General features: G+C 60.7%; 54 protein-coding genes (2 of these 54 cut by a window edge). All 54 read right to left on the minus strand.

Annotated elements, in window-relative coordinates; all coding sequences use genetic code 11:
* A protein-coding gene (locus tag AC1RDQ_RS24020; RefSeq protein ID WP_218497103.1) for a chemotaxis protein CheA crosses the window boundary here: on the minus strand, positions 1-143 show its start. 2122 nt of this gene lie to the left of the window's left edge; the window shows 143 of its 2265 coding nt (coding positions 1-143); its start codon is at positions 141-143; its stop codon lies off the left edge, out of view.
* A gap of 46 nt (positions 144-189) precedes the next feature.
* Positions 190-978, minus strand: coding sequence for a protein phosphatase CheZ (locus tag AC1RDQ_RS24025; RefSeq protein ID WP_008052267.1), 789 nt, complete (start codon positions 976-978; stop codon positions 190-192).
* A 21-nt stretch (positions 979-999) separates the two neighbouring features.
* Complete coding sequence (locus tag AC1RDQ_RS24030; RefSeq protein ID WP_003183998.1) at positions 1000-1371, minus strand: chemotaxis response regulator CheY; 372 nt, start codon at positions 1369-1371, stop codon at positions 1000-1002.
* A gap of 168 nt (positions 1372-1539) precedes the next feature.
* The gene (fliA, locus tag AC1RDQ_RS24035) at positions 1540-2280 is read right to left on the minus strand and encodes an RNA polymerase sigma factor FliA (protein WP_057715873.1); all 741 of its coding nucleotides are present in this window, start codon (positions 2278-2280) and stop codon (positions 1540-1542) included.
* A complete protein-coding gene (gene fleN / locus AC1RDQ_RS24040) occupies positions 2277-3107 on the minus strand; it encodes a flagellar synthesis regulator FleN (protein ID WP_008001746.1) in 831 nt (276 codons plus the stop codon). Before fleN ends, fliA begins: the two co-directional genes overlap by 4 nt.
* A gap of 116 nt (positions 3108-3223) precedes the next feature.
* The gene (gene flhF / locus AC1RDQ_RS24045) at positions 3224-4552 is read right to left on the minus strand and encodes a flagellar biosynthesis GTPase FlhF (protein ID WP_090453847.1); all 1329 of its coding nucleotides are present in this window, start codon (positions 4550-4552) and stop codon (positions 3224-3226) included.
* Between the two features lie 11 nt (positions 4553-4563).
* Complete coding sequence (gene flhA / locus AC1RDQ_RS24050) at positions 4564-6693, minus strand: flagellar biosynthesis protein FlhA (protein WP_057715875.1); 2130 nt, start codon at positions 6691-6693, stop codon at positions 4564-4566.
* A 229-nt stretch (positions 6694-6922) separates the two neighbouring features.
* Positions 6923-8062 (minus strand): flagellar biosynthesis protein FlhB, encoded by a 1140-nt coding sequence (gene flhB, locus AC1RDQ_RS24055; protein ID WP_057715876.1) that lies wholly within the window; start codon positions 8060-8062, stop codon positions 6923-6925.
* A 3-nt stretch (positions 8063-8065) separates the two neighbouring features.
* Positions 8066-8848, minus strand: a complete 783-nt coding sequence (gene fliR / locus AC1RDQ_RS24060) for a flagellar biosynthetic protein FliR (RefSeq protein WP_057715877.1) — start codon at positions 8846-8848, stop codon at positions 8066-8068.
* 3 nt (positions 8849-8851) lie between these two features.
* Positions 8852-9121, minus strand: a complete 270-nt coding sequence (fliQ, locus tag AC1RDQ_RS24065; protein ID WP_015096238.1) for a flagellar biosynthesis protein FliQ — start codon at positions 9119-9121, stop codon at positions 8852-8854.
* On the minus strand, positions 9118-9876 hold the full coding sequence (gene fliP / locus AC1RDQ_RS24070; protein WP_057715878.1) for a flagellar type III secretion system pore protein FliP: 759 nt from the start codon (positions 9874-9876) through the stop codon (positions 9118-9120). The genes fliQ and fliP overlap by 4 nt, the downstream gene beginning before the upstream one ends.
* Positions 9876-10289 (minus strand): flagellar biosynthetic protein FliO, encoded by a 414-nt coding sequence (fliO, locus tag AC1RDQ_RS24075; protein WP_102669727.1) that lies wholly within the window; start codon positions 10287-10289, stop codon positions 9876-9878. Before fliO ends, fliP begins: the two co-directional genes overlap by 1 nt.
* Positions 10290-10319: 30 nt before the next feature.
* Complete coding sequence (gene fliN, locus AC1RDQ_RS24080) at positions 10320-10766, minus strand: flagellar motor switch protein FliN (RefSeq protein ID WP_057398370.1); 447 nt, start codon at positions 10764-10766, stop codon at positions 10320-10322.
* Between the two features lie 65 nt (positions 10767-10831).
* Positions 10832-11800, minus strand: coding sequence for a flagellar motor switch protein FliM (gene fliM, locus AC1RDQ_RS24085; RefSeq protein WP_015096242.1), 969 nt, complete (start codon positions 11798-11800; stop codon positions 10832-10834).
* Positions 11801-11809: 9 nt separating this feature from the next.
* Positions 11810-12313 (minus strand): flagellar basal body-associated protein FliL, encoded by a 504-nt coding sequence (fliL, locus tag AC1RDQ_RS24090; protein WP_090453839.1) that lies wholly within the window; start codon positions 12311-12313, stop codon positions 11810-11812.
* Positions 12314-12546: 233 nt separating this feature from the next.
* Positions 12547-13899: a flagellar hook-length control protein FliK gene (locus tag AC1RDQ_RS24095; protein WP_492588316.1), complete on the minus strand. Its 1353-nt coding sequence runs from the start codon at positions 13897-13899 to the stop codon at positions 12547-12549.
* A 100-nt stretch (positions 13900-13999) separates the two neighbouring features.
* A complete protein-coding gene (locus AC1RDQ_RS24100; protein ID WP_492588318.1) occupies positions 14000-14350 on the minus strand; it encodes an Hpt domain-containing protein in 351 nt (116 codons plus the stop codon).
* Positions 14351-14380: 30 nt separating this feature from the next.
* Positions 14381-16087 carry an ATP-binding SpoIIE family protein phosphatase gene (locus tag AC1RDQ_RS24105; RefSeq protein ID WP_492588320.1) on the minus strand — a complete coding sequence of 569 codons (1707 nt, stop codon included), beginning with the start codon at positions 16085-16087 and terminating at the stop codon, positions 14381-14383.
* Between the two features lie 5 nt (positions 16088-16092).
* A complete protein-coding gene (locus tag AC1RDQ_RS24110; protein WP_057715884.1) occupies positions 16093-16392 on the minus strand; it encodes an STAS domain-containing protein in 300 nt (99 codons plus the stop codon).
* A gap of 157 nt (positions 16393-16549) precedes the next feature.
* Positions 16550-16999: a flagellar export protein FliJ gene (gene fliJ, locus AC1RDQ_RS24115; RefSeq protein WP_090453830.1), complete on the minus strand. Its 450-nt coding sequence runs from the start codon at positions 16997-16999 to the stop codon at positions 16550-16552.
* Between the two features lie 6 nt (positions 17000-17005).
* Complete coding sequence (gene fliI, locus AC1RDQ_RS24120; RefSeq protein ID WP_057715886.1) at positions 17006-18364, minus strand: flagellar protein export ATPase FliI; 1359 nt, start codon at positions 18362-18364, stop codon at positions 17006-17008.
* Positions 18354-19151 (minus strand): flagellar assembly protein FliH, encoded by a 798-nt coding sequence (fliH, locus tag AC1RDQ_RS24125; protein WP_492588321.1) that lies wholly within the window; start codon positions 19149-19151, stop codon positions 18354-18356. Before fliH ends, fliI begins: the two co-directional genes overlap by 11 nt.
* 4 nt (positions 19152-19155) lie before the next feature.
* Positions 19156-20175 (minus strand): flagellar motor switch protein FliG, encoded by a 1020-nt coding sequence (gene fliG, locus AC1RDQ_RS24130; RefSeq protein ID WP_007983391.1) that lies wholly within the window; start codon positions 20173-20175, stop codon positions 19156-19158.
* Entirely contained in the window at positions 20168-21955 is a 1788-nt protein-coding gene (gene fliF, locus AC1RDQ_RS24135) for a flagellar basal-body MS-ring/collar protein FliF (protein ID WP_057715888.1), read from the minus strand. Before fliF ends, fliG begins: the two co-directional genes overlap by 8 nt.
* Before the next feature lie 16 nt (positions 21956-21971).
* Complete coding sequence (gene fliE, locus AC1RDQ_RS24140) at positions 21972-22298, minus strand: flagellar hook-basal body complex protein FliE (protein ID WP_057715889.1); 327 nt, start codon at positions 22296-22298, stop codon at positions 21972-21974.
* A 234-nt stretch (positions 22299-22532) separates the two neighbouring features.
* A complete protein-coding gene (locus AC1RDQ_RS24145; RefSeq protein WP_429521408.1) occupies positions 22533-23918 on the minus strand; it encodes a sigma-54-dependent transcriptional regulator in 1386 nt (461 codons plus the stop codon).
* A 5-nt stretch (positions 23919-23923) separates the two neighbouring features.
* Positions 23924-25117 (minus strand): sensor histidine kinase, encoded by a 1194-nt coding sequence (locus AC1RDQ_RS24150; protein WP_218497249.1) that lies wholly within the window; start codon positions 25115-25117, stop codon positions 23924-23926.
* A 128-nt stretch (positions 25118-25245) separates the two neighbouring features.
* On the minus strand, positions 25246-26721 hold the full coding sequence (locus AC1RDQ_RS24155) for a sigma-54 dependent transcriptional regulator (protein WP_046037712.1): 1476 nt from the start codon (positions 26719-26721) through the stop codon (positions 25246-25248).
* A gap of 171 nt (positions 26722-26892) precedes the next feature.
* Positions 26893-27189 carry a flagellar protein FliT gene (gene fliT / locus AC1RDQ_RS24160; protein ID WP_056721566.1) on the minus strand — a complete coding sequence of 99 codons (297 nt, stop codon included), beginning with the start codon at positions 27187-27189 and terminating at the stop codon, positions 26893-26895.
* Between the two features lie 11 nt (positions 27190-27200).
* On the minus strand, positions 27201-27596 hold the full coding sequence (gene fliS, locus AC1RDQ_RS24165; protein ID WP_090453820.1) for a flagellar export chaperone FliS: 396 nt from the start codon (positions 27594-27596) through the stop codon (positions 27201-27203).
* Positions 27597-27725: 129 nt separating this feature from the next.
* The gene (fliD, locus tag AC1RDQ_RS24170; protein WP_429521409.1) at positions 27726-29162 is read right to left on the minus strand and encodes a flagellar filament capping protein FliD; all 1437 of its coding nucleotides are present in this window, start codon (positions 29160-29162) and stop codon (positions 27726-27728) included.
* Between the two features lie 83 nt (positions 29163-29245).
* Positions 29246-29599, minus strand: coding sequence for a flagellar protein FlaG (locus AC1RDQ_RS24175; protein ID WP_340315027.1), 354 nt, complete (start codon positions 29597-29599; stop codon positions 29246-29248).
* Between the two features lie 72 nt (positions 29600-29671).
* Entirely contained in the window at positions 29672-30523 is an 852-nt protein-coding gene (locus AC1RDQ_RS24180; RefSeq protein ID WP_057715895.1) for a flagellin domain-containing protein, read from the minus strand.
* Between the two features lie 241 nt (positions 30524-30764).
* Positions 30765-31031: a hypothetical protein gene (locus AC1RDQ_RS24185; RefSeq protein WP_492588322.1), complete on the minus strand. Its 267-nt coding sequence runs from the start codon at positions 31029-31031 to the stop codon at positions 30765-30767.
* Positions 31028-32320 carry a motility associated factor glycosyltransferase family protein gene (locus AC1RDQ_RS24190; protein WP_492588324.1) on the minus strand — a complete coding sequence of 431 codons (1293 nt, stop codon included), beginning with the start codon at positions 32318-32320 and terminating at the stop codon, positions 31028-31030. Before AC1RDQ_RS24190 ends, AC1RDQ_RS24185 begins: the two co-directional genes overlap by 4 nt.
* A gap of 90 nt (positions 32321-32410) precedes the next feature.
* Positions 32411-33337, minus strand: coding sequence for a ketoacyl-ACP synthase III (locus AC1RDQ_RS24195; protein WP_056721553.1), 927 nt, complete (start codon positions 33335-33337; stop codon positions 32411-32413).
* A gap of 226 nt (positions 33338-33563) precedes the next feature.
* Positions 33564-34616: a pseudaminic acid synthase gene (gene pseI / locus AC1RDQ_RS24200; RefSeq protein ID WP_057715898.1), complete on the minus strand. Its 1053-nt coding sequence runs from the start codon at positions 34614-34616 to the stop codon at positions 33564-33566.
* Entirely contained in the window at positions 34609-36114 is a 1506-nt protein-coding gene (gene pseG, locus AC1RDQ_RS24205; protein ID WP_492588326.1) for a UDP-2,4-diacetamido-2,4,6-trideoxy-beta-L-altropyranose hydrolase, read from the minus strand. Before pseG ends, pseI begins: the two co-directional genes overlap by 8 nt.
* Complete coding sequence (gene pseF / locus AC1RDQ_RS24210; protein ID WP_340315017.1) at positions 36111-36818, minus strand: pseudaminic acid cytidylyltransferase; 708 nt, start codon at positions 36816-36818, stop codon at positions 36111-36113. The genes pseG and pseF overlap by 4 nt, the downstream gene beginning before the upstream one ends.
* Positions 36815-37435: a pseudaminic acid biosynthesis-associated methylase gene (locus AC1RDQ_RS24215; RefSeq protein ID WP_057715900.1), complete on the minus strand. Its 621-nt coding sequence runs from the start codon at positions 37433-37435 to the stop codon at positions 36815-36817. The genes pseF and AC1RDQ_RS24215 overlap by 4 nt, the downstream gene beginning before the upstream one ends.
* Positions 37435-38625 carry a UDP-4-amino-4,6-dideoxy-N-acetyl-beta-L-altrosamine transaminase gene (gene pseC / locus AC1RDQ_RS24220; protein WP_492588328.1) on the minus strand — a complete coding sequence of 397 codons (1191 nt, stop codon included), beginning with the start codon at positions 38623-38625 and terminating at the stop codon, positions 37435-37437. The genes AC1RDQ_RS24215 and pseC overlap by 1 nt, the downstream gene beginning before the upstream one ends.
* Before the next feature lie 125 nt (positions 38626-38750).
* The gene (locus AC1RDQ_RS24225; RefSeq protein ID WP_492588329.1) at positions 38751-41675 is read right to left on the minus strand and encodes a TIGR00180 family glycosyltransferase; all 2925 of its coding nucleotides are present in this window, start codon (positions 41673-41675) and stop codon (positions 38751-38753) included.
* A gap of 52 nt (positions 41676-41727) precedes the next feature.
* The gene (locus tag AC1RDQ_RS24230; protein WP_090453807.1) at positions 41728-42456 is read right to left on the minus strand and encodes a cephalosporin hydroxylase family protein; all 729 of its coding nucleotides are present in this window, start codon (positions 42454-42456) and stop codon (positions 41728-41730) included.
* A 29-nt stretch (positions 42457-42485) separates the two neighbouring features.
* Positions 42486-43151 (minus strand): acetyltransferase, encoded by a 666-nt coding sequence (locus tag AC1RDQ_RS24235; protein ID WP_492588330.1) that lies wholly within the window; start codon positions 43149-43151, stop codon positions 42486-42488.
* Positions 43148-44269: a DegT/DnrJ/EryC1/StrS family aminotransferase gene (locus tag AC1RDQ_RS24240; RefSeq protein ID WP_057715905.1), complete on the minus strand. Its 1122-nt coding sequence runs from the start codon at positions 44267-44269 to the stop codon at positions 43148-43150. Before AC1RDQ_RS24240 ends, AC1RDQ_RS24235 begins: the two co-directional genes overlap by 4 nt.
* Positions 44266-45492, minus strand: coding sequence for a class I SAM-dependent methyltransferase (locus AC1RDQ_RS24245; RefSeq protein ID WP_090453801.1), 1227 nt, complete (start codon positions 45490-45492; stop codon positions 44266-44268). Before AC1RDQ_RS24245 ends, AC1RDQ_RS24240 begins: the two co-directional genes overlap by 4 nt.
* On the minus strand, positions 45489-46049 hold the full coding sequence (locus AC1RDQ_RS24250) for a dTDP-4-dehydrorhamnose 3,5-epimerase family protein (protein WP_492588332.1): 561 nt from the start codon (positions 46047-46049) through the stop codon (positions 45489-45491). Before AC1RDQ_RS24250 ends, AC1RDQ_RS24245 begins: the two co-directional genes overlap by 4 nt.
* Positions 46046-47128, minus strand: coding sequence for a CDP-glucose 4,6-dehydratase (rfbG, locus tag AC1RDQ_RS24255; protein ID WP_492588334.1), 1083 nt, complete (start codon positions 47126-47128; stop codon positions 46046-46048). The genes AC1RDQ_RS24250 and rfbG overlap by 4 nt, the downstream gene beginning before the upstream one ends.
* Complete coding sequence (gene rfbF, locus AC1RDQ_RS24260; protein ID WP_057715909.1) at positions 47110-47883, minus strand: glucose-1-phosphate cytidylyltransferase; 774 nt, start codon at positions 47881-47883, stop codon at positions 47110-47112. Before rfbF ends, rfbG begins: the two co-directional genes overlap by 19 nt.
* Positions 47884-48163: 280 nt before the next feature.
* Positions 48164-51757 (minus strand): glycosyltransferase, encoded by a 3594-nt coding sequence (locus AC1RDQ_RS24265; protein WP_489339997.1) that lies wholly within the window; start codon positions 51755-51757, stop codon positions 48164-48166.
* Positions 51758-51873: 116 nt separating this feature from the next.
* Complete coding sequence (locus AC1RDQ_RS24270; RefSeq protein WP_492588335.1) at positions 51874-53445, minus strand: flagellar hook-associated protein 3; 1572 nt, start codon at positions 53443-53445, stop codon at positions 51874-51876.
* A gap of 13 nt (positions 53446-53458) precedes the next feature.
* On the minus strand, positions 53459-55504 hold the full coding sequence (flgK, locus tag AC1RDQ_RS24275) for a flagellar hook-associated protein FlgK (RefSeq protein ID WP_492588337.1): 2046 nt from the start codon (positions 55502-55504) through the stop codon (positions 53459-53461).
* A gap of 23 nt (positions 55505-55527) precedes the next feature.
* Positions 55528-56814: a flagellar assembly peptidoglycan hydrolase FlgJ gene (gene flgJ, locus AC1RDQ_RS24280; RefSeq protein ID WP_492588339.1), complete on the minus strand. Its 1287-nt coding sequence runs from the start codon at positions 56812-56814 to the stop codon at positions 55528-55530.
* 11 nt (positions 56815-56825) lie between these two features.
* A protein-coding gene (locus AC1RDQ_RS24285) for a flagellar basal body P-ring protein FlgI (protein ID WP_057715914.1) crosses the window boundary here: on the minus strand, positions 56826-57671 show its 3' portion. Its footprint extends 243 nt past the window's final position; the window shows 846 of its 1089 coding nt (coding positions 244-1089); its start codon lies off the right edge, out of view — the gene reads right to left on this strand; it ends in the stop codon at positions 56826-56828.

Genomic DNA, 57671 nt, shown 5'->3' on the forward strand with positions numbered 1-57671 from the left:
AAACCGCGAAAAATTGCATTGAGCAAATCCGCATCATCCGGGCGGCTTTCCAGCTCGACCAGTTGCTCGGACAGTTGCTCTAGAATCTCGCCGGCCTCAACCAGGAAATCCTGAAGGATCTCTTCATCGGCGCCGAAGCTCATTAAGGGGGTGCTCCTAAAGGTCTAAAAACCTAAAATGCCTAAAATTCTAAAACCCTAGGCTGGATAGCAAATCGTCCACATCGTCCTGACCGGACACAACGTCTTCTCTTTTATCGGCATGAATCTGCGGACCTTCACCCTGAGAGAGATGTTTTTGTGGATCTTTTTCAGCAAGCATCGCTTCACGGTCATGTTCGATGCCCGCAAATCGGTCCACCTGACTGGCCATCAGCACGAGCTTGAGCAGGTTGCTTTCAACTTCGGTGACCAACTGGGTCACACGCTTGATCACCTGGCCTGTGAGGTCCTGGTAATCCTGGGCGAGCAGGATGTCGTTCAGGTTGCCCGACACCGCGCGATTGTCCGTGCCGCTGCGCGTCAGGAACCCGTCGACCCGCCGGGCCAGTTCACGAAACTCTTCGGCGCCGACTTCGCGACGCATGAAGCGCCCCCAGTCCGCGCTCAACACCTTGGCTTCATCGGCCAGGCCATTGACCAGCGGCGTGGCACTTTCCACCAGATCCATGGTGCGGTTGGCCGCAGCCTCGGTCAGCTTGACCACATACCCCAGGCGCTCGGTGGCGTCGGTGATCTGCGACACTTCTTCGGCCTGCGGCATGTGCGGGTCAATCTGGAAATTGACGATCGCGCTATGCAGTTCGCGGGTGAGCTTGCCTACTTCCTGATACAGGCCGCGGTCACGGGTCTGGTTGAGCTCATGGATCAATTGCACCGCGTCGCCGAACTTGCCTTTTTCAAGGCTCTCGACCAATTCGACGGCGTGTTTTTTCAGGGTCGATTCAAAATCGCCCAATGAAGTTTCGTTATTGCCCATAGCTCCCCCGTGGCGCACTCATCAACCGATGCGTTCGAAAATCTTCTCGATTTTTTCTTTCAACGCCTGGGCCGTGAAGGGCTTGACCACATAGCCGTTAACGCCGGCCTGGGCCGCTTCGATGATCTGCTCGCGCTTGGCTTCAGCGGTCACCATCAGCACCGGCAGGTGCTTGAGCTTTTCATCGGCACGCACGTGGCGCAGCAGATCGATACCGGTCATGCCAGGCATGTTCCAGTCCGTTACCAGAAAGTCGATGCTTCCGCTGTTGAGCACCGGGATGGCGGTAGTGCCATCGTCGGCCTCGACGGTGTTGGTGAACCCAAGGTCACGCAGCAGGTTCTTGATGATCCGCCGCATCGTTGAGAAGTCATCAACGATGAGGATTTTCATGTTCTTGTCCAATTCGACCTCCAAGCAGTCTTAAACGCGCCCAGCACCTGGACACGCCATTTCAATCAATCCGGCAAAGCACTCAATGACTGTCTGGAGCACAACAGATCGCGACCGGCGCAGTTCAACACCACACCAGCCTCGTTCGCAGTGTCCCCCACACTGCCTTCAGCGCGCTCGCCACTCCCCCAAACGCCCCCGCAAACGGGCCGCGCACTGGCTGTGTAACTGGCTGACCCGCGATTCGCTGACCCCCAGGACCTCACCGATTTCCTTGAGATTCAACTCTTCGTCGTAGTACAGCGCCAACACCAGTCGCTCACGCTCCGGCAAATTGGCAATCGCATCCGCCAGCGCAGCCTGGAAGCGTTCATCCTCCAGGTCGCGTGACGGCTCGACATGAGCACTCGCGCCATCCTCGTGCAGCCCTTCGTGTTCGCCGTCCTGCAACAGGTCGTCGAAACTGAACAGCCGGCTGCCCAGGGTGTCGTTCAAAATCCCGTAGTAATCGTCGAGACTCAATTGGAGTTCGGCCGCAACTTCGTGATCTTTAGCGTCACGGCCGGTTTTAGCTTCAATCGAGCGAATGGCATCGCTGACCATGCGCGTATTGCGGTGGACCGAACGTGGCGCCCAGTCCCCCTTGCGCACTTCATCGAGCATGGCGCCGCGGATTCGTATGCCCGCGTACGTCTCGAAACTGGCGCCTTTGCCGGCGTCATATTTGGTCGACACTTCAAGCAGGCCAATCATCCCGGCCTGGATCAGGTCTTCGACCTGGACACTGGCCGGTAAACGCGCCAGCAAGTGGTAGGCAATGCGTTTAACCAGCGGCGCGTAACGCTCGATCAGCTCGTACTGCGCATCACGTGCCGACTTCTTGTAGAGGTTGTAGCCGCTGGCTGTCATAGAACAGGTCCTGCTGTCTGCTGCACGAGGCGCTCGACGAAAAACTCCAGGTGCCCGCGCGGGTTGGCAGGCAGCGGCCAGGTATCAACCTTCTGCGCGATGGCCTTGAACGCCAGCGAGCACTTGGAACGAGGGAAGGCCTCGTAGACGGCGCGCTGCTTCTGCACGGCCTTGCGCACGCTTTCGTCGTAAGGCACCGCACCGACGTATTGCAGGGCGACGTCGAGGAAGCGATCCGTGACCTTGGTCAACTTGGCGAACAGGTTGCGTCCTTCCTGCGGGCTCTGGGCCATGTTGGCCAGGACGCGGAAGCGGTTCATGCCGTAGTCGCGATTGAGCAACTTGATCAAGGCGTAGGCATCGGTGATCGAGGTCGGCTCGTCGCACACCACCAGCAGCACTTCCTGCGCTGCGCGGACGAAACTGACTACCGAGTCACCAATGCCCGCAGCGGTGTCGATCACCAGTACGTCGAGGTTATCGCCGATATCACTGAAGGCCTGGATCAGGCCGGCGTGTTGCGCGGGGCTCAGATGCACCATGCTCTGAGTGCCGGATGCGGCCGGAACGATACGGATGCCGCCTGGTCCCTGCAGCAATACATCGCGCAGTTCGCAGCGGCCCTCGATCACGTCGGCCAGGGTACGTTTGGGTGTCAGGCCCAGCAGAACGTCGACGTTCGCCAGTCCCAGGTCGGCGTCCAACAGCATGACGCGCCGGCCAAGTTCGGCCAAAGCCAGGGACAAGTTCACTGACACATTAGTTTTCCCGACGCCACCTTTGCCGCCGGTCACCGCGATCACCTGTACGGGATGCATGCTGCCCATGTTATTTCTTTACCTTGTCTTGCATAGACGGAGGCCACATTACTGGCTGCGCGTTCACAAACGGAACAATGCATGGCAGACCATCGATGTAGGTACAAAAACTGTTCATTATTACCTCAGCCAACCTGCTTGGTCGGGCTGTGGTAGATGTCAGCGAACATGTCAGCCATGGCTTCTTCGCTGGGTTCTTCCTGCATTTGCACGCTCACGGCGCGGCTGACCAATTGATGACGGCGCGGCAGATGCAAATCATCCGGGATCCGCGGGCCATCGGTCAGGTAAGCCACCGGCAGTTCATGGCTGATGGCAAGGCTCAACACCTCACCCAGACTAGCCGTTTCATCCAGTTTAGTCAGAATGCAGCCGGAGAGCCCGCAGCGCTTGTAACTGTGATACGCGGCCGTTAGAACCTGTTTCTGGCTGGTGGTTGCCAGGACCAGATAATTTTTTGATTTGATGCCGCGACCGGCCAGGCTTTCGAGCTGCATGCGCAGCGCCGGATCGCTGGCCTGCAGGCCCGCGGTATCGATCAGCACCACGCGTTTGCGCAGCAACGGCTCCAGGGCCTGCACCAGGGACTGGCCGGGATCGACGTGGGTCACCGACACATTGAGAATGCGCCCCAGAGTCTTGAGCTGTTCCTGGGCGCCGATGCGGAAGCTGTCCATGCTCACCAACGCAATGTTCTGCGCGCCGTACTTGAGCACGTAACGGGCGGCCAGCTTGGCCAGGGTGGTGGTCTTGCCCATGCCGGCAGGGCCGACCATGGCGATCACTCCGCCCTCTTCCAGCGGCTCGACGTCCGGAGTAACGATCATGCGCGCCAGGTGCGCCAGCAACATGCGCCAGGCCTGACGAGGCTCTTCGATTTCGGTGATCATTGCCAGCAGGTCGCGCGACAGCGGGCCAGACAGGCCGATACGTTGCAGGCGACGCCAGAGGTTGGCCTGGTCCGGACGGCTGCCTTGCAGCTGATTCCAGGCCAGGGAGCCGAGTTGTACTTCCATGAGTTCGCGCAGGCTGTTGAGCTCGAAACGCATCGAGTCGAACGCGCGCGGGTCCACGCCACCGGACGCTGGCGCAGCGGCCGGCGCGGGACGACGGGGTTCGGCGTAGGTCGGCTCGATCAGCGGCTCGGCGGCAGTCAACGGCAATCCGGCGAACAGTTGGCGATTGGTTGCATTGTCGCTCTCGCCATCGCCACGCAGGCTCAATTCGGCCTGGGCGGTGACGATCCGCGACTGAGTCTTGCGCAATTCGTCTTCGAGTTCCATGTTCGGAACCCGCGGCGCCAGCGCCGACAACTTGTAATCCAGCGCAGCTGTCAGTTCGACCCCCCCGGCGATCCGGCGGTTGCCAATGATGGCGGCATCAGCGCCCAGCTCATCGCGAACCAGCTTCATGGCCTGACGCATATCGGCGGCGAAAAAACGCTTAACTTGCATAAACCACTACCTCAGCCGTTGGGCCCTACTGTCGCAACGATGGTCACTTGCTTGTTGTCAGGGATTTCCTGGTAAGCCAACACATGCAAACCCGGGACTGCGAGCCGGCCAAATCGCGAGAGCATCGCGCGAACCGGACCGGCCACCAGCAGAATCACCGGCTGACCTTGCATCTCCTGACGCTGCGCCGCGTCGATCAACGAACGTTGCAGCTTCTCAGCCATGCTTGGCTCCAGCAGAACGCCCTCTTCCGAGCCTTGTCCTGCCTTTTGCAGACTATTGAGCAATATCTGTTCCAACCTTGGCTCCAGCGTGATAACTGGCAGCTCCGACTCAGTACCTACAATGCTTTGGACGATTGCGCGGGATACGCCAACCCGCACGGCAGCCACCAGCGCGGCGGTATCTTGACTCTTGGCGGCATTGTTGGCGATCGCCTCGGCAATACTGCGGATATCGCGAACAGGCACTTGTTCGGCCAACAGCGCTTGCAGCACCTTGAGCAACTGCGACAGCGAAACCACACCCGGCACCAGCTCCTCGGCCAGTTTCGGCGAGCTTTTGGCCAGCAATTGCATGAGTTGCTGCACTTCTTCGTGACCGATCAGCTCACTGGAATGCTTGTAGAGTATCTGGTTCAAGTGAGTAGCCACTACTGTACTGGCATCGACCACCGTATAACCGAGGGATTGCGCCTGAGCGCGCTGGCTGATTTCGATCCAGACCGCCTCCAGGCCGAAAGCCGGATCTTTGGCGGTAATGCCGTTGAGCGTGCCGTAGACCTGCCCCGGGTTGATCGCCAGCTCGCGATCCGGGTAAATCTCCGCTTCGGCCAGGATCACTCCCATGAGGGTCAGGCGATAGGCACTCGGCGCCAGGTCGAGGTTGTCGCGGATATGCACCGTGGGCATCAGGAAGCCCAGATCCTGGGACAGCTTCTTGCGCACGCCCTTGATTCGCGCCAGCAACTGGCCGCCCTGGTTGCGGTCCACCAGCGGAATCAGGCGATAACCCACCTCCAGGCCGATCATGTCGATCGGCGTCACGTCATCCCAGCCAAGCTCCTTGGTTTCCTGGGCGCGGGCCGGCGACGGCAGCAACTCCTGCTGGCGCTTGACCTCTTGCAGGGCGTGAACCTTGGCCACGTTCTGCTTCTTCCAGAACAGGTAAGCGCCACCGGCCGCCAGGGCCGCCATGCTCAGGAACGAGAAGTGCGGCATGCCGGGCACCAGGCCCATGACCGCCATCAAACCGGCTGCCACCGCCAGCGCCTTGGGCGAGGCGAACATCTGGCGATTGATTTGCTTGCCCATGTCTTCCGAACCGGACGCACGGGTCACCATGATTGCCGCTGCTGTCGATAACAACAGTGATGGCAATTGCGCCACCAAACCGTCACCGATGGTCAGCAGCGCATACACCTTGCCGGCGTCGCCGAAGGTCATGCCGTGCTGGAAGATACCGACCGCCATGCCGCCGATCAGGTTGATGAACAGGATCAACAGGCCGGCGATGGCGTCACCGCGGACGAATTTGCTGGCACCGTCCATGGAACCGTAGAACTCGGCTTCCTGGGCCACTTCCGAACGACGGGCCTTGGCCTGGGCCTGATCGATCAGACCGGCGTTGAGGTCGGCGTCGATCGCCATTTGCTTGCCGGGCATCGCATCGAGGGTGAAACGCGCGCTCACCTCGGAAATCCGCCCCGCGCCCTTGGTCACCACGACGAAGTTGATGATCATCAAAATCGCGAAGACCACGATACCGACCACGTAGTTACCGCCGATCACCACCTCGCCGAAGGCCTGGATCACCTTGCCGGCCGCCGCATGACCGTCCTGGCCGTGGAGCATCACCACCCGCGTCGAAGCCACGTTCAACGCCAGGCGCAACAACGTCGCCACCAGCAGAATGGTCGGAAACACCGCGAAATCCAGCGGGCGCAGAGCATAGACGCACACCAGCAGCACGACGATGGACAGGGCAATGTTGAAGGTGAAGAACACGTCCAGCAGGAACGGCGGCACCGGCAACATCATCATCGCCAGCATGACCAGCAGCAACAGCGGCACGCCCAGATTGCCGCGACTCAAATCGGCAACGTTTGTGCGAGCAGTGTTGAATAACTGAGAGCGATCCACCGGTTTTCCCCGTTCCTTTAAAGCAAACTTTTGACGCCTGAAGCGAGCGCAGAGCGGCTACTGCAAGAAGCTTTCCAACTTTTGCAAAGGGAGAAATAGAGCGATTTTTCAGGAGGATATGAGTTGCCTGGACTGACGTCATCGCGGGCAAGCCACGCTCCCACAAGTTATCGCCAAACCTGTGGGAGCGGGCTTGCCCGCGAAGGGGCCATCAGCGACAGCGCGAAACTCAAGAGTCGCGGCGCAAATCCGGCGGAATCGGCAAATCATCCTTAAGCGGATCAGGCCGCTTGCCCTTGCCCGCCCGATACTGTCGAATCTGATAAACGTAAGCCAGCACCTGCGCGACCGCCAGGTAGAGACCGCCGGGAATCTCCTGCTCCAGTTCCGTGGAGTAGTAAATCGACCGCGCCAGTGCCGGAGACTCCAGCAACAGAATCTCGTTGGCCGCAGCGATCTCACGGATCTTCAGGGCCAGGAAGTCGCTACCCTTGGCCAGCAATACCGGCGCATTACCCTTTTCCGGGTCGTACTTGAGGGCCACGGCGTAGTGCGTCGGGTTGGTGATGACCACGTCGGCCTCGGGAATGGCGGCCATCATCCGCCGCTGGGACATCTCGCGCTGCAGCTGTCGAATTCGCTGCTTGACCTCCGGTCGCCCCTCTTGATCCTTGTGCTCGTCACGCACTTCCTGCTTGGTCATCAGCAGCTTCTTGTGGCTTTCCCAGAGCTGCACCGGCACATCCACCGCAGCGATGAGAATCAGCCCGCAGGCCATCCACAAGGTGCTCCAGCCCACGACTTGCAGACTGTGAATAATGGCCATATCCAAGGGCTCATGGGCGATGCGCAGCAGGTCGTCGATGTCCGACGACAGCACCGCCAGCGCCACGAACAGGATGATGATGAACTTGGCCAGAGCCTTGAGCAGTTCGACCAGCGACTTGGTCGAGAACATGCGCTTGAGGCCGGGACCGGGGTTCAAGCGGCTGAATTTGGGCGCCATGGAACTTGCCGCGAACAGCCAGCCACCCAGGGAAATCGGACCGATGATGGCAGCCAGCACCAACGTGATCATCACTGGCTGGATCGACCACAGGGCAATTTGCCCCGAGCGCATCAGGTAGGTGGCCATGGAGCGCTGATCCAGAATCACCTCCCGCGGCAGCGAGAAGTTGATGCGCATCAGCTCCATCATGTCCTGCGCCATGGCGCCGCCAAAAATCAGCAGCGCCGAGGCACCGACCAGCATGATCGCCAGGGTGTTGAGTTCCTTGGACCGCGCAACCTCACCCTTTTCACGGGAGTCCTGCTTGCGCTTCTCCGTGGGGTCTTCTGTTTTATCCTGACCGCTTTCGCTCTCGGCCATGACTCAGCTCGCCCGCGCCATTTCGCGTAACAACTGCAAGGCCTCGGAGGCCAGCGGTTGATACTGATTGAGAATGTCCGCCAGCCCGACCCAGACAATGAACAGCCCAAGCACCAGGATCAGCGGGAAGCCGACAGAGAAAATATTGAGTTGCGGCGCCGCCCGGGTCATGACGCCAAACGCGATGTTGACCACCAGCAACGCGGTGATCGCCGGCAGTACCAGCAACAGCGCCGCACCGAGCACCCAGCCGAGCTTGCCGGCCAGTTCCCAGTAGTGGTTGACCATCAGGCCGCCCCCCACCGGCAACGTGGTGAAACTCTCGGTAAGGATCTCGAACACCACCAGATGACCGTTCATGGACAGGAACAGCAGCGTCACCAGCATGGTGAAAAACTGCCCGATCACCGCCGTCGATACGCCGTTGGCCGGGTCGATCATGGAGGCGAAGCCCATCCCCATCTGGATGGCGACGATTTGCCCGGCCACCACAAAGGCCTGGAAGAACAGCTGCAAGGAAAAACCCATTACCGCACCGATGAGGATCTGCTCGGCGATCAGCAGCAACCCGCTAAGGTCCAGGGCATTGACCGGTGGCATCGGCGGCAGGCCCGGCGCGATGACCACGGTGATGGCCAACGCGAAATACAGGCGGATGCGCCGGGGCAGCAAGGTCGTGCCAAACACCGGCATGACCATCAGCAAGGCGCCGACGCGAAACAGCGGCAACATGAACGTCGCCACCCAGGTGCTGATCTGGGTATCGGTCAGTGCAAGCAGTGACATGGCTTAGCCGATGACCTGCGGAATACTGCCGTACAACTGCAGGATGTACTCCATGAAAGTCTGCACCAGCCATGGACCGCCAACGATCAGCGTCACCAGCATCACCAACAGGCGCGGCAAAAAGCTCAGGGTCTGTTCGTTGATCTGCGTGGCGGCCTGAAACATCGCCACCAACAGGCCCACCAGCAAACTCGGAATCACCAGCACGGCGACCATCATGGTGGTCAGCCACAGCGCTTCGCGAAAGATATCGACCGCAACTTCCGGGGTCATGGCGAGACACCGCCAAAGCTGCTGGCCAGCGTGCCGATGATCAGCGCCCAGCCATCCACCAGCACGAACAACATGATCTTGAACGGCAGGGAAATGATCAGCGGCGACAGCATCATCATACCCATGGCCATCAACACACTGGCCACGACCAGGTCGATGATCAGGAACGGAATGAAGATCATGAAGCCGATCTGGAATGCCGTTTTCAGCTCGGAGGTCACGAAGGCCGGCACCAGGATGGTCAATGGCGCCTGATCCGGCGTCGCGATGTCAGTGCGCTTGGACAGGCGCATGAACAGTTCCAGATCGCTGGTGCGGGTCTGGGCGAGCATGAAGTTCTTGATCGGCACCTGGGCCTTGGCGACCGCATCCTGGGCCGTCAGTTTTTCCGCCAGATACGGCTGCAAGGCGTCCTGGTTCACCCGGTCGAACACCGGCGCCATGATGAACAGGGTCAGGAACAGCGCCATGCCGGTGAGGATCTGGTTCGACGGTGTCTGCTGCAGGCCCAGGGCCTGGCGCAGGATCGAGAAGACAATGATGATCCGGGTGAAACTGGTCATCAGCATGACAAACGCCGGGATAAAACTCAGCGCGGTCATGATCAGCAGGATTTGCAGGCTGACCGAGTATTCCTGCGCACCCTGCGCATTGGTGCCCAGGGTGATGGCCGGGATCGACAACGGATCGGCGGCGAATGCCAGCGGCGCGGCCAGCATCAGGGTCAGCATCAAGGCGATGCGCAGCGCACCCATTACTTCTTATCCTTCTGATCTTTACCCAGCATCTCCAACAGGCGCTGGGCAAATTCCGGCGTCGGCTTCTCGGTACTCGGCACTTGCACCGGCTCCTTGAGCACATGCAATGCAGTGATGTTGCCGGGGCTCAGGCCCAACAGGATCTGCTCGTTGCCGACCTGCACCAGCATCAGGCGGTCGCGAGGCCCCAGCGCGCGGGAGCCGACAATCTCGATCACCTGCCCCTTGCCAGCCGGACCGGCCTGCTGGACCCGACGCAGCAACCAGGCGAGGAGGAAGATCAGCCCCAGCACCAGCAACAAGCCGAACACCAGCTGCGTCAGTTGCCCAGCCACACCGCTGCTCACTGCCGGCGCGGCAGCCGTGGTCGCCGTAGCGACAGGCTCAGCCGCCAGCACGCTGAACGGCATCGCCAATACAAACCCGAGAACCCTTTTCACTCAGCGCAGCTTCTTGATGCGTTCGCTCGGGCTGATCACGTCCGTCAGGCGGATGCCGAACTTCTCGTTGACCACCACCACTTCGCCGTGGGCGATGAGCGTGCCATTGACCAGCACGTCCAGCGGCTCGCCGGCCAGGCGATCAAGCTCGATCACCGAACCCTGGTTCAGTTGCAGCAAGTTGCGGATGTTGATGTCGGTGCTGCCCACTTCCATGGAAATCGACACCGGGATATCGAGGATCACGTCCAGGTTCGGGCCTTCGAGGCTCACCGGATCGTTGTTTTTCGGCACGCTGCCGAACTCTTCCATGGGCAGGCGGTTGGACGCGGAACTGCCGGAGTCGGCGGCCAGCAAGGCATCGATATCGGCCTGCCCGGCATCACCGGTTTCTTCCAGGGCTGCTGCCCACTCATCGGCCAGAGCCTGGTCGTCTTGCGTGTTCATTTGTCAGTGTCCTCGGCGAGCAAAAATTCAGAATTCGTTTAATCGCGAATGGGTACGAGCGCCGGTCAACGGCGCTCGATCGGCTCGATCACTTGCAACGCCAGGTTGCCCTTGTGCGAGCCCATCTTGACCTTGAAGGCCGGCACGCCGTTGGCGCGCATGATCATTTCTTCCGGCATGTCGACCGGGATCACATCCCCCGGCTGCATGTGCAGGATGTCGCGCAGGCGCAACTGACGACGAGCCACCGTCGCACCGATCGGCACGTCGACGTCCAGCACGTCCTGGCGCAGGGCGTTGACCCAGCGCTCGTCCTGATCGTCGAGATCCGACTGGAAGCCGGCGTCGAGCATTTCGCGCACTGGCTCGATCATCGAGTACGGCATGGTCACGTGCAGGTCGCCGCCACCGCCATCGAGTTCGATGTGGAAGGTCGACACCACAATGGCCTCACTCGGGCCGACGATGTTGGCCATGGCCGGGTTCACTTCCGAGTTGATGTACTCGAAGTTGACTTCCATGATCGCCTGCCAGGCTTCCTTCAAATCGACGAACGCCTGCTCCAGCACCATGCGTACCACACGCAGTTCGGTCGGCGTGAATTCACGCCCTTCGATCTTGGCGTGGCGACCGTCGCCGCCGAAGAAGTTGTCCACCAGCTTGAACACCAGTTTGGCGTCGAGGATGAACAGCGCGGTGCCGCGCAGGGGTTTGATCTTGACCAGGTTGAGACTGGTCGGCACGTACAGCGAGTGCACGTATTCGCCGAACTTCATCACCTGCACGCCGCCGACCGCCACGTCTGCCGAGCGACGCAGCATGTTGAACATGCTGATGCGTGTGTAGCGGGCGAAACGCTCGTTGATCATTTCCAGGGTCGGCATGCGTCCACGGACGATGCGATCCTGGCTGGTCAGGTCATAGCTTTTGACGCTGCCGGGTTCGGCAGCGTTCTCGGTCTGTACCAGACCATCGTCGACGCCATGCAACAGCGCGTCGATCTCATCCTGGGACAGCAGGTCCTGCACGGCCATGTCGTGTTCCTACTGCAGTACGAAATTAGTGAAAAGCAACTGTTCGATCACCACTTTACCGAGCTCTTTCTGCGCCACTTCCTGGACACTGGCGGTAGCTTTCTGCCGCAGCATTTCCTGGCCGACCGGCGAGGCGAGGGTCGCGAAGTCCTGCCCGGAGAACAGCATCACCAGGTTATTGCGGATCACCGGCATGTGGACCTTGAGCGCCTCCAGATCCGCCTGGTTGCGCGCGAGCATGGTGATGCTCACTTGCATGTAGCGCTGGCGACCGTTCTGATTGAAGTTGGCCACGAAAGCCGGCGCCATCGCCTCGAAAATCGCTGGCTGCTTGCCGACAGGAGCGGTTTGTTCCACTGCGGCGGCAGGCTTGCTCTGAGCGCTGTGCATGAAGTACCAGGTCGCCCCCACGGACACACCGATCGCCAGCAGCAGGGCCAGCACGATCACGATAATCAGCTTGAGTTTGCCTTTGGTTGCGGGGTCTTTTACTGCTGCGTCGCTCTTCGCCATGCCAATAATCCGTCACTATTCGGGTTTTCACAGTCGCACGGCAAGGCAAGAGCAAGTGTTATGCCAGAAGTATCGGGAAGAGCTGGGCGGACCGGCTTCGATCGGAAGATCACCACGAAGCCACTGTGGGAGCGAGCTTGCTCGCGATGGCATTTTAACAGTCAACATTTTCATCGACTGTTACACCGCTATCGCGAGCAAGCTCGCTCCCACAGGGTTAGGTGTTCGTTTGGTCAGGCGTAGTAATCGACCGCGCTGGAGCCGATCACGCTGGTGGTATTGACCGCCGCTTCAGCGACGCTTGGGGTGATGTCATCATCCATTGAATCGAGGCGACCGCCGCTGGCACTGGTCCGCCCGCTCTGACCTTGCCGGGCTTGTTCCTGCCCCTGCTGCGAACCACGGGACTGGTCCGAAACGTTGACATCGACCTGCCCCATGCCCTGCTGCGCGAACATGTCGCGCAAGCGATGGACCTGCCCATCCAGTGCCTCACGGACGCCCGGATGCGCACTCATGAACGTGACCTGGGTCTGTTGATCGGGAACCATGTTCACCCGAATGTCCAGACGCCCGAGCTCAGCGGGCTGCAACTGGATGTCCGCCGCCTTGAGATTGGCGCTGGACAGGTACATGACCCGGTTCACCACCTCTTCGGTCCACCCGCTCTGGTGCATGGCGATCGGCTGGTTCACCGGCAAGGCATTGGCTGTCTTCGGTGTGGCCGCCTGGGTCAGCGCTGCCAGACGGTTGGCGAAATCATCGACACGGGTGTCGCTGCTGGCGGACTTGAGATCCTTCAGGCCGTCATCGATCAAGCCGCTGAAAGCCTTGTCTTCACCCGGGCTGGTGTCGCTCTTGTCACCCTTAACATCCAACAGCGTCGCCATGCCGGCGGCAAAATTTTGCTCTGGCGTCAGCTCTGCGTCAGCCTGGGCTTGCGCCTGTGTCGGTGCAGTCTTGGGTTGTGCCTGGCTGGAAGCCGATACGTGACCGCCCCGCTCCATCGCCAGGCGCACCGCCGGCAATGCGTCGAGCGGATCGGTCGAGGGATCGAAATCGCCCTCGGCAGTGGCCAGCGCAGGAGCGAGTACAGCCGTAGCCGTTGCCGTAGCGGCAACCGGCGCATCAACGACAGGTTGCACGGTGTCGACCACGGCGGGGGCTACCGGTGCCGATACGATGGATTGCAATGTAGGATCAAGCGCCGGATCCAGCAGTGCGGCGTCAACGACCGGAGCCGGGTCGGCATCTGACGCATCATCGCCAGCGACCTTGTCGCCAGCCGGCACCGAACTCTTGGCAGGCAAGGATTTGCCGCCATCGGCAACCACCGGTTCCTCGGCGGCAGACTTGTCGTCACCAGCGTCTTTGGTTCCGGCAACATCGCTGGTTTTGTCGCGACCCGGCTTGAGCGACGCATCCGCCAACGCAGTGGGCTTGCTTTGCGCCTGATCGGCGTAGACATCAGCGAAGCTTGCGGCCTTGCCCCCGGGCTCAGAGGTCTGCGCCGGAGGATTGGCGGAGCCAGCTTGAGTCTTGGCCTGCCTGGAGGCCTGAAACAGAATATCGGGGGTAACGGGCATGAAACGGTCTCCGCTGCACGGGGCTCGTAAGTACAGTTGGATGAGTTGACTGCAAAGGTCGAGCCAGTTTCACTCGAAGAGGACCAAATGCAGCGTGTGCTCAGATTTTCGCCGGGCAACGCTGTCGTTCAGCTTCGTACAGAGGCCGGATATCGGCGAATTCGCGGTCGATTTCACCGACCAGTTCCTGAACGTCAGTGCATGACGAACTACTGGCCTGCTGCTCGAGTCGATGGCAGAGCTCGGTCAGCCTGACTGCGCCCATATTGCTGCTGCTACCTTTGAAGCTATGGGCGGTATCAACGAACAGCGCGACGCTGTCAGCTACTCTCAAAACTTTCAGGCGCTCTTCGGAGTCCGCCAGGAAGGTATCGATCAAAGTCGAAAACTCATCCTCCATGACTTCCCGCAACGCGCTCAGCACGTCCAGGTCCAGATGTATGTCGTCCACTTGCTCACTCCTTGATCAAGAATGCGCGGATTATGCCAGAGCCTCCCAGATAAACTCCACGCGTGCACTTCGACCATTGTCGGTCCAGCGGGCATTACGCCCCAACTGGCGGATCAGACTGACCCCACGCCCCGACAGGCGGACGTCTTCCAAAGGTCTTGCGATCACCCGTTCGACATCGAAACCCTTGCCGCTGTCTTCAATGTGAATGGTCAGGCAACCGCCATCGTCCGTTGGCGTCACCTGCAAATGCAACCGTACATAGCCATCCAGTAGCTCGTCCAGCCGGGTATTGCGCTCTTGATAATATCGCGCAAAACCCGAGGCATCGCGCTTGAGACTCGAATCCAGCCCCAGCACGCCATGCTCCAGCGCATTGGAGTAGAGCTCCGCCAGCACGCTGTAGAGCGCACCGCTCTGAGCCCGAAGACCATGGACCTCAAGCAACAACTGCAACAGATAGGGTAACGGATTGAAGCGCTTGAGCGTGGCGGCGCGAAATTCGAAACTTACCGACCAGTCCAGCGGGCAGGACTGGCCGCTGTCGGAGTAGACCAACGCCGGCGGCGTGATTTGCGTCGACTCCAGCAGGCTGACTTCGACCATGCTGACATCGTCACGCGCTTCACCGCCGAAATGACGCAGCGCCTGCTCGATCTCTTCGAACAGCGCATTCGGATGCCGATTGGCGGCAAACACCTGTTGCAATCGCTGCGCGCCAAACAGTTGATCATTGGCGTCGCAGGTATCGATCACCCCATCGGACAGCAGAAACACCCGATCCCCGAGAGCCATGGGATACACGTCGGTACGCTCATCGAAGGATTCCGGGCTCAGCACACCCAAAGGCAGGTTCCGCGCCGGCAGAGGCGTTCGCTCGCCACTGGCAACGCGATGCAGGTAACCGTCCGGCATGCCGCCATTCCAGACTTCCACCGAACGACGCTGAAAACTCAGGCACAGCAACGTGGCACAGCAGAACATGTCCACCGGCAGGATGCGCTTGAGCTTGGCATTCATCTCGCGCAGGATTTCCGCCAGGCCATAGCCCTTGGCGGTCATGCCGTAGAAGACCTCGGCCAAGGGCATCGCACCCACTGCCGCTGGCAAACCGTGGCCGGTGAAATCGCCCAGCAGCACGTGCATGTCTCCAGCCGGGGTGAACGCGGCCAGCAACAGGTCGCCGTTGAACAGCGCATAGGGCGATTGCAGATAACGGATATTCGGAGCGGCATTCAGGCAGCCGGAGTGCGCCACCTTGTCAAAAACGGCCTTGGCCACCCGTTGCTCGTTGAGCAGGTAGTCGTGGTGCCGGGCGATCTGGTCACGCTGTTGCAGCACGGTGTCCTGCAAGCGCCGCAAGCGATCCATCGCCTTGATCTTGGCAGCGAGAATCACCTGGTTGTAGGGCTTGGCCAGAAAGTCGTCACCGCCGACTTCCAGGCAACGGGCCAGGGCTTCGCTTTCGGACAACGACGTGAGGAAGATGATCGGCACCAGGGTTTCCCCGGCCAGAGCCTTGATCTGCCGGGCCGCCTCGAAGCCGTCCATCACCGGCATCAGCGCATCCATCAACACCAGGTGCGGTGATTGCTGGCGAAACACCTCGACCGCTTCGGCACCGTTGGCCGCCGTCAGCACTTCGTGCCCCTGGCGGCGCAGAATGCTCGACAACAGCAGGCGATCGGCGGCGCTATCCTCGGCAATCAGGATCGTCAGCGGCTCCAGTGGCTGCATGGCAATCAACTGATGTCGAACAGCTTGTCGAAGTTGGAGATGGCGAGGATCTTGCGCACGTCGGTACTGCTGTTGACGACGCGGACATCGGAGTCGTCGCCACCGGCGTGATCACGCAGCAAAAGCAGCATGCCCAGCGCCGAGCTGTCGAGGTAAGTGGCGTCTTTCAGGTCGACCACAACCGCCGATGGCTGTTTATCTTCGTAGGACTGACGAAACTCCTGATGCTTGGCGAAATCGAATCGTCCCTTGACCGATATCGTCAGTTTTTGCCCATCCGGAGAGAGTTCTGTAACGACTGACATTTCATGGCTTCCTTGTCATTGGTAAACCCGCTTGCACAAGGTTTAGCATTTGGTAGAGGTTGGAGCAAGGCGGTAGGTTGTGGTGACTGTCGGATCGTTATCGCTGTAAACCTGACATCCCTGTGCGCTCACAGGTTCATCGCGAGCGAGTTCGCTCCTACAGGTGATCCTGCCGTGGCAGGCGCTGGGACAATTCATCCAACAGTTTCTGTTCGCGCCGGTCTTCAAGCGCCCGCGCCTCATCGGCATAGCGCTGAACCAGCTTGCGCAAACCCTCGACCCGGGCAAACGCCTGCTGCCAGGTTTCCCGGGCCTTGTTCAGGTTGTTCTGATGCCAGGCCAGGCTTTGCCGCTGCTGGTCGATGGCCGTGCCCAGTTGCGCGAGAAAGCCCTGATAGCCCAGCAACCATTGGCCCGAGACGCCGCCGCTGCCGCGCACGATCCATTGTTCCTGATAGTCGAGACGGAAGGCTTCGAGGTCGGCGAGTTTGCTTTCGGCCAAACGCACTTGCCCCTGAAAGTGCCCCAGGCGCTGGACTGCGGTTTTCTCGGCCTTTTCGGCCATTTCCACCACGGGGGCCAGGCGCCCTGCCCGAGTCTGGGCCATGGCCGGTTAGCCGCCCGCCGCGGGCGCGAAGATCGACGCGAGGTAAGCTTCGCTTTCGCCCAGGCTGATGCTGTCGTTGAGCCCCTGGCGCAGGTATTTGACCAGCTGCGGCTGCAAGGAAATCGCCAGGTCGGTCTCGCGGTCGCCGCCAGCGACGTAGGCGCCGACGCTGATCAGGTCGCGACTCTGCTGATAGCGCGACCACAATTGCTTGAAATACTGCGCTCGCATCATGTGCTCCGGCGACACCACCGCCGGCATCACCCGGCTGATGGATGCCTCGATATCAATGGCCGGGTAATGCCCTTCCTCGGCCAGTCGCCGGGACAGCACGATGTGCCCGTCGAGCACGCCCCGCGCCGAGTCGGCAATCGGGTCCTGCTGGTCATCGCCTTCGGACAGCACGGTGTAGAACGCGGTGATCGAACCACCACCCTTCTCGGCATTACCGGCCCGCTCCACCAGTTTCGGCAGCTTGGCGAATACCGACGGCGGATAACCTTTGGTCGCCGGCGGCTCGCCGATGGCCAAGGCGATTTCCCGCTGGGCCTGGGCGAAACGGGTCAGCGAATCCATGAGCAACAGGACGTTCTTGCCCTTGTCGCGGAAATATTCGGCGATGCGCGTGCAGTACATGGCGGCGCGCAGTCGCATCAGCGGCGCATCGTCCGCCGGGGACGCCACCACTACCGAACGCTTGAGCCCTTCTTCACCGAGGATGTGCTCGATGAATTCTTTAACTTCACGCCCCCGCTCACCGATCAGCCCGACGACGATAATGTCGGCCTCGGTAAAGCGCGTCATCATCCCCAACAGCACGGATTTACCGACACCGGTACCGGCGAACAGGCCGAGCCGCTGGCCGCGGCCGACCGTCAGCATGCCATTGATGCAACGGATGCCCACGTCCAGCGGTTCGCTGATCGGTTCGCGCTTGAGCGGGTTGATGGTCGGGCCGTCCATTGGCACCCAGTCTTCGGCCTTCATCCCGCCCTTGCCGTCCAGCGCACGACCGGCGCCATCCAGCACCCGCCCGAGCATGCTCATGCCCATGGGCAGGCGACCGGTATCGGCCAAGGGCACCACTCGGGCACCGGGCGCGATGCCGGCGACACTGCCGACTGGCATCAGGAAGACTTTACTGCCGGAGAAGCCCATCACCTCGGCTTCGACCTGCATCGGGTGATAGCTGTCGTCGTTGATGACCATGCAGCGGCTGCCCATGGCGGCGCGCAGGCCTTCGGCTTCAAGGGTCAGGCCGACCATGCGTAGCAGGCGGCCTTCGAGGATCGGTGCGCCCTCCAGTCCCGTGGCCTCGGCATAGCTGCCCAGGCGCTTGGCGAAACTGGTGCGTTCAAGGCGCATCGGGAACATCCTGAGCCGGTGCGACCGCAGGCTTACTTTCGATCGGCAGTTCCAGGCTCAGGTCCGGCGCGGCCGGGTGCAAGGCCTGCTCGTGCAACTGATCGAACAGCTTGTCCATCACCCGCGCGACACGGGTTTCGACCGTGGCGTCGATGCGGCTGTGTTCTGTCTCGACCCGGCAACCGCCAGGCAACAGCGCTTCGTCCTCGACGATGCGCCAGGTTTCTTCATGACGTTCGCGCAGGGCTTTGACCTGTTTGAAGTCCTGCGGATTGATGTACAGCCGCACATTGCCCACGCCCAGCGGCAAGAGCTTGAGCGCCTCGCGCATGACGTGTTCGATCTGCGTCGAGTCGATGGCCAGCTCGCGCTGAATCACCTGTCTGGTGATGTGCTGCACGAGGTCGACCAGGGACTTTTCAATCTCGGTGTCCTGTTCGGCAATGGGCTCGAACAGGTGCGTCATCAGTTGCTCCAACGCCGCAATCTTGGCAGTCAGGGCCACCTCGGCTTCCTGACGGACCTTGAGCGTGGTGCTGTGGAAACCTTCCTTCTCACCCACCGCGAAGCCTTCGTTATAGGCTTCCTGGCGAATGCTTTCGAGCTCTTCGAGGGTCAGTGGCTGGACTTCCTCCAGCGGCACTTCCTCCATTTCCGGCGGTTCGGGTTCAGGCTCAGGTTCCGGCTCGGGCTCCGGCGGGTCGAAACTGGGCAGCGCCCAGGTATCGAAACCACTGACATCCCTGGCCCGGATCAGGTCAGTGGGTGCATCATCATTCTTGACCATGGTGTTAGATCATTTCCTCGCCGCCCTTGCCGCCGAGAACGATTTCCCCGGCTTCGGCCATACGGCGGGCGATGGTGAGGATTTCCTTCTGCGCGGTTTCCACGTCGCTGACGCGCACCGGGCCCTTGGCTTCCAGGTCGTCGCGCAACAGTTCGGCGGCACGCTTGGACATGTTCTTGAAGATCTTCTCCTTGACGCCTTCGTCCGACCCTTTGAGGGCCAGCACCAGCACATCGGAGGACACCTCGCGCAGCAGCGCCTGAATCCCGCGGTCGTCGACATCGGCCAGGTTGTTGAACACGAACATGAGGTCTTCGATCTGACCGGACAGGTCTTCGTCGACTTCGCGGATCGAGTCCATGAGCTGGCCTTCGATCGAGCTATCGAGGAAGTTCATGATGTCCGCCGCGCGTTTGATGCCACCCAGGGTGGTGCGCGAGGCATTCGAGTTGCCGGAGAACTGCTTCTCGAGAATCTGGTTGAGCTCTTTCAGGGCCGCTGGCTGTACGGTGTTCAGCGAAGAGACCCGCAGGATGATGTCGAGCCGCACCTTGTGGTCGAAGTTGCCGAGCACTTCACCGGCCTGGTCCGGATCGAGATACGCCACCACGATCGCCTGGATCTGCGGGTGTTCATAACGGATCACGTCGGCGACGGCGCGCGGCTCCATCCACTTCAGGCTGTCGAGGCCGCTGGTGTTGCCACCGAGCAGGATGCGGTCGATCAGGCCGTTGGCCTTGTCTTCGCCAAGAGCCTGGGTGAGCATCTTGCGCACATAGTCGTCGGAGCCGACGCCCAGGCTGGTCTGGTCGCCGACGATATCGACGAACTCGCTCATCACCTGTTCGACCTGCTCGCGGTGCACATTACCCATCTGGGCCATGGCCACACCCACGCGCTGAACCTCTTTGGGGCCCATGTGACGCAGCACCTGGGCAGCGTCGGTGGACCCCAGGGACAGCAACAGGATTGCGGCTTTGTCGACCTTGGACAGTTTGGCGGCAACGGCTCGGTTATCACTCATCTGCGTTAATCCACTCTTTCACGACCTGGGCCACACGACCCGGGTCTTCTGCCACCAGACTCTTGATTGCGTTCAACTGAGCGTCATAGCCTTCGCTCGGGCTCGGCAACAGGATGCTGGTCGGGCCACCGAGGCTGACACGGTCGTTGGCCAGTTCGCCATCCAGACCGCCCATGCCACCCAACTCGACGTCGCTGCCGATACCGGCCAACTGCTTGCCCTTGCCACCACCGGTAATATTGTTGAGCACCGGACGCAGCACACCGAATACCAGCACCAGAATGAACAGCACACCCAGCACTTGCTTGACGATGTCCCAGAACCACGGCTGGGAGTAGAACGGAATTTCGGCAATCGCTTCACCGCGCTCGGCGGAGAACGGCATGTTGATCACGCTGACGCTATCACCACGGCTGGCATCGAAGCCGACCGCGTCCTGAACCAGGCGAGTGAAGCGCGCCAATTCATCGGCGCTCCATGGCGCACGGGTGGTTTCGCCGCTGGCCGGATTGATCTTGACCTGATCATCGACCACCACCGACACCGACAGGCGATTCAACCGGCCCTGCTGCTGCTTGGTGTGGCTGATGGATCGGTCGAGTTCGAAGTTCTTGGTCGATTGTTGACGCTTGTCCGCCGGGTACGGAGCGAGCATCGGCTGACCGGTGGCCGGGTCCATGATTTGCTGGCCATTGGCATCAACCAGCGGTTGGCCCGGCTGCACCATGCCGGCTGCCCCCGGAGTGCCGCCGGTGGTTTGCGGCGCGGAGGCCGGCGCTGGAGGCTGGTTGCTCAAGGCACCCGGCACGCCTTGCGGGCCATTGCTGGCGGTACGTTGTTCGTTGACCGACTGCTCGCTGCGCAACGCCGGTTGATCCGGGTTGAATTGCTCGGAAGTCGATTCGACCGCACTGAAATCCACGTCGGCCGAGACTTCGGCCTTGTAACGGTCGTTGCCCAGCACCGGCTGCAGGATGTTGTGCACGCGCTGAGTGAGCATGCTTTCCATGCGACGGCTGTAGTCGAACTGCTTGCCAGCCATGGTCAGTTCGGAGTTTTCCGCCTGATCGGAGAGCAGGTTGCCCTTCTGGTCGACCACGGTGATCTGCGATTTGCTGAGTTCGGGAACGCTGGTCGCTACCAGATTGATGATGGCAACGACCTGGCCTGGCTCGAGGGAGCGACCGGAATAGAGTTCAACCAGAACAGAAGCGCTTGGCTTGCGTTCGTCGCGCACGAACACCGAACTTTTCGGGATCGCCAGGTGTACGCGGGCGCCCTTGACGTTGTTCAGGCTGGAAATGGTGCGGGCCAGTTCGCCTTCGAGGCCGCGACGGTAGCGGGTCGCTTCCATGAACTGGCTGGTGCCAAGCCCCTGCTCCTTGTCGAGGATTTCAAAACCGATGTTACCGTCGCTGGGAGTGACACCAGCGGCCGCGAGCTTGAGCCGCGCTCGGGACAGGTCATCGGCCTTGACCAGCAAGGCACCGGAATTGGGTTCGACGGTGTACGGGATATCGGCGGAGGCCAGTGTATCCATGACCTGCTTGGCGTCCATGCCGGCAAGGCTGCCGTACAGAGGCCGGTAGTCCGGTTGCTGGGACCACAACACCACGGCAAAACCAATCGCCACGCTCGCCGCCAGGCCGACCAACAGGCCCACCTGACGCAACATGGTCATCTCGGAGAGGTTTTCCAGGAAGGACAACCCGAACAGCGGCGGTTTGCCGTCTATTGGAGTGGCCTTGGCCGGAACGTTATCGGCGACTGCTTCTGCCATGACTCAATCTCGTCCTTTAAACCGGCATCTGCATGATGTCTTGGTAGGCCTGAACCAGTTTGTTGCGTACCTGGGTCAATGCCTGGAAGGACACGCTGGCTTTCTGCGATGAGATCATCACGTCTGTAAGATCGACGCCGCTTTTGCCGATTTCGAACGCACTGGCCAACTGCGTGGAAGCCTGTTGGGTGTCGTTCACTTTATTGACGGCCTGACCGAGCATGTCGGAAAAGCTGCTGCCCGACACTTCAGGAACGGCAGTCGATTTCGGCGCAGACATGGCATCCATTTGCATGGCGCGCATATCCAGCATCAACCGATTGAATTCAATACCTTGGCTCATGGTTTCTCTCTTTGACGACCCGCAATTTTTTGACACTCACTCGGCGGGTCATGAGGTGTTAGCAACAAGGGTGCCAGCTCCATGGCCTTGTTTCACAAAAGCCCTTCTCATCGCCGCTAGCCGCTGTAGGAGCGAGCTTGCTCGCGATGAACTAAAGAACGCCGCGTTTATCCTGACGCCCCGCATTATCGTTAACGACCATCGCGAGCAGAGCTCGCTCCTACAGGAACAGGATCAGGTGGCGAACAGATAGGCTTCCACATCCATACCGGCATCGCGCATTTGCGCCAGCTTGTAGCGCAGGGTCCGCGGGCTGATACCCAGGCGCTCGGCCGCCTCTTTGCGACGACCGCGCTCGGCGCGCAGGGTATCGATGATCATCTGGAATTCACGGCGACGCAGATCATCGCCCAGCGCCCCGGCCGACTCGGCCTCGACTTCCACTGGACGCACCGGCGCCTGCGCCAACGCAGGTAATGGAGCGCAAGCCACCGGCCCGGCCAGGCAGAAATCCTGCGGCTGGATCAAGCCACCCTGCTGCAGAATCAACGCTCGCTGAATCGCGTTGTCCAGCTCACGCACGTTACCCGGCCACGGATAAGCGATCAGACACGCCTGGGCCTCGGGGGACAATCTGGCCGGTGAATGCTTCATTTTATTGACGTGCCTGGCCAGCAGACGCTCGGCCAGCGGCAGGATGTCGGCGGTACGCTCGCGCAACGGACGCCAGGCCAGGGGAAACACCGACAGGCGATAGTAAAGATCTTCACGGAAGCGCCCCGCTGCCACTTCACCCGCCAGGTCGCGATTGGTGGTGGCAACCACGCGAATGTCCAGCGTGATCGGCTTGCGCGCCCCAACCCTTTCGACCTCACGTTCTTGCAGTACGCGCAGCAATTTGGCCTGGAGCCCCAGGGGCATTTCGGAAATTTCGTCGAGCAGAATGGTGCCGCCGTCGGCCTGCTCGAACTTGCCGGCTTGCGCGGCAATGGCACCGGTGAAGGAGCCCTTCTCGTGCCCGAACAAGGTCGCTTCGAGCATGTTGTCCGGGATCGCCGCACAGTTGATCGCAATGAATGGCTGATTGGCGCGATGAGAATGCTGATGGATGTAGCGCGCCAGCACTTCCTTGCCCGTGCCCGACTCACCCGAGATCAACACCGTGGAATCGCTGCGTGCGACCCGCGCTGCCAATTCGAGCAACTGCGCGCTCGCCGGCTCGAATGCTATCGGCCCTTCACCCTCAGCCAGGCCGAGGCTGCCCAGGGCATGACGCCCCACCAGATCGAGCAACGCCTTGGGCTCGAAAGGTTTGACCAGATAGTCCACCGCACCTTGGCGCATCGCATCGACCGCACGCTCGACCGCGCCGTGAGCCGTCATCAGCAACACCGGCAATTGCGGCTGCCGCGCTCGCAACAGGCCCAGCAACTGGTGGCCGTCCATACCCGGCATGTTGACGTCGCTGATCACCAGGCTGAAGGCCTCGCCGCCGACGGCAAGCAACGCCTCCTCTGCCGAACCCACCGCCTTGTAATCGTGCCCCGCGAGCAATAGCGTATCGGCCAGCGCCTCGCGCAACGCGCGGTCGTCCTCGACCAGCAGAACCTTGATACCCATCTGTGTCACTCCGCTCCTTGAGCGCTGCTGAACAACGGCAGGATAACTTGCGCGCAAGTGCCGCGACCGAGTCGCGAGCGCAACTGCAATTGTCCCTGATGAGCACGCGCCACTGCCTTGACCACGGTCAGGCCAAGACCTGTGCCAGTGGCCTTGGTGGTAAAAAAGGGTTCGCCCAATCGCGCCAGAACGGCGGCATCGATACCGGAGCCACTGTCGCTGACGCACAGGTGCAGGTAATTGCCGCGGGTATAGAGGTGAATCTTGAGGCGCAATGGACCGGCACTGGACTGGATGGCGTTCTCGATCAGATTGAGGATCGCACCGACCAGGGTGTCGCGATTGCACAGCAACTCCCCCGAATGACTGTCGCACTGCCAGCGGATCGGCAGATCCTGTACGTGGGTCAGCGCTGCCGCTTGCAACGATTGCATCAACTGAGCGGGCGTCACGCGATCGGTCAGCGGCAACTCGCCCCGGGCGAAAACCAGCATGTCGCGCACCTGGTGCTCCAGCTCGTGCAGGCGCTCCTTGAGGCGCCCGGCAAAGCGCTGCTGGGTAGCGACCGGCAGCTCTTGCTCGGTCAAATGACTGGCATACAGCAACGCGGCGGACAACGGCGTGCGTATCTGATGAGCCAACGAAGCGACCATGCGCCCCAACGACGACAGCCGCTCATGACGGGCCAGTTGATCCTGCAGGTGACGGGTTTCAGTCAGGTCGTTGAGCAACACCAACTGGCCAGGCTCGGCGTCCAGCGAGCGCGTGGCGATCGACAGGCGCCGACCATCCTTGAGGGAGACTTCATGACCATCGTCTTCGCGCGGCGCAAAACAGCGGGCAATGACGTGGCGCCACAATTCACCTTCTAGCGGCAACCCCAGCAACTCGCACGCCGCCGGATTGGCTTCGCGCACGATGCCCTGGGCGTCAATGACGATGACGCCGCCGGGTAAGAGATCAAGGAGGTTTTGCAGGCGGTTGGCCAGGCGTTCCTTTTCCGCCAGCTCCTGCATGCGCTGGGCACTGACCACTGCCAATTCACCCTTGAGCTCCGTTACCCGGGCTTCAAGCATGCTGTAGGAATCGGTCAACTGACTGGACATCTGGTTGAACAGCGCAAATGCCTGCTCAAGGCCAAGCCGGCTCGCCAGCTCTACGGACGACGGTTGCCCCGAAGCATCAAGGACAGGAGACATCTGGGCGGCTTGGGGCATCGTGCTCTCTCGCTTGGCTGACCGTCAGTGAAACGGAACGTTGCGAGGGACGTAGCAATACCCGTGCCTAAAAAAAACTTCTTATAAATGAACGAGTTGAAAAACAGGCGTCAATCATCCGCCTGCTCGTCTCCATCACGACGGCTCATGCCGTACTTGCGCATCTTTTCCACCAGCGTGGTGCGACGAATACGCAGGCGCTCGGCCGCGCGCGCCACAATGCCGTTGGCATCATCCAGCGCCTGCTGGATCAGCCCCTGCTCCAGACCACCGAGGTAGTCCTTCAGGTCCAGACCTTCCGGAGGCAACATGGCATTGGCGGTAAAGTCCTGGGTATGGCCGTTGATAGCCACGCGCTCTTCCAGATCGCTGCGCAGGCTGTCGACCATTTGCTCGTCTTCATCGTCGACGTAGCGGAATTTCTTCGGCAACTCGACCACGCCGATCACGCCGTATGGGTGCATGATCGCCATGCGCTCCACCAGGTTGGCCAATTCGCGGACGTTGCCCGGCCAGCCATGACGACACAGCGACATGATGGCCGCCGAGTTGAAACGGATCGAACCGCGCTTCTCGTGCTCCATGCGCGAGATCAGCTCGTTCATCAGCAGGGGAATGTCTTCGACGCGCTCACGCAGCGGCGCCATCTCGATCGGGAACACATTCAGGCGGTAGTACAAATCTTCGCGGAAGGTGCCGATCTCGATCATGCTTTCGAGATTCTTGTGGGTCGCCGCAATGATGCGCACGTCGACGCTCTGGGTCTTGTTGCTGCCCACGCGCTCGAAGGTGCGCTCCTGCAACACGCGCAGCAACTTGACCTGCATCGGCAGCGGCATGTCGCCGATTTCATCGAGGAACAGGGTGCCGCCGTTGGCCAGCTCGAATCGGCCGGCGCGGCTGGTGATCGCCCCGGTGAAGGCGCCCTTCTCATGGCCGAACAATTCGCTTTCCAGCAACTCGGCCGGAATCGCCCCGCAGTTGACCGGCACGAACGGCGCTTCGCGGCGCTTGGAATGGTAATGCAGGTTGCGCGCAACCACTTCCTTGCCGGTGCCGGACTCACCGAGGATCAGCACGCTGGCATCGGTGTCGGCGACCTGCTGCATCATCTGGCGGACGTGTTGAATCGCCCGGCTGGTGCCGACCAGACTGCGGAAAAGATTGGGTTCGCGATGACGTCCGCGCTCGCGGGCCTGGTCGTACATCTCGCGATAGACCTGAGCACGGTGCAGCGAATCGAGCAATTTGCTGTAGCTGGGCGGCATTTCGAGGGTCGAAAGCACTCGCCGACGCTGGTCTTCCGGCAAGTCAATGGAAGAATTATCGCCCATTAACAAAACCGGAAGGAACTCATCCCATGTCGAGAGTGTCTTAAGCAAGCCCAGAAGTGCACCAGGAGCATTGACCGTCCCGATGAGGACACAGATCACTTCACGACTTGACGACAAAGAGCCGACAGCCTGCTGCCAGTCATGGCTACCGCAGGGTAAATTTTCTTCGCCGAGAAAATTCAAAATCACCGCCAGGTCGCGGCGGCGGACGCTATCGTCATCAATCAGCAGAATTTTGGTTTCACGCCACATGCAATAGCAACTTCCCTAGTCAACTCAATGCCCAAAATGCTGGGGCAAGCTAAACGCTTGCAGGCCTTGTATGCCTGAAGACGACTGAAATCTGGAACCAGCCACTAGTTAAGTCAAAAATCCGTGCACAGTCAAATTTATGGCGCACTTGTTTGGATTAACCGGGTTTTATTATCCAAACAGATGGTAAACCTTTGCCGCGTTCCGCGCTTGCTGGATCTGAGACATTTCATCGACTATCGCCTGCCTTTCACCCATCGCGACCTCAAGCAGCTGCTTGTAGACATACAGCAGCTCCTCAAGATTGCTGCGCAAAACCTCTTCATCCAGCGAAGCCTCGCTCATGACATCTTCCATGCAGGAACGGCAATCCAGGTCCAATTGACCGATGGCCTCCCAGTCACGCTCGGCCAAAGCACCGACCAGCGCTTCACGAGTTTGCTCTATCCGCTGCAATACAAGACTCATGGCGATCTCCCTTAGAACTGCGGACCTGGCTCAGCAATGCCGTCCCAGCCTTCTTTCACCGTGCGCAACAAGCTCGCGACCTCATCGAGAATCTCCGGATCGCTGCTGATGTTCGCCTCGGCCAGGCGCTTCATCATGTAGAGGTAAAGGCTGTCGAGTTCACCCACGGCATCGGCGCAGTTTTCAAGATCCAGGCCTTCACGCAAACCACCGATGATGCCGATCGCCTTGCTGATCGACACACACTTGCCGGGAATGTCCTTGCGCTCCAGGGCGCCTTTGGCCTGGGCAATACGGTCCAGGCCACCCCCCATGAGCATCTGCACCAAACGATGCGGACTTGCTTCGGACGTCTGGGCGTGCGCACCCACTTTCTGATACTGCCGAAGGGCTAACATTGGATTCATGTTCTACCTCATTACCACAAAGACTCGTATGACCAGTGTATCGTCCGCGAGCCAGAGAACTTTAGATCAAAAGACAAAAACCCGGCACACGCGAAAATGCGTAGCCGGGTTTTTATCGTCAGTTCACGACTAGCTGTTGGACTTCTGGGCGTTCAAGGAAGTGAAGAACGAGGTGATGTTACTCGCCGTCGCTTTCATCTGCCCGACCAAAAGGTCCATTGCGTTGTACTTGGCGGTCAACGTCTTGGTCATGTTGGCGACACGCAAGTCCAGCGCAGTCTGCTGATTTGAAAGGTTCTTGCTCACGGTCTGCAGGCTGGTATTGCGCTGGTCAAGCAACCCGCCCGTCTGCACATAAGGCTTGATTACAGTGCCCATGCGCGCCAGCAGGCCGTTGGTAGCATTGCTACCGTTGAACAACTGCTGCACCTGGCCGCTCATGCCGTTGATGGCCATCGTCTTGTTGAACGCCGTTGTATCGAACGCCAGGTTGCCAGTTTTCTCATTCGTCAGCACGCCAATCTGCGACAGCACGGCCAATGGACCGCCCGCCCCGGGAGCGGTCAGCACGCTGCGAATATCGGAGATCAGTGTGCGCGACATCGAATCACCGGTAAACGCCGCCTGAACAGTCAGGTTGCCATCGGCATCCGCTGTCGCCTTGGACAGGGAGTTGATGGTGTTCATCAGGGTGTTGTAGGAATCAACGAACGACTGGATCGACGTCTGCAAACCGGTGGTGTTGTTCGCAACGGTGACGGTCGCCGCAGCCGGCGGCGTACCCGGGCTCACAGATGTCAGGTTCAGGGTCAGGCCACTGACCGCGCCGGTAACCGTATTGCTCTTGCTGGTCACTGCCAGTCCATCGATGGTCAGCGATGCATCCACCGCAACCCCGTTGACAGCTCCTGAACTGGAGGCCGAAGGGTTGGTGCCCATCGGTTGGGTGCCGTCGATTTCAAGGCCGGCGATACCGCTGACCGTCAGGTCGGAACCCGCGCCGGTCTTGGTGGAGCTGATCACCAGACGCGATGCACCCGTGCTGTCGGTCACGATGTTGGCAGAAATACCATTACTCGCCTGTGCAGAGTTGATGGCGTCCCGGGTGCTCTGCAAGGTCGCATTGGCTGGAATCGTGACATCGTAATCAGTGCCATTCTGACTGATTTTCAAAGTACCACTCGGAATGGCACTGGCGGCACCGCCGGCAAAAGAAGCACTGGCTACTTTCGAGCTGGTGGCCAGGTTATTCACAACAACGCTGTAAGTACCGGCAACGGCGGTATTGTCGGAAGTTGCACCCAGGATCGACGGGGTACCCGAAGTTGCGGTATAGCCCGCAAACGCAGGATTGGTCTTGCTACCGAGATTGGTCAGCGCCGTCTGAAAGGCCGTCAGTGCGCTTTTCAAGGAACCGACACCGGAGATCTTCAGCGTGTTGGTTTTGGTCTGGGTATCGATCTGCGTCTGTTTCGCCGATTTGTCGGCGTTGACCAGCGCAGTAACGATCGCACCGATATCCAGGCCAGAGCCCAGGCCCGTACCCGGTAAAATTGGACTTGCCATTTTTCGTCTCCCTTCAGGTTGCTGCCACTCTTTTGACCTTTATCAGCGCCCAAAGAACGTACAAACACTATTCATGCCAGCTATCAAACTTTGGCATCGAACAATACATGGCTCGCATTGCTCAGGCTTTCCGCCAATTTGAGGGCCTCGGCGGAGGGGATCTGTCGCACGACTTCGCCCGTTTCGCTTGCAATCACCTTGACGACGACCTTTCCGGATTGCTCGTCTATCGAGAACTCCAGATTGCGCTTGATCGACTGTACAAACTTTTCGATCTGCTGCACCGCCTGCTTCAAGTGGGTGTCATCCGTATCCAGCTTCTTTTCCGCCACGGGAGTCTCGCTGGCGACTTTAGGCTTTTCCGGCGCTTTATCCGAAACGGTGCTCGCTGGCTGGGGAGCCGGATAAGACACGCCAAGCTTTACGCTCATCTCCATGCCCATCACCTCTTAACGTAAAAAGCGAGAGAGCGTGACAAGCACACTCCCCCGCCCAAACTCTTGCCGAAATTACTGAAGCAGCTTCAGTACAGCGGAAGGCAGTTGGTTGGCTTGAGCCAGAACCGAGGTAGAAGCCTGTTGCAGGGTTTGCTGCTTGGTCAGGTTCGCGGTTTCTGCGGCGAAGTCGGTGTCTTGTACACGGCCTTGTGCAGCAGTGGTGTTTTCCACGATGTTCTGCAGGTTGGAGATGGTGCTGGTCAGACGGTTCTGCGAAGCACCCAGGTTTGCGCGGGTGGCGTTGATCGATGCCAGAGCAGCGTCGATCGCGGTGATCGCGTTGTCGATGTTGGCAGACAGGGTAGCGGAAGTTGCACCAGTCAGAACAACAGTACCGCTGCCTACGGACAGGGATACGGCGTCGAACTTGGAGCTCAGTACCAGGTCGATTCGGTTAGCCGAGCCAGTGTTGGCGCCAACTTGCAGTTGCATGGTACCAGCGGTACCGTCCAGCAGGTTTTTGCCGTTCAGATTGGTGGAAGCAGAGATACGAGTGATCTCGTCAGACATCTGAGCGAATTCGGAGTTGGTAGCGGTCTGGTCAGCAGTGCTGTTGGTACCGTTACGTGCTTTAACAGCCAGTTCACGCATACGCTGCAGAATGTCGGTCGAAGCTTGCAGCGCGCCTTCAGCGGTCTGGGCAACGGAGATACCGTCGTTGGCGTTCTGCACTGCCTGATTGCCACCACGAATCTGTGCAGCCATGCGAGTTGCGATCTGCAGGCCAGCGGCGTCGTCTTTAGCGCTGTTGATTTTCAGGCCGGAAGACAGGCGAGCCATCGAAGTCGACAGAGCGTCGGTAGCACGGTTCAGGTTTTTCTGAACGTTCAGCGACGTGGTGTTGGTGTTTACTGTTAAAGCCATGACGAATTCCTCGTTGGTTGGGTACTGCGGCTTCCGGCCCTGGCAACCGCCGGGTATGGCCTAGAGAACCTTCGTATTAGTTATCGTCGGGTTGGCAGGTTGCTTGAGGGCTTTTTTTAAAAAAAATGCCATCACCCTGCCACCCCCGAGAAAACAAGGGCTTAGCGCCCCTCAACCGCGAAAAAATGACGCCATAAAACTGTCCAGCCCGAAAACGCCCGTGCCAAAGCTGTTGTTGCCCTCAGGCCGTCATGTTTTCGAGCAATTCGATCAACTCATATTCCATGAAATCGGCGAGCCCCAGCCAATCCTGGCGCTCCTGGCAGGCGAGCATTTGCCTGAGCAACGATGCCCACGCCTGTTGCACGTCCTGAGGCGCCTGCAAAAACAGGCGCTGCGCCTCATCGAACAGATCGACCATGTTCAACGCCGCTTCGACATCACGCCCCAAGCGAAACAAACCGGCGCATTGCCGGTATTCCTCGATACCTATCGCCTGATGCTTCATCGCACGAAATCCTGATTGAACTGCGTCCCGGCAATCATTGCCCCCGCCCGACTGCTGTTGAGGAAAAGGACCTGGGGATGCCTGGCAATGTAACGCTCCAGCTCGCACAGATAGCCGCGAAAATTCAACTGCGTCTTGACCTTCTGGCCATGACCATCGTGCACCCAGTATCTGGCCTGACTCACCGGCGGCCCCAGGTCACCATCGTTCCAGCCGGTGTGGGTCCGGTTCATTGGAAAGGCAAAGTCGGCACCGAAAAGCGTGATGCGCTGCCCGCCCATCTTCACCGCCAGATCCACGGCCGGGTGAATCACGCTGCCGCCCACGTTCAGCAGCGCACGGGGATGCTGTTCGCGCAACGTGGCGTAGATCGGGCTTGCGGAGTAACCACCGTAACGCTTGCCTTTCCAGGCTTTGAGCATTTGTGGATCGCTCAATGGCAAGTACACCAGCGCAATATCCTCGGACGCATCACCGGGCAAGTGCAGCACGCTGATGCGCTGGTCGATGCTCACGACCAGGTCAGGCTTGATTCCGTGCTCGCGAAGGGGCTTGTAGGCCGTGTCCACACAGATGAACAGAGGTCGCGGGGATTGGTTGCGCACCGCTGCCAAGCGCTCGAAATTCCCTTCCAGGCTCGGCCCGGTGGCAATCACATAAACCTCGCGCCCGGGACAAGTGCCAAAGAGCCGAGCCACATCGTCATCGGCAAGCAGTAGTCCAAGGGTGTCCTGCAAGCGCTGCAGAATGACCGGCGACTGCGGGTCGAAATCACGATTGTTGAAACTCAAGTGCACTTCGCTGACCAGCCGATCACGAATCTTCGCACTGTGGTCATCGGCCAGCAGCATTTCGGCGGGCAAGGCAAAAAACGGCGTGAAGATGTCGGACAGATCGCCGGCGTAGAGCAATTGCACGCGCGGATCGCCCAGCCATTGGCGTTGATCGATCAGCTCCAGCACCAACAGGAAAAGCGCGCCGTTGAGAATGTGGACATAGAGTTTTTCAAGCCCGGCGCGTTCCAGCAAAACCGCAGGCAAATCGCCGAAGCCGGTGCCGTAAACGTGCAGCTGTGGCTTGTCGAGCGGGAGACTGGCGGCCTGCAGGCGGGCCTCGCGCAGACGACCATGACGGCTGGTGAGCTGGATGCCACCCACACACAGCGTCGAGTCCCGCCCCTCGATCAGGTCGACCTCGACGGCCAGGCGGTCTTCCGTTTTCAATCGCGCATACAGCGACGGCCAGCGACGCTGGATAACCTGAGCATTGTCTTCAAAGCATTCGCTCATGCTACCTCGCATTCCTTACAAGCAAAAAAGCGCTCAAGGTTAACCCTTGAGCGCTTTTTTGTACCGGCCTTTTTATTAAAAGACGTTCACTCAAGGACGATAGATAATCGCCGAACCCCATGACAGCCCCACTCCGAAACCGCTGAGCGCAACGCGCTTCCATTCGGAATCGAGAATATGCTTTTCCAGCAGCAATGGAATGCTCGACGACACCGTGTTACCGGTCTCGACCATGTCCTTGATGAACTTCTGCGGGCACTCTTCGAAGCGCCGCGCAACTGCGTCGACAATCGCCGCGCTGCCTTGGTGAATGCAGAACGCATCGATGTCGTCAGCGCTCAATTGCGATTCGCCCAGCAACTCATGCAAATGCGCCGGCACCTTGAGCAGTGCGAAATTGAACACCTGGCGACCGTTCATGAAGAACACGCCGTCGGTGACTTTCAAATGTGGGGCGCCGGAACCATCGGTGCCGAACTTGGCCTTGCCCAGTGCCCAGGTCGGGTTCTCACCCATCCAGGTAGCCGTGGCCGCATCGCCGAACAGCATGGTGGTGTTGCGGTCTTCCGGGTCGACGATCTTCGAATACGGGTCGGCAGTGATCAGCAGGCCGTTCTTCAGGCCAGCGGCCTCCATGAAGCCCTTGATCGCATAAATGCCGTAGACGTAACCGGAACAACCCAGGGAAATATCGAACGCAGCGACGTTGGTCGGCAGGCCGAGTTTGTCCTGCACGATGGCCGCGGTATGCGGCAGGCCTTCTTCGTCACCGTTCTGGGTGACAACGATCAACGCATCTATGGACTCGCGTTTCAAATCGGGGTTGCTGGCAAACAGCGCATTGGCCGCTTCAACGCACAGATCGGAAGTTTCCTGATCAACGCCCTTGCGCGGCAGGAAAGCCGAACCGATCTTGCCCAGGATGAATTCTTCATCCTTCTCGAATTTTGCACCTTGTGCGTAATTGTCCACGCCGGCTACAGGAACGTAGCTCGCAATGCTCTTTATGCCAATCATTACGGCTTCCCAATAATAAACAGCCCAATACCACCACTCGCAGGAATCGAGGGGCGCCGACAAACCTGGATTTGCGTCGCCCCAAGGCGACGGCCGGGAAGCGTAGAGGGCCATCACTGAACCCGATAAAGGGTCAGGCGCCATCTTCCCGGTCAATACAATACAGTGAAGATGCCCGTTATGACTCGCAGGTCACGCTATTTTGCCGAATCAGCCCGGCAACGGGTCATTCGACCAACGACCAATCCAGTGCTGTTCCACGCTTGATGGCCTGACGGGCACGGCGTCCCAGGAGACTTTGCGCGTGTTTGGGCGCCAGCCCGAGACCCGGACGGATGGCTCTCAGATTTGTCCCGTCGAAGGGCTCGCCGGCCGCCATATCCCGGGTTACATACAACGATCTACGGTACACCAGGGATTGGCGCTCAGCCTCGGTGACACCGTAATGCACCTGCCCCATGGCTTGCCAGGCGCGCTCGGTTTCAATCACCAGGCTGGCCAGTTCGGAAGGCTCCAGCGAGAAACTGGCGTCGACGCCACCGGCCGCACGGTCGAGGGTGAAATGCTTTTCCACCACCGTTGCCCCCAATGCCACCGCCGCCACGGACACACCGACCCCCATGGAGTGATCGGACAGCCCCACCTGGCAATCGAACAACTCGCGCAAATGCGCGATCGTGCGCAGGTTGCTGTTCGCGGGTGATGCCGGATAGGTGCTGGTGCATTTGAGCAGCACCAGATCCTTGCACCCGGCCTCGCGGGCGGCGCGCACGGTTTCATCGAGCTCGGCGATGCTGGCCATGCCGGTGGAAATGATCAGCGGCTTGCCCGTCGCGGCCACCCGGCGTATCAGCGGCAGGTCGGTATTTTCGAAACTGGCGATCTTGTAGGCCGGCACGTCGAGGCTCTCGAGGAAGTCCACGGCGCTCTCATCGAATGGCGTGGAGAACGCCAGCAGGCCCAGCTCCCTGGCGCGAGCGAAAATCGGCGCATGCCATTCCCAGGGCGTGTATGCCTTCTCGTACAGCGCGTACAACGAACTACCGGCCCACAGGCTGTTGGGGTCCTTGATGAAAAACTCACCCTCGGCCAGGTCCAGGGTCATGGTGTCGGCGGTGTAAGTCTGCAGTTTCAACGCATGGGCACCGGCCTTGGCCGCGGCCTCGACGATTTGCAGCGCCACGTCCAGGGACTGGTTATGGTTGCCGCTCATCTCGGCAATGATCAATGGCGGCGCATCGGCACCGATCAGGCGCTCGCCAATCTTGAAGCTAGTCATCTGCGTGATCCTTCAATACGCGCGTGAACGCGCAGGCACTCTGGGTAAAACCGGCTTCGCGAAAGACATTCAGCGACGGCTGGTTAGCGGGCAATACCTGGGCGGTGAGCGACTCAAGTTCTGGCCAGCGGGCCTTCACAAAGGCTTCTCCACGGTCCAGCAGCGCCCTGCCCCAGCCCAGGCCGAACCGGCCTTCGAACAGATAAATCGACACTTCGGCGGTAAAACCACGCACGTCATAACGCAGCACACCGACCGGACCGTCATCGGCCTCGGCTATAAGCAGCAGCCGCCAGGGATTGCTCAGGGTCGCCGTCAGCCAGTTTTGATGCGCGGGCCACTCGATCACTCCGGTCTCCAGCGACCAGTGGCGCACGGCCTCGGTGTTGCGCCCGTCGAACAACAGCTGCGCATCACCCAGGGTCGCCGGACGTACCCTCAGCACCGCGCCGGCCAGCGCAGCCGCCACTCGCTGCGCCCCCCGGCCATCGACCAGTTGTCGCGATTGCCGCGCCAGGCTCTGGCGCAGACCCTGATTACCCGCGACAAAGCCGATGGCCAGGCGCAATTGCTCGACACTGACCTGCTCGCGCGCCCCCATGAACACATGGGCGCCCGCGGCCGCCATGACCTCGCCGTTGACCTGCTGGTTGTTCGATACGGCAATGCAAATCGTCGGCAGCCCCATGGCCGCCCGCTCCCAACTGGTGCCGCCACCCGCCCCGACAAACAGGTCGGCCTCGGTCATCAATCGATAAAAGTCACTGACAAAACTGTGCAGGCGCCAATGCGGGCGACTCACCGCCAACGCCTGCATCTGCGCCCAGGCCGGATTATCTGCTCCGGCGACAAAATCGACTTCCAGCTCAGCAAAGTCTGCCAGCGCCAGCATCGCATGATGGGTCTGCATTGCCGCGTCGAAACCGCCGAAATTTACCAGCACACGCCGGGCCTGAGGCTTGATTTCGATGGCCGGGCAACGGAACTCGTCGCGCAGCATGGCAAACCTTGGGCCGAACAAGGTCCGGCAGCCTGGCGCCAGCAGCGACGCATAAGCCTCTGGCGTTCCCGAGAGATTCTGGTTCAGCAGCAAGTCGGCGCTGTAGGTCCGCGTGGCGAGGTCATCAACCACGGCGATCCGTGGCGCAAAGCGCCGGGCGGCCGTCTGCCAGTGATGATCGAGGCCGTAGTGGTCGACAATGATCCAGTCAAACGCCGGCTGGTGCTCCAGCAGCGGCTCGAGCGCGGCGATGTCCGTCTGCCATGGCAGCATGGACTCGATGGCTTGCTGCGGGTCTTCATCGCTGTAGCGCTCGGGCAGCGCGAAGGTTTCGAAACCTTCGGCCCGCAGTGCCTCCAGTCGATGCCCCGGTAACAGGCGACAGGCGAACGCCACATGACTGCCCTGCCTGCGCAACACTCGGGCCAGGCACAGGCAGCGCGCGATGTGGCCGCTGCCGATGGTTGGCGAGGCGTCAGAGCGAATCAGCACTCTCATTGCAGCTCCCCCCCGGCCTTCAGCGCGGCATACAGGTATTCGGCGCGTTTCCAGTCCTGCGGTGTGTCGATGTCCTGCACCAGATGACGCGGCAGGATGACCGGCAGGCTGTACGGCGAATACAACACCTCGCCACGCAGCCAGGCATCGCTGCGGCCCCAGTAGAACTGTCCGGCATCCTGATAGGCGATCGACAAATCCTGGGAGCGGGTATCACGATACTGCGGATACAGCGCCGTTAATGCCCCCTGATCATCAAGGGTCAGGGCTCGCTGGACCGGGAACCCGAAGTCGCACACCGAGAAGGCGAATGACTTGTCGGGATGCTGTTCCAGCAGGCTCAGCCCCTGGACAAGAAATCGCGATTGCAACAAAGGCGCGGTCGCGTAGATACAACAGGCGCGATCAAACTCGCCCCCTTGTTCGCGCAAGGCTTGCAGGGCATGGGCGATCACCGCCGCAGTGCCCGTGAAGTCGTCGGCCAGTGCCGCCGGGCGCATGAAGGGCACCTGGGCGCCGCAGTCCCGCGCCAGCCCGGCAATTTCCTCGTCGTCGGTGCTGACCACCACCCGGGAAAACAACCCGGATTCCAAAGCGACCTGAATCGATCGGGCAATCATCGGCACACCGGCAAACGGCTTGAGATTCTTGCGGGGTATGCGTTTGCTGCCACCGCGGGCCGGAATAATGGCGACGTTGTTCAACGGCATTTTTCCAGGACAAACCAGGTGATGTCATCCACCGGGAATTGCCGATCGCGGTGGTAACCAAAACCGTAATCAACCAGTTGCAGGTCGTCATAGCGATCGAGCATTTCACCGGCGAAATCGCGTTTGAACAACTTGCCGCTGTTGCCGCGATACGGGACCTCGACCGGCGCCGGGTTGTAGTACTCGGCGATCAGTATGTAGCGCTGGCTCAGCTCATACAGTTGCGCGTACGCGACCGGCAGCAACTCCGGCGCCAGGTGAATCAGCACACCTTTGCTCAGGGTCAGGTCGAAGGTGCGTTCCCGTGGGAAGTCGAACAGCGAACCCTGCCAGATGTGTGCGATACCCAACGCCCGGGCCGCGGCACAAGCGCTGGCATTGATTTCCACGCCGAACAACTCGCAGCGCGGCAACAGCTGGTGCAGTGCCTGCAGGTTGTTGCCGGCATTGGTGCCCAGTTCTACCAGGCTGTCGATGTGCCCGACCCGTGTCAGTGCCTTGGCGAACAACGCCAGGTTGGCCGCCACCAGCGGCTGCCCGACATTGCGCTCAACGTACTGGTTGCCGAATTCACCCTGCCAGAAGGTTTCCTGCTCGGTCAGTTCATGCATCACACATTTCCCACCCGCCGCAATGGCTGGATTATTTCGATCAGCTGCCGCATCTGCTCGACCACGTAGTCCTGTTGTTCATCACTGAGCAACGGATATAACGGCAGGCTGATGGCTTCGGCGTAGTAACGTTCTGCCTGCGGAAAATCACCTTCGACGAACCCTAGATCACGATAGTAAGGCTGCAAATGCACGGGAATGTAGTGCAGGTTCACACCGACCCCGGCCTCTCGCAACCCCTCGAACACCTCACGATGAGTGAGACCGATCTGATCGAGTTGCAGCCGCACCACATACAGATGCCATGACGACTCGGCCTCGGGTTGCGCACCAGGCAAGGTCAGCGGCAAATACGCCAGCAAGCGGTCATAACGAGCCGCCAGTTCACGCCGGCGCTCGATGAACTCATCCAGCTTGTTCAACTGCGACAAACCAAGGGCCGCTTGCAGGTCGGTAATGCGGTAATTGAAGCCCAGCTCCACCTGCTCGTAGTACCAGGGGCCGTGGCTGGGTCCGGTCATCTGCTGCGGATCCCGGGTCATGCCGTGGCTGCGCAAGCGTTGCAGACGCTCGGCCAGTTCCGGGCTGTTGGTCATCACCATGCCACCTTCGGCGCTGGTGATGATCTTCACCGGATGAAAACTGAACACGGTCATCGCGGCAAACTCGCCACAACCCACCGGCCGCCCGGCGTAGGACGCACCAGCGGCATGGGCCGCGTCTTCGATCACAGTAACGCCATATCGCCTGGCCAGTGCGGCAATCCTGCGCATGTCGCAGCTCTGCCCGGAGAACGCCACCGCCACCAGCACTTTCGGCAGCAGGCCTTCACGCTCGGCCCGCTCCAGCTTGACGGCCAGCGCAGCGGCATCGAGATTCCAGGTCAGCGGGTCGATGTCGACAAAATCCACCTCGGCACCGCAGTAGCGAGCACAGTTGGCCGAGGCGAGAAAGGTGTTCGGTGTCGTCCACAGCCAATCGCCCGGGCCGAGCCCTGCCGCCAGGCAAGCGATGTGCAGGGCCGCCGTGGCATTGCACACCGCCACGGCAAAACCTGCCTCGCAGCGTTCGGCCATCGCCCGCTCAAAGCGCTCGATGGTCGGCCCCTGGGTCAGCCAGTCAGACTGCAATACACCGACCACGGCATCGATGTCCGCCTGATCAAGGCTTTGCCTAGCGTAAGGAATCATGCTGGCAACCAGACACGCACCAGCGCGTCCCGAATGATCCGACACCCGAACGAACCGGTCCCGCCTGCGATGAAAATCGATTTTCCGTTGAACATGCCTTGAATCCTTATACCTGTTCGCCAGGCCTAGCCGAGCATCTGCGCCCAGTTCACCGAAGCACTTTCGCCCAGGGCAAAGCCTTTGCCGCTCAAGGCCAGATTGGCGTTATAGGCCTGGTCCTGAGCAAAGGCTGGGGCCCACTTGTCACGCAGTGCATCGAGGGCTTGCGGCGCTTGTGGTACTTCGCCCGAATGAATCACCTGTACCAGCGGCGTCCACACGGTGAGGTAACCGGCCTGACCGGCCCGCAGGCACAGGTCGACGTCGCTCAAGCCGTCGGCGAAGGTCACGCTGTCCAGACCGTCCAGCTCGTCGAACAACGCTTTACGCACCATCAGGCATACCATCGACACCGCCGAGTAGTTCTGCTCCAGCGCCAACCGGTGCAGGTAACCTTCGGCGTCGTGTTTTTCACCAACAAAGGCTGAACCCACACCACCGTTCATGCCGAGAATCAGACCGGCCTGAGTGACCTTGCCGTCGCGGTCGATCAACTTGGGACCGACCACGCCGACTTCCGGACGCTGGGCGTGATTGAGCAGCGACTCAAGCCAGTTCGGGTTGACCACTTCACTGTCGGCGGCCAACAGTATCAGGTACTCGCCCTGCGCCTGCTGGCTGGCCGCGTTGTACAACGCCGCATCGCTCATACGCTGATCGGTGCGCAGGACGCTGACTTTCGGATGCTGATAAGTACCGAGCCAGTCATTGACCTCGGCCGACTGATACTGGTTGATCGCAACCAACACTTCGTACTGGATGTAGCGGGTTCGCAGCAAGACCGCTTGCAGGCACTGCTGCAGGGCCGAAAGATTGTCCCCGGCCGGCACGATGATCGACACCAGCGGGCGTTCAGTGTGGCGGTAATCGATCTGCCAGGTGCCAGGTACCGTCGAAGTGATCTTGGCCTTGTAGCCGCGATTGCCCAGGTGGCGCAACAACGCCAGGCGCTCATCGGCGTTTTCTTCCAGTACCGGCGCCCGGGCAATCACCAGCGGCTCATCCAGGTGGGCCAGCCCGTTGAGGCCACCATTCTCGATGATGCGCAGCAGCAGGTCGAACTCAAGGGCCTTGCTGAAATCAGGCTGGTAGCCACCGACTTCAAGGAACACTTCCCGACGGATCAGCCAGTGACGCGCCATCAAGGCCGGCAGGCTTTGCAGCAGATCAAGATTGAAGCCAGGACGGAATACGTCCACCAGTGCGCCTTCGCTGGTGCGCTGGATTTCGTCGGTGGCGACGGCGCGGCAATCCGCGGCAGACAACAGTTCCAGGCTGGCGCGCAACAGCCCGCCGGCAGTGAACTCGTCGCCGGCTTCGGCCAGCATCAACCAGTCGCAAGGCGACTGACGAGCACCCTGGTTCAGCTTGTCGACGTAGTTGCTTTGGGTAACCCGGACAAAGTGCAGAGTGTTCTGCGCCGTGGTCGCGGCCGGTGCTTCACCGGTGGTGAAGACCACAATCCTGAACGCCTTGCTGTGACCTTCGAGCAGGCTGTCGAGAGAGACTTGCAGCTTGTCGATATCGTTATCCAGGTCGAGCAGGAAAATCCCGAACTGAGGACCTCCGTCGTTGGCCGCAAGGTGTCGGGCGATCGACTCAGCCTCTTGTTCATCAGGCTGGCGGGGGGAGAGCCATTTGAGCAGTCGACCGGAGAGCATCTTGTCGAACGTCGCACGATTACCCTCAACCGACACCGCCTCCAGACGTGCAGCCCAATCGCCCAGGGTCTGCGCTTCTTCGTCCTCACCCAACAGTTCCAGCTGGGCCACCAGACGCTTGACCACCGCGCGGTTGAAGATGTTGCTGTCGTGGGCTTGCCACAAACGGTCGACCACACTTTCCGGCGTGTCATTGTTGCGCGCCAGCATCAGGCTCTGCTGACGGGTCCAGATACCCTCCAGGCCTGCCAACTGAACGCGACCGGCCGGCATGGCGTGCAACAGGAACTCGAACTGGGTCAACTGATCGAAAAACGCCTGGTTGTAGAACGGCATTTCGACGTATTGCTTGGGGCCGAAACGGCGCACAGGGCCTTTCTCGACGCTCGTCCAGGCGGACTCGATAATCAGCTCGGTGGTCAGTGCGCGACCGGTGCGCAAGCTATCGGCCAAGGCCTCAAAGCTTTGCAGCGCGAACTGCCGGCCTTGCTCCGGGTCCTCGCTTTGAACTTGAGTCGGCAAGCCGAAGAGGAAAGCGGCAAAGGCTTCACGCTCGGCGACCGTCCTGGCATCCGTATGAGCCAGCGTGTGGAAGATTTCAGTGTTGTGATCCGAGTACCCGTAGTTCATTTCACGCACGACATACGGGATCGGCAGAATCCGCGCCTTGCCCCGCGCCAGCATGTAATAGGTGTGACCGATTTCCTGCCATTGGAAGGACGTATCCTGAGGCATCACCTGATACCAGTCACGTACCAGGTCGGTGCGCTGTACGGCATAGAAAGGTGGCAGGTACTGGTGCATGTAATCGAGCACACGCTCCTCGGCGTGCTCGGACGAATAGTCTTCGCAGACCTTCTTGTCCCGCCGGAAGTAGCTGACGCTGTTGGGTTGCGACAGGTACATCATGCTGTAGCCGTGGCACAGGCCGTAATCGGGATTGGCCTGCATGAATGCCACGGCTGCGCGCAGGGCGTCGTGCACATGGAAGTCATCGTCGGCGGCGAACACCATGAACGGCGTGGTCACTTGTTCCACGCCAAAGGCCAGCTTGGCACGGACTCCCCAGTAGCCAAACTGCGGAACATGCTGGTAATCCACATTTTCAAACTGCCCGGCCAGGCTTGGCTGACCTTCAGTCGAAGAATCCAGCACCAGAATCCTGCAAGGCAAGCCGCTGTAGAAACGTGCGGCCCGGCGCAAAAATGCCGGCCGCTCGTGAGACATCAGCACCACGGTCAACTGTTCGTTGAGTGCCAACCCGTGTTCAGAATTGTTCTTGCCTTGCATACATTTCCCCACAACGGCGAATCGCCGAAAAAACCCAACGATGTCTTGTCGATTACCGCACGCGACGCAGATAGCCATCCGGCGCGACGGTGATCAGCAGCTTGCTGTGAATGGCCTGATCGATTTCAAAACCGCCGTTTTCTTCCAGGTAAGCCCATACCGCGGTCTTCGGGTTGTCGCCCTTGCCCCACGGACGGTCCGGGAACGCGTCTTCGGGCATGTCTTCAACCACGGTATCCATCACCACGCAGTAGCTGCCCACCGAGGTCATCGGCGCATAGGCCCGCAGCTCTTCCAGGACGTGCTCGTGGGTATGGTTGGAGTCCAGCACCACCAGCACTTTCTTGCCTTCGACGCGCTGACGGACCTGCTCGACGATTGCCGGATCAATGCTCGAACCCTGGATCATCTGGATCCGCTTGCTCATCGGGTGCGCTTCGATCGCCTCACGGTTGTGCTGGCGGATATCGATGTCGACGCCCAGCACTTCGCCATGGCCGATCAGTTCGAGCATCGAGGCGTAAAACACCAGCGAGCCGCCGTGGGCAATACCGGTCTCGACAATGATGTCCGGCCGCAGCGCCCAGATGATCTCCTGCATGGCGACCATGTCCTGGGGAAACTGAATGATCGGGCGGCCCATCCAGCTGAAGTTGTAGGTGTATTTATGCTTGGCGGTCGTGCCAACCCAGTCCAGCGACGTGGCTTGCAACGCTTTGTCCTGTTGCAGGCCTTCGATGTTCTCTTTTACTTCTTCACGAAACTGCTCATGAGGATTCATTACAGACTCTCCGGAAATTGGTGCGGTGGTTAGTTGAAAACCCGACCGTTTTGAAAGGAAGCTGGATTGGTCTTGATGGTCCTGGCGGGACTGCCCACCACAACCGCATAGTCTGGAACGTCTTTGGTCACCACGGCGCCTGCACCGATGGTGACCCAACGACCGATGCGCAATCGCGGCAGGATCGTGGCGTTGGTGCCGATGAAGGTGCCGTCGCCGATCTCGACGCAACCGGCAATGCAGACACCCGGCGCCATGAATACCGAATGGCCGATCTGTCCCTCATGCCCGACGACGCTGCCGGCGCTGATGCTGGTGTTATCACCGAGGCTGACTTGCGCCTGCATGATCACGCCCTCTTGCAGATAGGTGCCGACGCCCATGGTGATCATCGTCAGATCGATGCCCGGGTGGATGAAGTTGCCCAGGGTGCCGCCGGCCTCGACGATTTCGCAGGTGGTCCGGTAACGCAGCGCCGTGGTGCCAGTGATCAGATTGACAAAGCGTGTATCGGGGCCTCTCAGCTCGGCCACCTTGTCGGTACCACCCACCACCGGCACGCCATAAAACAGCGTGCCTTGCTTCGCCGGATCGTTATCGAGAAAGGCGAACTGCACGTCCGGCTGGCTGCGTTGCAGGGTGAGGATCATCCGTACCGCTTCAGGATTGGCCGCCCCCAGCAGGTAAACCTTCATAGCCGCGTCCTTTTGAGTACCAGCGCGCGCAGCACCTCGATGACCCGTTGCTGATCGTCATCGGTCATGTCGTGATAACTCGGCAGATTGATCGCGCGCTCCGGCAGCGCATGCGCCACGGGCGAGTCAGCCGTCAGTTCGCTGAACATCGGCAAGGACGACAGCGGCCAGAAGAACACCCGCGCATCGATATCGGCGGCCTGGAAGGCTGCAATCAACATGTCCCGCGTGATCCCCAGCTCGCGGTCAAAGACGACGGTGGGCATCCAGTAACCGTTGCGTGCGTGTTCGGGCTCAGGGTTCATGGACAGGCCCGGCAGCAGGGCCAGCGCCTGGGCATAGTTGGCGAAGATCGCGCGCTTGCGTTCGATCAGCTCGTCGATCCGTTCAACCTGGGCGCAACCGACGGCCGCTTGCAGGTTGCTCATTTTGTATTTGAAGCCCAGGAAATCCGGCCAGAACTGTTTGCTGCTGCCCGCTACCCGGCCATGGTTGGACAGGGTCAATACCCGGTCATACAGGGCCTTGTCCGACGTCACGAAGATCCCGCCTTCGCCGGTGGTCATGGTCTTGGTGCCGTGAAAGGAAAACGCACCGAACGCGCCCAGTGAACCCGCCGCCTGACCGCGCCACTGCGAGCCGATCGCCTCGGCGGCGTCTTCGATGACCGGCAGGCCAAACTCACGACCGATGGCCAGCAGCGCATCCATGTCGCAGAGATTGCCGTAGAGGTGCACCGCCAGAATCGCCTTGGTCCGTGGGGTAATTGCCCGGCGAACCTGCTGCGGGTCAAGGCACCAACTGTCGGCCAGCACGTCGACGAACACCGGTGTCGCACCCAGATAGGTGATGGGCGCAGCCGAGGCGATCCAGTTGGTATCGGCGAGGATCACCTCATCGCCGGCACCGATGCCCAGCGCCGCCATGCCCATGTGCAGCGCGCCGGTGCAACTGGACGTTGCAATCGCGTAGGTCGCACCCACGTGCTCGGCAAAAGACTTTTCGAAGCGAGTCAGGTACTCGTAGCAGCGCTCTCCCCAACCATGGCGGACGGCATCGAGAACGTAGTCAGCTTCCAGCTCACCGACACTGGGTTTGGTGTAATGAATTCGGCTCATCGAATGATCAACTCGGGAATGGCAATGACAAAACGACCGTCCCATGCACGAATGCCGGCAAAGGCCTGGGTGATCTCATCCAGCAGGTTCCACGGCAGCACCAGCACGTAGTCCGGTTTTTCGATGTCGATCTGTGCCGGCGACACGATCGGAATGCGGCTCCCGGGCAGGTACTTGCCTTGCTTGTGCGGGTTGGCATCGGCCACCCAGGCCAGCAGGTCCGGCTTGACCCCGGCGTAATTGAGCAGGGTGTTGCCCTTGGCGGCGGCGCCGTAGCCGACCACGCGCTTGCCATCGGCCTTGGCCTGCAACAGGAAGCGCAGCAGGTCATGCTTGATGCGCTCGGCGGCGGGCGCCAGGGTCGCGTAGTACTCAGGGGTTTTCACCCCGGCGGCGAGTTCAGCCTGCAGCTGTTGCCGAACCGTCGGTTGCACTTCACGACGCTCGCCGTCCAGCCGCTGGACGAAGACCCGCAGCGAGCCGCCATGGGTGGGGAGCTGACTGACGTCGAACACTTGCAGGCCATTGCGCTCGCACAAGGTCTGCACAGCGGTCAGCGACAGGTAGGAATAATGCTCATGGTACAGCGTGTCGAACTGCTGGCCGGCCATCAGGGTCAGCAACTGCGGGAATTCGAAAGTCGCCACACCCGCCGGCTTGAGCAAGGTCGCAAAGCCGCCGAGGAAATCGTTGATATCCGGGACGTGGGCCAACACGTTGTTGGCGGCCATCAGGTCGGCGCCCCAGCCTTCGTTTTTCAATTGCGCGGCGGTGTCGCGACCGAAAAACAGCTCACGAATCTCCAAGCCTTTTTCCCGCGCCGCTTGCGCGGTGCTGCGGGTCGGCTCGACGCCCAGGCAAGGGATGCCGCGCCCGGCCACGTACTGCAACAGGTAACCGTCGTTGGCCGCGACTTCCACCACACGGCTGTCGGCGCTCAGGCCGAAGCGTTCGACCATCTCGGCCACATAACGCTCGGCATGGGCCAACCAGGTGCTGGAGAACGAACTGAAATAGGCGTACTCGGCATCGAACAGGCTGTCGGCGCTGGTGTAATCCTCGGTTTGCACCAGCCAGCACTGCTGGCACACGGCAACCTTCAACGGCACCCATTGTTCGGCCTGCTCCAGCTGGTCGGCACGCACGTAAGCGTTGGACGGCGGCGAGGTGCCCAGGTCAATCAGCGGCAGGGCCAGCGCAGCGGCGCAACCACGGCAGTTCATAGACGCACTCCGGCAAAGTGTTCATCGAGCGCCGGATGGCTCGCATCGCGCACCGACAGATTATTGACAGGCAACGGCCAGGCAATCGCCAGCCGTGGATCGAGCACCGACAACCCGCCTTCATGTTCCGGCGTGTAGTCGTTGCTGTGCAGGTAAAGCAGCTCGGCATCGGCACACAGGGTCTGGAAGCCATGGGCGAACCCGGCAGGAATCAACAGGCTGCGGCCATCGCCGGCACGCAGGTGTTCGGCGTGCCAGTGCAGGAAAGTCTCGGAGTCGGGACGCAGATCCACCGCGACATCCCAGACTTCACCGCGCAGGCAGGTGATCAATTTGGCTTCCGGTGCACGGGCACTCTGGTAATGCAGGCCACGCACGCTGCCGCGTTCGCGGGTGCAGGAGTGATTGATCTGGCGAATATGAAACGCCTGGCCAAACGCACCGAGGCTGCCTTCGCAAAACAACCGGGAAAAGTGCCCGCGCTCGTCCTCGAAACGTTTGTGCTGCACGCTGAACAATCCGTTCAGCGGCAACGTCTTCAGCAGAAATTCACTCACAGCGTGCCTCGGTACAGGTTCAATTGCGCCAGGCTGACGGCGCGCATGTCATCGCCGTTCTGCCACGCCAAATGCCAATCCAGGGTCTGGGTCAGGCACTGCTGCAACGACCAGCGCGGTTGCCAGCCCAGCAATTGACGGGCGCGGCTGCTGTCCAGGCGCAACAGGCCGGCCTCATGCATATCGCTCGGTTCGATGCGTAGCCCGCGTGCTTGCGGCCAGCGGCTGGCGAGCAGTTCGACCACTTCACCGACGCTGCGCATGTCCGCTTCACCGGGGCCGAAATTCCACGCCCCGGCGAATTGCGGGCCCTGCTCAAACAGGCCGACCGCCAGTTGCAGATAGCCGGCCAGCGGTTCCAGCGCGTGCTGCCATGGGCGCACCGCCTGGGGATAGCGCAAGGTCACGGGCTCATCCGCCGACCACGCCCGCAGCACGTCGGGAATCAGCCGCTCCGGGGCGAAATCGCCACCGCCGAGCACATTGCCGGCGCGGGCCGTGGCCAACGCCAGACCATGCTCGCCATGCTTTTGCGGCGCAAAGAACGAGGCGGCATAGGATTGCGCCAGCAATTCGCAGCACGCCTTGCTGCTGCTGTAGGGATCATGACCGCCCAACGCTTCGTTTTCGCGGTACGGCCACAGCCATTCCTGATTGGCGTAGACCTTGTCGGTGGTCACCAGCACGCAGGCGCGCACGCCGCCCACCTGACGGATCGCCTCGAGCAGGTTGAGCGTGCCCATGACGTTACTGGAGTACGTGCCCAACGGGTCGCGATAACCTTCGCGCACCAGCGGCTGGGCCGCCAGGTGCAGAACGATCTGCGGCTGGGTTTCGGCGATCAGTTCCAGCAAGGCCCCCAGATCACGCAGGTCACCGCGCTGATCATTGATGCCTTCGTGAACCCGGGCCAGTTCGAACAGGCTCGGCTCGGTGGACGGGTCGAGGGAAAACCCGCTGACCTCGGCACCCAGGCTTTGCAGCCACAACGTCAGCCAACTGCCCTTGAACCCGGTGTGGCCGGTGACCAGCACGCGCTTGCCGCGCCAGAATTGCGGGCTCAATCCCATTGCTTCCATGGGGCCTCCCCGCTCTGCCACAGCGCTTCGAGGTGATTCTTGTCGCGCAGGGTATCCATCGGTTGCCAGAAACCGTCGTGCTGGAACGCCATGAGTTCGCCGCGCTCGGCCAGGCCGTCCAGCGGGCCGGACTCCCACGAGGTTTCATCGCCGTCAATCAACGGCAGCACTTTGGGCGACAGGACAAAGAACCCGCCATTGATCCAGCCACCGTCGCCGCGAGGTTTTTCAGTGAAGCCCAAGACCTTGTCGCCATCGCGATTGAGGGCGCCGTAGCGACCTGGTGGTTGTACCGCGGTGACGGTCGCCAGCTTTCCGTGCTTGAGATGGAAATCCACCAACGCACCGATATTGAGGTCCGACACGCCGTCGCCATAGGTAAAACAGAAGGCCTTTTCGTCTTCGAGGTAGCGTCGGGCGCGGCGCAAACGGCCACCGGTCATGGTCTCTTCGCCGGTGTCGATCAGCGTGACGCGCCATGGCTCGCTGTAGTTCTGGTGAACATCCATGCGGTTGTTGCGCATGTCGAACGTGACGTCGGAGGTGTGCAGGAAGTAGTTGGCGAAGAAGTCCTTGATCGCATAGCCCTTGTAGCCAAGACAGATCACGAAATCGTGGATTCCGTGAGCGGAGTACTGCTTCATGATGTGCCAGAGAATTGGCTTGCCGCCGACCTCGATCATCGGCTTGGGCTTGAGGTGCGACTCCTCGCTGATCCGCGTACCCAGGCCACCCGCCAAAATAACTGCCTTCATCCCCTTCCCTCTTGTTCGTCACAGGGCTCAGCCAAGCTGTATCAAGCTTTTGCGGGGCCATCTGGGTTAGACCTGCCGCCGTTCAGGACACGTCCGGACTCCCCGGAAGTGCTCGTTTTATGGCGATATAAGGGGGACTTGCAGGAAACGCGCCAGCTCTTTCAATCCGCTACCGGGCAATGCCTGGCGGGCATCTTCAACGCCGATTGCAAAACCTGGTGGCAAAAAAAAGGCAGGCGACTCAACGTCGCCTGCCTGGACGGGATGGATGCGCGAACGGTCAGTCCGCCAGCCAGCCATTTTCCCAGTAGCGCAAATTGTCGCCGCGCAGCACGTAGTCACGCAGCACGATCTCGCGCAACTCATCGCCCATGCGATAGCTGGCGTCCGGATCGGCCAGGTGCATGCGGATCGCCTGCAGCCATTCATCCGTGGAGTTGGTCTTGATCCGGGTGCACGGCAAGTAGCCGCGATAGGCTTCGGTGTCGGTGCAGATCACCGGGTAACCGCACGCGCCATACTCCAGCAGCCGCAGGTTGCTCTTGCAGTCGTTGAAGATGTGGAACTCCAACGGCGCCAATGCCAGATCCAGGTTCAGGCTGGCCAGCTTGGCCGGGTACACATCCAGCCCGATCACCCCATGAAACTCATGCATGTACGGGCGCAAATCGTCCGGGCACATGCCGAAGAAGACCCAGTCGACTTCATTGGCCAATTCGCGGACCACATCGGCGATGACAGCCAGGTCACCGTGGTGGCTGGTGCCGCCACCCCAGCCGACCCGAGGTTTTTTCGAGGTGCGGCGCTGACTGCGCAGATCGGTCCACAAGTGCGACGCCAACATGTTGGGTACCACGCGGATGTCGTGATGCATGTCCGACAGTGCGTTACCCAGCGGTTCGGTGGAGACCACCACGCGATCGCACATGCCGATGGCGCGCCGGACCAGCGACTCCATTTCATCCTTGCCCGGCATATTGCGAATATGCGCATTACGGTGCGGGACGTTGATCACAAAGTCATCCAGCTCATAGATACGTCGCGCGCTGGAATATTTTTGCAGGCTCGGGATTTCGTTGATCGGACCTTCGGAATAGCGCCCCTGCAAGATGATCACGTCAGGCGAATGGCGCTCGACTTCGATGATGGTCGGCAGGTTGTAATGAATGCGCCCATGCGCCCTGCCGGCGGCCTCCAGTTCGATCAGCGGTTGCGTGACCCGATAATGGCCAATGGCGGATGCGTTGACCGGCAACGCGAGAATCTTCGGTAATTGCGCCTTGGAAAACGGACTCCAACCGGATCGCAAGCCGGGCTCGAGACTGAAGCTTGCCCCGCCCAACCCCTGCAACGCCAGGTTGGTGTTGTAGGCCGGATCACGGGCCACGATCGGCAGCCAGCGCTTATAGAAAACCTCCTGCTCCTGTTCGCTCCGGGCCTGGTCACCCTCTTGCGCTACCACCGCCGGTTGCGCGCCCAAGGCCAGTTGCGCGTGGGGCGTCCACACCACCAGATAACCTTCCTGGCCGACCCGCAGGCACAGGTCCACCTCGTTGAGGGAGTGCGCCAGGCCCTGCTCGTCCAGGCCGCCGACCGCATCGAAGACCGCCTTGCGCACCATCAGGCAGTCGCCGCCGACAGCACTGAAATTGTGGGCGACCTGCAAGCGGTACATGTAGCCTGCCGCGTGCAGCATCTCGCCATGGAACGGCACGCCGGCGGGCCCTTGCAGCCCGAGAATCAGGCCGGCATGCAGCACGCGGCCATCGGGGTTGAACAGCTTGGCCCCCACCACGCCGACTTCCGGACGTTGTGCATGATTGAGCAGTTCACCCAGCCATTGCGCCTGGGTGATCACCGTGTAGGGGTTGAGCATCAGGACATACTCGCCAGCGGCCTGCTGCACGGCGAAGTTGCGCACCGCCGCTGCATTGCCCTGCAACTCGTAACGCAACACCCGGACCCGGTCGCTGCCCAGTTGCGCCATGCCGGCGAACCAGTCAAGCGCCTCGGCGCTCTCGCTGCCATTGTCCACCAACAGCAACTCGTATTCACCGTACGCGGTTTTCTCCAGCAGGCTCTCGACACAGCGTTGCAACGCCAGGGTCTGGTCCTTGCTGACGATAACGATCGACACCAGCGGCCGATCTTCATGGTGATAGTCGACCCGATTGAGCAGTGCCGAACTGCCCTGGCGAATGCCGTGGGCGACACCCAGGCGCTGCAAGTGCGCCTCGAGTAACCGCGGATTGGTGTCCACCACTTGCGGCAGCGACAGCCATTTGGTCAGGTCGAACGCCGACTCCAGCAGAACCTCCGAAACGTGTCCGACCACCTGCGTACCGCCGCTCTCGACCATTCGCCACAACACATCGTGTGGCGCCAGTTCGCCGTACACCGAATCGAAACCGCCCAGCGCCAGGAACTGCTCGCGCTCGAATGCCAGCGCTCGCCCCACGTAGGGATAACTGCGCATCAGGTCCAGGTTGAAGTCCGGCTTGAAGGCAGGCTCGGCCGACTCCCCCTGATGCAACCCACCTTCGTCGCTGTACAGACAGGTAATCGCGCGCGACAGCGCAATGCGTTCAGCCATGACCAGCAAGGCCGGCGCCACCAGCCGATCACCGGCACGCAGCAGATAGAACCAGCCAGTGCCTTCCAGTTGCGGTAACAAGGCGTTGATCTGCTGCTGCCAGTCGTCCTGCAACGGCAAACGGAACACGCGCTCGTCGAGCACGGCTTCTGTGCACGATGCCGACAGCACCAGCGTCAGCTCAGGGGCGTAATCCTGATCCGCCAGCGATTGCAGGGTGAGCTCCAACGCCGAACGGCTGCCGTGCTCATCGATGATGATCGGAACGATTTTGGGCTTTGTTGGCCACGCTTCCAACGTGTCCGCCAACAGCTCGCGCTGACCGTCGGTGAGACGGCGGCACGCCAGCCACTGGGCATACAGTTGCGCGAAACTGACACTGGCAATACCGACATGCCAGTCCTGGGTGGTCTGCTTGGTGCCCAGGGTCCGGCTCAGCGGCAACTCCTCCCAAACCCGCGGCGACTCCTCCACCCTGGTCAATGGCAGATAGCGCACCCAGCCCTGGGCCGGCGCTGATTCGCCGCTACGTGCCTTGAGCATCTGCGACAGCCACTGCCGCTCGATTTCGGCTGCGTCCTTCATCGACTGTTGGCCGCTCAATCGTTCGGGGTACAGGCGTTCGACGCCGAGCACGTGATTGGACACCGCCAGGTTGCCGCGCCGCATCAGGCAGACATACAAGGCGAAGTCGAGGGTCGCGACGAAGCAATGGCCTGGCTGAGTCAGTGCCGGGAACAGTTCGAGCACGTCAGCCCGACGGAACATCGCGTTGCTGAAACCACCGAGGATGTTGACCGGGAAATTTTCGAAGATCGCCAGCAGGTCCTCCCCCTTGAACACCCCGCCCACAGGGGACAGCGGGGTATTTTCCAGGCGCGAAGGCAGAGGCATGTCGTCGGCATCCCAAAGCAGTCGCTGAGCGACGACCAGGTTGACGTCGGCACAATCGATGAGCATCTGCGCCTGACGCTCGATGCAGGCCGAGAACAACTGGTCGTCATCACAAAGAAATTTGATGTACTCGCCCCGCGCCTGCTCCAGGCAAGCCTGCAGGTTACCCACCAGCCCCAGGGTTCGCGGGTTACGCACATAACGTACGCTCGCCCCCTCCTCAACCAGCGAAGCCACGATGTCTTCGATTTCCTGGCCGCGACTGTCATCGCAAACGATGATCTCCAGATTGCCGTAGCTCTGGCTCACCGCCGTGTGCAAGGCACGACCGAAAAAGCGCGGATTGAAGGCGGGAATGACCAGGCTGACAAGCGGGAGTGAATTCACGGCGGGCTCACAGGCGGCGCGAGCCCGCCCTGAAAAGCGAGCCCTTTGTTACCGCAAAAAAAGACGATAAATACTGAAGGGACAAGGCCATCGGGCGCCTGCGCGCCCGACCACCGTCAGATCTTGTTGAACAGGCCCAACTGGGAAATCTTGCTGAACGCCAGCTGCGCAGCCTGCAACATGGTTTGCTGCAAGGTCAGGCGAGTCATGACTTCGGCCGGGTCCGAATCGCGAATTGACTTCTGGCTCTCGCTGTTCGCAAGGGTCAGGCTCTCGTTGGTCGCGGTCTGGTTATCCAGCGCCTGACCGCGGGCACCGATCGTGGTGATGGCCGAGCCGATCTGGTTGGCCGCACTGTCGATGTTGCCCATTCCCGACTCCATGGCCCCCAGAAACTTCTGCTTGGCCACTGCGTCGCCGTCGACTGGCGTGTTCAGCGCTGTGATCATCTGGCCCAGGGTGTCGAGCACGTTCTGGGTCTGATGGTTGTTGTTCTGGATCACGAACTGATCGCCGGACGCTGGAGTGCCTCCGCCCAGGGCAAAGGTCACGCCCGCCGCAGTGGCGTTGCCGCCCGAAACCGTGCCCGACGAGACCGGCTTGCTGTCAGCGGTGACCGGGGCTGCATACAGGTCGAAATTGGTGGCGCTGGTGAACTTGAGGATCGCCCCGCCCGCCGGGAAGGCGTTGGTGTAAGCCGTCGGGTCGGTCACGCTGGAACCGGTGATGACCGCGGTCGACGGGTTACCGGCGCTGCGCGAGGTGTTGAAGGTATCCGACGTGGAAGACAGATTGAAACTGTGGCCGGCGATCACCGCATCCGGGTTGGTATCACCGGATTTGAGGTTGATGTTCAGCTTGAGGTCGACGCCACGGAAACTGACCGTCTGGTTGGCGCCGTTGGCATTGCTGATCAGACCGTTCTGGCTGGCTTCGGCGGTCACGTCGTTGCCCAGCGAGTCGGTGATCTTCAACTGGGTGCTGCTGAGGAAACTGACGGTGTAGGGCTGGCCGCCAGTGAACTTCGCGTTGTAGGTGGAGCTGGTGCCAACCGTACCGTTGGACAGCACCACGCGACCGTCATCCACCGCCGGAGCAGTCATGGTGGTCTGGGTGCGACTGGTATTGATGGTCTGCTGGAACGCATCCCAGCCAGTGGTGTTGGTCCCGACCGTCATGCCATCGCCAATACCAAGGTCGATGGTGGTCTGGTCACCGTTGTAGCTGTAGGTGCCGTCGGCGTTCTGCGAGTAAGGCGCAGTGTCGGTTTTCGAACCGGAGAACAGGTAGTTGCCGCTCGCGTCCTTGGAGTTCATCAGGCCCAGCACTTGTTGCTGGATCTGGCCCAGTTCCGACGCATAAGCCTTGCGGTCCGCGTCGGTGGCAATGCCGTTGCTGGCAGCGAGGGCCAGTTCCTTTACGCGCTGCAAAGCGGTACCGATGGAACTGAGCGTGGTTTCCTGCAGGCTCAACGCATTCTTGGTGCTGCCGATGTTGGTTTTGTACTGCTCAAGCATCGCGCTCTGCTGGCCCAGTTGCAGCAAACGACCGGCGCCGATCGGATCATCGGCGGCAGTATTGATGCGGGTCAGGCTGCTGGCTTCGTTGCTGGTCGCGATGGCCTTGTTGAAGTTGCGCTGGTAGTTGGCAGCGGTGATTTCGTAATACTGGGCGGTGGAAATGCGCATGAATTACGACTCCTTAAAGGCTATTGATCAGCGTGGTGAAAATTTCCTGCGCAGCCTTGATGATCTGCGAAGACGCGGTGTAGTACTGCTGGTACTTGACCAGGTTGCCGGTTTCCTCATCCAGGTCGACCCCGGAGTTCGAATCCCGCGCCCCCTTGGCATTGGCCAGGATTGCCGTGGTGGCGTCGCTGTCGGACTTGCCCTGGGCAGCCTTGGCGCCGACGTTGGTCACCAGCTTGTTGTAGGCATCGGTCAGGCTGATGCCCTTGCTCGCGGTGCCGGTGTCTACGGTCTGCTTGGTTTGCAAACCCACCAGCGCTTGAGCATTGCGGTTGTCCGAAGACGCCGCGCCGGTCAGGTTGATGGTGAAGCTTTCGCCGCTCGCTGGCGTGGCGCCGACCGTGGTCTGCACAGTGAAGGTCTTCTGCACGGCTGGCGTGACGCTGTTGTCCATCACCGGCGCACCGCTGGCATCGACCATGCCCACTTTCAGGTTCAGGGTGTTGCTCTGGCCGGGAACGATGGTGCCGGTGCCGATCGAGTTGCCCTTGGCATCGACCATGTTGTAGGTCTGGCTACCGCCGCTGGCCGCCCCGAACACCAGTTTGACCGGTGTCGAGTTCTTGAGCGCGGTCTGCATTTCCGCCTGGGCCGCCGGGTTGTAGATATCTATGGTGCTGGTCAGCGTCGGCTGGGTGTAGGTGCCGGTGTTGTTGGCGCTGGTCACACCGGTCAAGGGTGCGGCCGCGGCGATTTTTTTCGGGTCGGTGAGCACGGTCTGGATACCGGCCGCCGCGCCACGGGTCGGTGTCACCTTGAACGAGTCGCCAGCGCTCAACGCACCGCCGTTCAGGTTCAGGCTGAAGCCGTCGATCACCGGAGCCGGCGTCGTCGTGGTGCTGAACGAGCCCATGTCGGTGCCGTCCGAGCGCTTGACGCTGTAGTTGGTCGCGCTGGTGAACGTCACCTGATAGTCGCTGGCGGTCAGCTTGCCGGTGTCCTTGATGGTGACATCCAGGTTGCCGGAGCCGGCACTGTTGCCCGCTGCCGCAATGCTGCGCTGACTGATCAGGGCGGCACTGTTGATGTTGTTGAAGATCGCCGCGCCGAAGTCACCGTTCTTGTCGATGCCTTGCGCCTGCTGGCTGTTGATCTGGTCGGCCACCACCAGCGCCACGCGCCCCAGCTCATTGAGCGAAGGGTCGAGCACTTCCTTGCGGTAAGTCAGCAGACCACCGATTTCACCACCGCTGATCACCGAGGTCACGTCGATGGTGCTGGAGCCACGGTTCAGCTGCAGCGCCATGCGCGACGGATCGTTCTGGCTCGGCACGGTTTGCAGTGAATTGGTGGTGTTGCCGACCACCAGGGGCTGGCCGCTGCCGATGTAGATGTCGTAGCTGCTGCCACGCTCGACCACTTGGGTACCGACCAGCTCGGACAGTTGCCGCACGGCTTCGTTGCGTGAGTCCAGCAGGTCGTTTGGCTGATTGGTGCCGGTGGAGAGCTCGGAAATCTTCTGGTTGAGCGTGGCAATAGTGGTAGACAGCTTGTTCACCTGATCCGCCATGTCGCCCAGGCTGCCGTTCAGGTTGGTGTTCTGGTCGTTCAACTGCTTGGCAATCGAATTGAAGCGGGCGGACAGGGCCTGGGCACCGGTCAGCACCGACTGGCGGGACGTGTCGTCGGTGGCCGAGGTCGAAACGCCCTGCATCGAGGTGAAGAACTTTTGCAGCACGCCGGTCAGCCCGGTGTTGGTATCGGAAAGCGTGGCGTCCAGCGGAGTGGCCTGAGCGTTGTACGACGCCGCTTCGCTGTTGAGCGAGGTGGCGGTACGCAGCTGCGAATCGAGGTAGGCGTTGTACACGCGACGCACATCGGCCAGCGTTGTGCCGGTGCCGATGAACACATTGCCGTACTGAATCGAGCCTTTGGTGCTCTGCACAGATTGCTGGCGCGAGTACCCGGCGGTGTCGACGTTGGCAATGTTGTTGCCGGTCGTCACCAACGAGTTATGGCCAGCACTCAGCCCCGACATCCCGATATTGAGCAAACTCATGGTTCAGACCTTATACCTTGTGCCTATAAAGGCGTAGTTGAAACGCCCGCCGCAGCGTAGTTCTGGTAACTCGTCATCTGCTTGGCTATCTGCGAAATCTTGCTCGCGTAGTTCGGATCGGTTGCGTAACCGGCCTTCTGCAACTCGCGTACAAACTGTTCTGGGTTATCGGCCGACTTCACGACATCTTGATAGCGATTGTTGGTCTGCAGCAAAGTTACAAGGTCGTGGAAACTGTCCTCGTAGGAGTCGTAGGAGCGGAACTGCGCCGTCTCCTTGACCATCTGCCCGTTCCTGAATTCGCTGGTGATCGCCCGCGCCGAATTGCCCTGCCAACTATTGCCGGCCTTGATGCCGAACAGGTTGTGGCTGCTGCTGCCGTCCTGAGCACGCATGACCGACTTGCCCCAGCCGGTTTCCAGGGCCGCCTGCGCCACCAGGTAACGCGGATCGACACCAATGCGGGCCGCCGCTTCCTTGGCCATCGGCAACATGGTGTTGACGAACTGGTCGGCGGAACCGAAGGCTTTCTTCGCCGGCGCCAGCGGTATCTGCGCCATGGCGCGACCATAGATCTGCATGCCGCCACTGGAGGTTTGCTGCGCGCTGGCCAGCCAGTCGCCGTTATACAAAGGACCGGTGCCAGTGCTTGTCGCGCGCTCTGGCAACGGTGTCTTGTTGAGCGTCGTGGCTGCGGCCGTCGCCGAAGGCACCAGCCCGGCCAACAGACGATCAGCCAGCTTCGGCGGCAACGCCAGGCGTCGCTGATTGATCAGAGCCATGTCATTGCGATGACCACCCTCGCCCGCCTCTTGCGGCGCATGGACCGATCGCGAAGCCCACAATGGACGCTGGCCATTGACCCGCGACAGCGGCCCATTGACCGCAACCGTGCCCGCCGCCACCGGCGTTTGCACGGCGGCCTTGGCAGCCTCTTGCCTGGCCAGCGATGCTGCAGCCGCCTCGCCCGGCGCCAATGGCTTGTTCTTCGACATCTGGCGCATCAGCACGTCCGCCAGGCCGATACCACCGCCCTCGCGGGACATGGAAACGGCCAGTTGCTGGTCGTACATTTCCTGGTACTGCTTGGCCGCAGGCGTGTTCATCGGATTGTCCTGTCCCAGCGCTTCGGTTGCCGAGCGCATGGACTTGAGCATCTCACCGAGGAACAGCGATTCGAACTCCTGCGCCACCTTGCGCATGTTGCCGTCGCTGTTCTTGTCGCCGACCTTGAGCTGATTCAGACGATTGAGGTCCGAATAGGAGCCCGAATCGCTGCTGCTGACCAGACCGCTCTTGCGCATATCCACGATGGCCGTCCTCAGATCACGATCAGATCGGCTTGCAGGGCGCCGGCCTGCTTCAGCGCTTCGAGGATGGCCATCAAGTCACCCGGTGCCGCGCCGACCTGGTTCACCGCCCGCACGATCTCGTCGAGGGTGGTACCAGGGCCGAACTTGAACATCGGCTTGGCTTCCTGCTGGGCGTTGACCTTCGAACGCGGCACCACCGCCGTCGTGCCATTGGACAGAGGGCCGGGCTGGCTGACGATCGGGTCTTCGGTGATGGTCACGGTCAGGCTGCCGTGGGTCACGGCGGCCGGGGAAACCTTGACATTCTGGCCGATCACGATGGTGCCGGTACGGGAGTTGATGATGACTTTCGCGACTGCCTGGCCCGGATCGACTTCGAGGTTTTCCAGGATCGACAGGTAGTCGACGCGCTGGCTCGGATCGAGCGGCGCGGTGACGCGAATCGACCCGCCGTCGATGGCCTGGGCTACGCCAGGGCCGAGCATGTTGTTGATCTTGTCGACGATGCGCTTGGCGGTGGTGAAGTCGGAACGGTTGAGGTTCAGCGTCAGGCTGTTGCCCTGATTGAAACCGCTCGGCACCGCGCGCTCCACCGATGCACCACCGGGGATGCGACCGGCCGACGGAACGTTGACGGTGATCTTCGAGCCATCTCGCCCTTCCGCGTCGAAACCGCCGACCACTAGGTTGCCTTGGGCCACCGCATAGACGTTGCCATCGATACCCTTGAGTGGCGTCAGCAGCAAGGTGCCGCCACGCAGGCTCTTGGAGTTACCGATGGACGAAACGGTGATATCGACCTGTTGACCCGGCTTGGCGAACGCCGGCAAATCGGCACTGATCGACACCGCCGC

The organism is Pseudomonas sp. GW823-FHT02E01, assembly GCF_058797535.1.

Excerpts from the sequence above, each read along its gene's own strand:
- AC1RDQ_RS24245 (WP_090453801.1), bottom strand. The coding sequence starts at position 45,492 with ATGAACTGCCGTGGTTGCGCCGCTGCGCTGGCCCTGCCGCTGATTGAC.
- AC1RDQ_RS24195 (WP_056721553.1), bottom strand. The coding sequence starts at position 33,337 with ATGATTGGCATAAAGAGCATTGCGAGCTACGTTCCTGTAGCCGGCGTG.
- AC1RDQ_RS24030 (WP_003183998.1), bottom strand. The coding sequence starts at position 1,371 with ATGAAAATCCTCATCGTTGATGACTTCTCAACGATGCGGCGGATCATC.
- fliA (WP_057715873.1), bottom strand. The coding sequence starts at position 2,280 with ATGACAGCCAGCGGCTACAACCTCTACAAGAAGTCGGCACGTGATGCG.
- AC1RDQ_RS24190 (WP_492588324.1), bottom strand. The coding sequence starts at position 32,320 with ATGAGCGAATGCTTTGAAGACAATGCTCAGGTTATCCAGCGTCGCTGG.
- AC1RDQ_RS24095 (WP_492588316.1), bottom strand. The coding sequence starts at position 13,899 with ATGCCCGTTACCCCCGATATTCTGTTTCAGGCCTCCAGGCAGGCCAAG.
- AC1RDQ_RS24145 (WP_429521408.1), bottom strand. The coding sequence starts at position 23,918 with ATGGGTATCAAGGTTCTGCTGGTCGAGGACGACCGCGCGTTGCGCGAG.
- fliE (WP_057715889.1), bottom strand. The coding sequence starts at position 22,298 with ATGAGCCAAGGTATTGAATTCAATCGGTTGATGCTGGATATGCGCGCC.
- fliQ (WP_015096238.1), bottom strand. The coding sequence starts at position 9,121 with ATGACCCCGGAAGTTGCGGTCGATATCTTTCGCGAAGCGCTGTGGCTG.
- fliN (WP_057398370.1), bottom strand. The coding sequence starts at position 10,766 with ATGAACACGCAAGACGACCAGGCTCTGGCCGATGAGTGGGCAGCAGCC.
- pseC (WP_492588328.1), bottom strand. The coding sequence starts at position 38,625 with ATGATTCCTTACGCTAGGCAAAGCCTTGATCAGGCGGACATCGATGCC.
- AC1RDQ_RS24240 (WP_057715905.1), bottom strand. The coding sequence starts at position 44,269 with ATGAGCCGAATTCATTACACCAAACCCAGTGTCGGTGAGCTGGAAGCT.
- fliL (WP_090453839.1), bottom strand. The coding sequence starts at position 12,313 with ATGGCGAAGAGCGACGCAGCAGTAAAAGACCCCGCAACCAAAGGCAAA.
- fliH (WP_492588321.1), bottom strand. The coding sequence starts at position 19,151 with ATGGTCAAGAATGATGATGCACCCACTGACCTGATCCGGGCCAGGGAT.
- fliJ (WP_090453830.1), bottom strand. The coding sequence starts at position 16,999 with ATGGCCCAGACTCGGGCAGGGCGCCTGGCCCCCGTGGTGGAAATGGCC.
- AC1RDQ_RS24270 (WP_492588335.1), bottom strand. The coding sequence starts at position 53,445 with ATGCGCATTTCCACCGCCCAGTATTACGAAATCACCGCTGCCAACTAC.
- flhF (WP_090453847.1), bottom strand. The coding sequence starts at position 4,552 with ATGCAAGTTAAGCGTTTTTTCGCCGCCGATATGCGTCAGGCCATGAAG.
- AC1RDQ_RS24110 (WP_057715884.1), bottom strand. The coding sequence starts at position 16,392 with ATGTCAGTCGTTACAGAACTCTCTCCGGATGGGCAAAAACTGACGATA.
- AC1RDQ_RS24025 (WP_008052267.1), bottom strand. The coding sequence starts at position 978 with ATGGGCAATAACGAAACTTCATTGGGCGATTTTGAATCGACCCTGAAA.
- AC1RDQ_RS24175 (WP_340315027.1), bottom strand. The coding sequence starts at position 29,599 with ATGGAGATGAGCGTAAAGCTTGGCGTGTCTTATCCGGCTCCCCAGCCA.
- rfbG (WP_492588334.1), bottom strand. The coding sequence starts at position 47,128 with ATGGAAGCAATGGGATTGAGCCCGCAATTCTGGCGCGGCAAGCGCGTG.
- AC1RDQ_RS24105 (WP_492588320.1), bottom strand. The coding sequence starts at position 16,087 with ATGCAGCCACTGGAGCCGCTGACGATCCTGATTGCCGAGGATAGCGCC.
- pseI (WP_057715898.1), bottom strand. The coding sequence starts at position 34,616 with ATGACTAGCTTCAAGATTGGCGAGCGCCTGATCGGTGCCGATGCGCCG.
- fliF (WP_057715888.1), bottom strand. The coding sequence starts at position 21,955 with ATGGCAGAAGCAGTCGCCGATAACGTTCCGGCCAAGGCCACTCCAATA.
- rfbF (WP_057715909.1), bottom strand. The coding sequence starts at position 47,883 with ATGAAGGCAGTTATTTTGGCGGGTGGCCTGGGTACGCGGATCAGCGAG.
- fliI (WP_057715886.1), bottom strand. The coding sequence starts at position 18,364 with ATGCGCCTTGAACGCACCAGTTTCGCCAAGCGCCTGGGCAGCTATGCC.
- fliM (WP_015096242.1), bottom strand. The coding sequence starts at position 11,800 with ATGGCCGTGCAGGACCTGCTGTCCCAGGATGAGATCGACGCGCTGTTG.
- fliT (WP_056721566.1), bottom strand. The coding sequence starts at position 27,189 with ATGAGTCTTGTATTGCAGCGGATAGAGCAAACTCGTGAAGCGCTGGTC.
- AC1RDQ_RS24155 (WP_046037712.1), bottom strand. The coding sequence starts at position 26,721 with ATGTGGCGTGAAACCAAAATTCTGCTGATTGATGACGATAGCGTCCGC.
- fliD (WP_429521409.1), bottom strand. The coding sequence starts at position 29,162 with ATGGCAAGTCCAATTTTACCGGGTACGGGCCTGGGCTCTGGCCTGGAT.
- fliS (WP_090453820.1), bottom strand. The coding sequence starts at position 27,596 with ATGAATCCAATGTTAGCCCTTCGGCAGTATCAGAAAGTGGGTGCGCAC.
- fliG (WP_007983391.1), bottom strand. The coding sequence starts at position 20,175 with ATGAGTGATAACCGAGCCGTTGCCGCCAAACTGTCCAAGGTCGACAAA.
- AC1RDQ_RS24180 (WP_057715895.1), bottom strand. The coding sequence starts at position 30,523 with ATGGCTTTAACAGTAAACACCAACACCACGTCGCTGAACGTTCAGAAA.
- AC1RDQ_RS24230 (WP_090453807.1), bottom strand. The coding sequence starts at position 42,456 with ATGAATCCTCATGAGCAGTTTCGTGAAGAAGTAAAAGAGAACATCGAA.
- AC1RDQ_RS24150 (WP_218497249.1), bottom strand. The coding sequence starts at position 25,117 with ATGTCTCCTGTCCTTGATGCTTCGGGGCAACCGTCGTCCGTAGAGCTG.
- flgK (WP_492588337.1), bottom strand. The coding sequence starts at position 55,504 with ATGAGTTTGCTCAATATCGGGATGTCGGGGCTGAGTGCTGGCCATAAC.
- AC1RDQ_RS24215 (WP_057715900.1), bottom strand. The coding sequence starts at position 37,435 with ATGCATGAACTGACCGAGCAGGAAACCTTCTGGCAGGGTGAATTCGGC.
- fliR (WP_057715877.1), bottom strand. The coding sequence starts at position 8,848 with ATGTCACTGCTTGCACTGACCGATACCCAGATCAGCACCTGGGTGGCG.
- AC1RDQ_RS24185 (WP_492588322.1), bottom strand. The coding sequence starts at position 31,031 with ATGAAGCATCAGGCGATAGGTATCGAGGAATACCGGCAATGCGCCGGT.
- AC1RDQ_RS24235 (WP_492588330.1), bottom strand. The coding sequence starts at position 43,151 with ATGAAGGTTTACCTGCTGGGGGCGGCCAATCCTGAAGCGGTACGGATG.
- fleN (WP_008001746.1), bottom strand. The coding sequence starts at position 3,107 with ATGGGCAGCATGCATCCCGTACAGGTGATCGCGGTGACCGGCGGCAAA.
- flhB (WP_057715876.1), bottom strand. The coding sequence starts at position 8,062 with ATGGCCGAGAGCGAAAGCGGTCAGGATAAAACAGAAGACCCCACGGAG.
- fliO (WP_102669727.1), bottom strand. The coding sequence starts at position 10,289 with ATGCCGTTCAGCGTGCTGGCGGCTGAGCCTGTCGCTACGGCGACCACG.
- fliP (WP_057715878.1), bottom strand. The coding sequence starts at position 9,876 with ATGGGTGCGCTGCGCATCGCCTTGATGCTGACCCTGATGCTGGCCGCG.
- pseG (WP_492588326.1), bottom strand. The coding sequence starts at position 36,114 with ATGAGAGTGCTGATTCGCTCTGACGCCTCGCCAACCATCGGCAGCGGC.
- AC1RDQ_RS24225 (WP_492588329.1), bottom strand. The coding sequence starts at position 41,675 with ATGCAAGGCAAGAACAATTCTGAACACGGGTTGGCACTCAACGAACAG.